The 56,379-nt window shown below is 50.4% G+C and carries 55 protein-coding genes, 15 tRNA genes and 1 rRNA gene (2 of these 71 running past the window's edge); 8 read left to right on the top strand and 63 right to left on the bottom strand.

The window, feature by feature from the left end:
- The 7 genes from NDK47_RS08460 to NDK47_RS08430 form a co-directional block, all read right to left on the bottom strand.
- Positions 1–494 carry the 5' portion of a YtnP family quorum-quenching lactonase gene (locus tag NDK47_RS08460; protein WP_251874393.1) on the bottom strand. 352 nt of this gene lie to the left of the window's left edge, so 494 of the gene's 846 nt are visible here — the first part of the coding sequence; it begins with the start codon at positions 492–494; its stop codon lies off the left edge, out of view.
- A 65-nt stretch (positions 495–559) separates the two neighbouring features.
- Complete coding sequence (locus NDK47_RS08455; protein ID WP_251876057.1) at positions 560–856, bottom strand: hypothetical protein; 297 nt, start codon at positions 854–856, stop codon at positions 560–562.
- A gap of 127 nt (positions 857–983) precedes the next feature.
- Positions 984–2,969, bottom strand: coding sequence for an FAD-dependent oxidoreductase (locus NDK47_RS08450; protein ID WP_407653430.1), 1,986 nt, complete (start codon positions 2,967–2,969; stop codon positions 984–986).
- 120 nt (positions 2,970–3,089) lie between these two features.
- Positions 3,090–3,557, bottom strand: coding sequence for a hypothetical protein (locus NDK47_RS08445; protein ID WP_251874391.1), 468 nt, complete (start codon positions 3,555–3,557; stop codon positions 3,090–3,092).
- Between the two features lie 84 nt (positions 3,558–3,641).
- Complete coding sequence (locus tag NDK47_RS08440) at positions 3,642–3,956, bottom strand: hypothetical protein (protein ID WP_251874390.1); 315 nt, start codon at positions 3,954–3,956, stop codon at positions 3,642–3,644.
- Positions 3,957–4,119: 163 nt separating this feature from the next.
- Positions 4,120–5,532 (bottom strand): LCP family protein, encoded by a 1,413-nt coding sequence (locus tag NDK47_RS08435; RefSeq protein ID WP_251874389.1) that lies wholly within the window; start codon positions 5,530–5,532, stop codon positions 4,120–4,122.
- Positions 5,533–5,747: 215 nt separating this feature from the next.
- On the bottom strand, positions 5,748–5,885 hold the full coding sequence (locus NDK47_RS08430) for a hypothetical protein (RefSeq protein WP_251874388.1): 138 nt from the start codon (positions 5,883–5,885) through the stop codon (positions 5,748–5,750).
- A 202-nt stretch (positions 5,886–6,087) separates the two neighbouring features.
- On the opposite strand from NDK47_RS08430, the gene NDK47_RS08425 reads away from it, so the two are divergent.
- On the top strand, positions 6,088–7,317 hold the full coding sequence (locus NDK47_RS08425; protein WP_251874387.1) for an MFS transporter: 1,230 nt from the start codon (positions 6,088–6,090) through the stop codon (positions 7,315–7,317).
- Between the two features lie 104 nt (positions 7,318–7,421).
- Here the strand turns inward: NDK47_RS08425 and NDK47_RS08420 are convergent, their stop codons facing one another.
- From NDK47_RS08420 to NDK47_RS08390, 7 genes are all read right to left on the bottom strand, one after another.
- Complete coding sequence (locus NDK47_RS08420) at positions 7,422–9,482, bottom strand: SEC-C metal-binding domain-containing protein (RefSeq protein ID WP_251874386.1); 2,061 nt, start codon at positions 9,480–9,482, stop codon at positions 7,422–7,424.
- Positions 9,483–9,561: 79 nt separating this feature from the next.
- Positions 9,562–9,834, bottom strand: a complete 273-nt coding sequence (locus NDK47_RS08415; protein ID WP_251874385.1) for a hypothetical protein — start codon at positions 9,832–9,834, stop codon at positions 9,562–9,564.
- Positions 9,831–10,928, bottom strand: coding sequence for a hypothetical protein (locus tag NDK47_RS08410; RefSeq protein ID WP_251874384.1), 1,098 nt, complete (start codon positions 10,926–10,928; stop codon positions 9,831–9,833). Before NDK47_RS08410 ends, NDK47_RS08415 begins: the two co-directional genes overlap by 4 nt.
- Positions 10,929–11,172: 244 nt before the next feature.
- Positions 11,173–12,711 carry a hypothetical protein gene (locus NDK47_RS08405; protein ID WP_251874383.1) on the bottom strand — a complete coding sequence of 513 codons (1,539 nt, stop codon included), beginning with the start codon at positions 12,709–12,711 and terminating at the stop codon, positions 11,173–11,175.
- Positions 12,712–12,831: 120 nt separating this feature from the next.
- A complete protein-coding gene (locus NDK47_RS08400) occupies positions 12,832–13,779 on the bottom strand; it encodes a 3'-5' exoribonuclease YhaM family protein (protein ID WP_251874382.1) in 948 nt (315 codons plus the stop codon).
- 17 nt (positions 13,780–13,796) lie between these two features.
- Entirely contained in the window at positions 13,797–14,324 is a 528-nt protein-coding gene (locus tag NDK47_RS08395) for a YkvA family protein (protein ID WP_251874381.1), read from the bottom strand.
- Positions 14,321–14,944 carry a DedA family protein gene (locus NDK47_RS08390; protein WP_251874380.1) on the bottom strand — a complete coding sequence of 208 codons (624 nt, stop codon included), beginning with the start codon at positions 14,942–14,944 and terminating at the stop codon, positions 14,321–14,323. Before NDK47_RS08390 ends, NDK47_RS08395 begins: the two co-directional genes overlap by 4 nt.
- Before the next feature lie 208 nt (positions 14,945–15,152).
- Here NDK47_RS08390 and NDK47_RS08385 point away from each other — a divergent pair, with 208 nt between their 5' ends.
- Positions 15,153–15,674 carry a DUF2062 domain-containing protein gene (locus NDK47_RS08385; protein ID WP_251874379.1) on the top strand — a complete coding sequence of 174 codons (522 nt, stop codon included), beginning with the start codon at positions 15,153–15,155 and terminating at the stop codon, positions 15,672–15,674.
- A gap of 58 nt (positions 15,675–15,732) precedes the next feature.
- On the opposite strand, the gene NDK47_RS08380 is transcribed toward NDK47_RS08385, so the two are convergent.
- Both NDK47_RS08380 and nadE read right to left on the bottom strand, forming a co-directional pair.
- Positions 15,733–15,957, bottom strand: a complete 225-nt coding sequence (locus tag NDK47_RS08380) for a hypothetical protein (protein ID WP_251874378.1) — start codon at positions 15,955–15,957, stop codon at positions 15,733–15,735.
- 73 nt (positions 15,958–16,030) lie between these two features.
- Entirely contained in the window at positions 16,031–16,783 is a 753-nt protein-coding gene (gene nadE, locus NDK47_RS08375; protein WP_251874377.1) for an NAD(+) synthase, read from the bottom strand.
- A gap of 126 nt (positions 16,784–16,909) precedes the next feature.
- On the opposite strand from nadE, the gene map reads away from it, so the two are divergent.
- A complete protein-coding gene (map, locus tag NDK47_RS08370) occupies positions 16,910–17,656 on the top strand; it encodes a type I methionyl aminopeptidase (RefSeq protein ID WP_251874376.1) in 747 nt (248 codons plus the stop codon).
- A gap of 119 nt (positions 17,657–17,775) precedes the next feature.
- Here the strand turns inward: map and NDK47_RS08365 are convergent, their stop codons facing one another.
- The 7 genes from NDK47_RS08365 to NDK47_RS08335 all read right to left on the bottom strand — a co-directional run bounded on the left by NDK47_RS08365 (position 17,776) and on the right by NDK47_RS08335 (position 26,562).
- Complete coding sequence (locus NDK47_RS08365; protein ID WP_251874375.1) at positions 17,776–21,921, bottom strand: M1 family aminopeptidase; 4,146 nt, start codon at positions 21,919–21,921, stop codon at positions 17,776–17,778.
- A 31-nt stretch (positions 21,922–21,952) separates the two neighbouring features.
- On the bottom strand, positions 21,953–22,522 hold the full coding sequence (locus NDK47_RS08360) for a TlpA family protein disulfide reductase (protein WP_251874374.1): 570 nt from the start codon (positions 22,520–22,522) through the stop codon (positions 21,953–21,955).
- Entirely contained in the window at positions 22,519–23,091 is a 573-nt protein-coding gene (locus tag NDK47_RS08355) for a MauE/DoxX family redox-associated membrane protein (protein ID WP_251874373.1), read from the bottom strand. Before NDK47_RS08355 ends, NDK47_RS08360 begins: the two co-directional genes overlap by 4 nt.
- The gene (locus tag NDK47_RS08350; RefSeq protein WP_251874372.1) at positions 23,079–24,896 is read right to left on the bottom strand and encodes an ABC transporter ATP-binding protein; all 1,818 of its coding nucleotides are present in this window, start codon (positions 24,894–24,896) and stop codon (positions 23,079–23,081) included. Before NDK47_RS08350 ends, NDK47_RS08355 begins: the two co-directional genes overlap by 13 nt.
- 11 nt (positions 24,897–24,907) lie before the next feature.
- Positions 24,908–25,360, bottom strand: a complete 453-nt coding sequence (locus NDK47_RS08345; protein WP_251874371.1) for a thioredoxin domain-containing protein — start codon at positions 25,358–25,360, stop codon at positions 24,908–24,910.
- 611 nt (positions 25,361–25,971) lie between these two features.
- Positions 25,972–26,145 carry a hypothetical protein gene (locus NDK47_RS08340; protein WP_251874370.1) on the bottom strand — a complete coding sequence of 58 codons (174 nt, stop codon included), beginning with the start codon at positions 26,143–26,145 and terminating at the stop codon, positions 25,972–25,974.
- A gap of 69 nt (positions 26,146–26,214) precedes the next feature.
- Positions 26,215–26,562, bottom strand: coding sequence for a PspC domain-containing protein (locus NDK47_RS08335; protein WP_251874369.1), 348 nt, complete (start codon positions 26,560–26,562; stop codon positions 26,215–26,217).
- A 172-nt stretch (positions 26,563–26,734) separates the two neighbouring features.
- Here NDK47_RS08335 and NDK47_RS08330 point away from each other — a divergent pair, with 172 nt between their 5' ends.
- Positions 26,735–26,998 (top strand): hypothetical protein, encoded by a 264-nt coding sequence (locus NDK47_RS08330; protein WP_251874368.1) that lies wholly within the window; start codon positions 26,735–26,737, stop codon positions 26,996–26,998.
- Here the strand turns inward: NDK47_RS08330 and NDK47_RS08325 are convergent.
- The 6 genes from NDK47_RS08325 to NDK47_RS08300 all read right to left on the bottom strand — a co-directional run bounded on the left by NDK47_RS08325 (position 26,991) and on the right by NDK47_RS08300 (position 32,160).
- Positions 26,991–27,422: a DUF2935 domain-containing protein gene (locus NDK47_RS08325; RefSeq protein ID WP_251874367.1), complete on the bottom strand. Its 432-nt coding sequence runs from the start codon at positions 27,420–27,422 to the stop codon at positions 26,991–26,993. The genes NDK47_RS08330 and NDK47_RS08325 overlap by 8 nt on opposite strands.
- A 151-nt stretch (positions 27,423–27,573) precedes the next feature.
- Positions 27,574–28,200 (bottom strand): flavin reductase family protein, encoded by a 627-nt coding sequence (locus NDK47_RS08320; RefSeq protein ID WP_251874366.1) that lies wholly within the window; start codon positions 28,198–28,200, stop codon positions 27,574–27,576.
- An 11-nt stretch (positions 28,201–28,211) separates the two neighbouring features.
- Positions 28,212–29,381, bottom strand: coding sequence for a homogentisate 1,2-dioxygenase (locus tag NDK47_RS08315; protein ID WP_251874365.1), 1,170 nt, complete (start codon positions 29,379–29,381; stop codon positions 28,212–28,214).
- A gap of 11 nt (positions 29,382–29,392) precedes the next feature.
- Positions 29,393–30,334: a fumarylacetoacetate hydrolase family protein gene (locus tag NDK47_RS08310; RefSeq protein ID WP_251874364.1), complete on the bottom strand. Its 942-nt coding sequence runs from the start codon at positions 30,332–30,334 to the stop codon at positions 29,393–29,395.
- 268 nt (positions 30,335–30,602) lie between these two features.
- Positions 30,603–31,511 (bottom strand): RluA family pseudouridine synthase, encoded by a 909-nt coding sequence (locus NDK47_RS08305; RefSeq protein WP_251874363.1) that lies wholly within the window; start codon positions 31,509–31,511, stop codon positions 30,603–30,605.
- 154 nt (positions 31,512–31,665) lie between these two features.
- On the bottom strand, positions 31,666–32,160 hold the full coding sequence (locus tag NDK47_RS08300; protein ID WP_251874362.1) for a hypothetical protein: 495 nt from the start codon (positions 32,158–32,160) through the stop codon (positions 31,666–31,668).
- A 120-nt stretch (positions 32,161–32,280) separates the two neighbouring features.
- Here NDK47_RS08300 and yqeK point away from each other — a divergent pair, with 120 nt between their 5' ends.
- Entirely contained in the window at positions 32,281–32,892 is a 612-nt protein-coding gene (gene yqeK, locus NDK47_RS08295; RefSeq protein WP_251874361.1) for a bis(5'-nucleosyl)-tetraphosphatase (symmetrical) YqeK, read from the top strand.
- Between the two features lie 71 nt (positions 32,893–32,963).
- On the opposite strand, the gene NDK47_RS08290 is transcribed toward yqeK, so the two are convergent.
- From NDK47_RS08290 to NDK47_RS08275, 4 genes are all read right to left on the bottom strand, one after another.
- Positions 32,964–34,007 (bottom strand): S66 family peptidase, encoded by a 1,044-nt coding sequence (locus tag NDK47_RS08290; protein WP_251874360.1) that lies wholly within the window; start codon positions 34,005–34,007, stop codon positions 32,964–32,966.
- A gap of 214 nt (positions 34,008–34,221) precedes the next feature.
- A complete protein-coding gene (gene tpx, locus NDK47_RS08285) occupies positions 34,222–34,743 on the bottom strand; it encodes a thiol peroxidase (RefSeq protein ID WP_251874359.1) in 522 nt (173 codons plus the stop codon).
- Positions 34,744–34,844: 101 nt separating this feature from the next.
- Complete coding sequence (locus NDK47_RS08280; RefSeq protein WP_251874358.1) at positions 34,845–35,384, bottom strand: hypothetical protein; 540 nt, start codon at positions 35,382–35,384, stop codon at positions 34,845–34,847.
- Between the two features lie 66 nt (positions 35,385–35,450).
- Positions 35,451–35,885 carry a gamma-glutamylcyclotransferase family protein gene (locus NDK47_RS08275; RefSeq protein WP_251874357.1) on the bottom strand — a complete coding sequence of 145 codons (435 nt, stop codon included), beginning with the start codon at positions 35,883–35,885 and terminating at the stop codon, positions 35,451–35,453.
- Between the two features lie 122 nt (positions 35,886–36,007).
- On the opposite strand from NDK47_RS08275, the gene pyc reads away from it, so the two are divergent.
- Together pyc and NDK47_RS08265 are read left to right on the top strand one after the other, a co-directional pair.
- On the top strand, positions 36,008–39,454 hold the full coding sequence (pyc, locus tag NDK47_RS08270; protein WP_251874356.1) for a pyruvate carboxylase: 3,447 nt from the start codon (positions 36,008–36,010) through the stop codon (positions 39,452–39,454).
- A 44-nt stretch (positions 39,455–39,498) separates the two neighbouring features.
- Positions 39,499–40,740, top strand: a complete 1,242-nt coding sequence (locus NDK47_RS08265) for a flagellar cap protein FliD N-terminal domain-containing protein (protein ID WP_251874355.1) — start codon at positions 39,499–39,501, stop codon at positions 40,738–40,740.
- 63 nt (positions 40,741–40,803) lie between these two features.
- Here NDK47_RS08265 and ytfJ read toward each other — a convergent pair whose 3' ends face one another.
- The 14 genes from ytfJ to NDK47_RS08195 form a co-directional block, all read right to left on the bottom strand.
- Positions 40,804–41,262 (bottom strand): GerW family sporulation protein, encoded by a 459-nt coding sequence (gene ytfJ, locus NDK47_RS08260; RefSeq protein ID WP_251874354.1) that lies wholly within the window; start codon positions 41,260–41,262, stop codon positions 40,804–40,806.
- 130 nt (positions 41,263–41,392) lie between these two features.
- Complete coding sequence (locus NDK47_RS08255) at positions 41,393–41,824, bottom strand: hypothetical protein (protein WP_251874353.1); 432 nt, start codon at positions 41,822–41,824, stop codon at positions 41,393–41,395.
- Between the two features lie 343 nt (positions 41,825–42,167).
- Complete coding sequence (locus tag NDK47_RS08250) at positions 42,168–42,836, bottom strand: DUF2953 domain-containing protein (protein ID WP_251874352.1); 669 nt, start codon at positions 42,834–42,836, stop codon at positions 42,168–42,170.
- Positions 42,837–42,906: 70 nt separating this feature from the next.
- A complete protein-coding gene (locus tag NDK47_RS08245) occupies positions 42,907–43,872 on the bottom strand; it encodes an S-layer homology domain-containing protein (protein WP_251874351.1) in 966 nt (321 codons plus the stop codon).
- Positions 43,873–44,146: 274 nt separating this feature from the next.
- Positions 44,147–44,731, bottom strand: a complete 585-nt coding sequence (gene sleB, locus NDK47_RS08240) for a spore cortex-lytic enzyme (RefSeq protein ID WP_251876055.1) — start codon at positions 44,729–44,731, stop codon at positions 44,147–44,149.
- Between the two features lie 158 nt (positions 44,732–44,889).
- Positions 44,890–45,240, bottom strand: coding sequence for a stage V sporulation protein AE (gene spoVAE / locus NDK47_RS08235; RefSeq protein ID WP_251874350.1), 351 nt, complete (start codon positions 45,238–45,240; stop codon positions 44,890–44,892).
- 1 nt (position 45,241) lies between these two features.
- A complete protein-coding gene (gene spoVAD / locus NDK47_RS08230) occupies positions 45,242–46,261 on the bottom strand; it encodes a stage V sporulation protein AD (RefSeq protein WP_251874349.1) in 1,020 nt (339 codons plus the stop codon).
- 3 nt (positions 46,262–46,264) lie between these two features.
- On the bottom strand, positions 46,265–46,738 hold the full coding sequence (gene spoVAC / locus NDK47_RS08225; RefSeq protein ID WP_251874348.1) for a stage V sporulation protein AC: 474 nt from the start codon (positions 46,736–46,738) through the stop codon (positions 46,265–46,267).
- Between the two features lie 22 nt (positions 46,739–46,760).
- Positions 46,761–47,621, bottom strand: coding sequence for a DUF421 domain-containing protein (locus tag NDK47_RS08220; protein ID WP_251874347.1), 861 nt, complete (start codon positions 47,619–47,621; stop codon positions 46,761–46,763).
- Positions 47,622–47,689: 68 nt separating this feature from the next.
- Positions 47,690–47,896, bottom strand: coding sequence for a DUF1657 domain-containing protein (locus NDK47_RS08215; protein WP_251874346.1), 207 nt, complete (start codon positions 47,894–47,896; stop codon positions 47,690–47,692).
- Positions 47,897–48,047: 151 nt separating this feature from the next.
- Positions 48,048–48,251, bottom strand: coding sequence for an alpha/beta-type small acid-soluble spore protein (locus NDK47_RS08210; protein ID WP_251874345.1), 204 nt, complete (start codon positions 48,249–48,251; stop codon positions 48,048–48,050).
- Between the two features lie 96 nt (positions 48,252–48,347).
- Positions 48,348–49,484, bottom strand: coding sequence for an MGDG synthase family glycosyltransferase (locus NDK47_RS08205; protein ID WP_251874344.1), 1,137 nt, complete (start codon positions 49,482–49,484; stop codon positions 48,348–48,350).
- A complete protein-coding gene (locus tag NDK47_RS08200; protein ID WP_322112086.1) occupies positions 49,481–50,068 on the bottom strand; it encodes a YkoP family protein in 588 nt (195 codons plus the stop codon). Before NDK47_RS08200 ends, NDK47_RS08205 begins: the two co-directional genes overlap by 4 nt.
- 100 nt (positions 50,069–50,168) lie before the next feature.
- Positions 50,169–50,825, bottom strand: a complete 657-nt coding sequence (locus NDK47_RS08195) for a TerC family protein (protein ID WP_251874342.1) — start codon at positions 50,823–50,825, stop codon at positions 50,169–50,171.
- A 216-nt stretch (positions 50,826–51,041) separates the two neighbouring features.
- On the opposite strand from NDK47_RS08195, the gene NDK47_RS08190 reads away from it, so the two are divergent.
- Positions 51,042–52,172, top strand: a complete 1,131-nt coding sequence (locus NDK47_RS08190; protein WP_251874341.1) for a sensor histidine kinase — start codon at positions 51,042–51,044, stop codon at positions 52,170–52,172.
- Between the two features lie 316 nt (positions 52,173–52,488).
- Here NDK47_RS08190 and NDK47_RS08185 read toward each other — a convergent pair.
- The 16 genes from NDK47_RS08185 to NDK47_RS08110 all read right to left on the bottom strand — a co-directional run.
- Positions 52,489–52,562, bottom strand: a tRNA-Gly gene (locus tag NDK47_RS08185).
- A 25-nt stretch (positions 52,563–52,587) separates the two neighbouring features.
- A tRNA-Leu gene (locus NDK47_RS08180) sits at positions 52,588–52,675 on the bottom strand.
- A 7-nt stretch (positions 52,676–52,682) separates the two neighbouring features.
- Positions 52,683–52,759: transfer RNA gene (locus NDK47_RS08175), tRNA-Pro, on the bottom strand.
- 78 nt (positions 52,760–52,837) lie between these two features.
- Positions 52,838–52,914: transfer RNA gene (locus NDK47_RS08170), tRNA-Arg, on the bottom strand.
- Between the two features lie 65 nt (positions 52,915–52,979).
- Positions 52,980–53,055, bottom strand: a tRNA-Gly gene (locus tag NDK47_RS08165).
- Between the two features lie 75 nt (positions 53,056–53,130).
- Positions 53,131–53,217: transfer RNA gene (locus tag NDK47_RS08160), tRNA-Leu, on the bottom strand.
- Positions 53,218–53,235: 18 nt separating this feature from the next.
- Positions 53,236–53,311: transfer RNA gene (locus NDK47_RS08155), tRNA-Lys, on the bottom strand.
- A gap of 7 nt (positions 53,312–53,318) precedes the next feature.
- Positions 53,319–53,403 (bottom strand) — tRNA-Tyr (locus NDK47_RS08150).
- Between the two features lie 10 nt (positions 53,404–53,413).
- Positions 53,414–53,489, bottom strand: a tRNA-Thr gene (locus NDK47_RS08145).
- 41 nt (positions 53,490–53,530) lie between these two features.
- Positions 53,531–53,607, bottom strand: a tRNA-Asp gene (locus tag NDK47_RS08140).
- 75 nt (positions 53,608–53,682) lie between these two features.
- Positions 53,683–53,759: transfer RNA gene (locus tag NDK47_RS08135), tRNA-Met, on the bottom strand.
- 135 nt (positions 53,760–53,894) lie between these two features.
- Positions 53,895–53,970, bottom strand: a tRNA-Val gene (locus tag NDK47_RS08130).
- An 83-nt stretch (positions 53,971–54,053) separates the two neighbouring features.
- Positions 54,054–54,130 (bottom strand) — tRNA-Glu (locus tag NDK47_RS08125).
- A gap of 16 nt (positions 54,131–54,146) precedes the next feature.
- Positions 54,147–54,222, bottom strand: a tRNA-Thr gene (locus tag NDK47_RS08120).
- 7 nt (positions 54,223–54,229) lie between these two features.
- Positions 54,230–54,305, bottom strand: a tRNA-Asn gene (locus tag NDK47_RS08115).
- Positions 54,306–54,375: 70 nt separating this feature from the next.
- Positions 54,376–56,379 (bottom strand): 23S ribosomal RNA (locus NDK47_RS08110); it runs 924 nt beyond the window's last position.

Genomic DNA, 56,379 nt, shown 5'->3' with positions numbered 1-56,379 from the left:
CAGTTTTCCTCCCAGTAGGTATTGCGTGAGCGGATGTTTGGCTCTCTCATTTCCGCCCACTCCAGCTCTTGTACGTAAATGACAGCACGGGAAAATACCGAAGACAATTTTCCATCGCGGTTTGCGACGAGTCCATTGGCATGGTCATAATGCATATGGGTCATCAGAACGATATCAATATCCTCCGGGGTCAATCCCAGCGTTTGCAGAGACAAAAGCACCTGGGATTCTTCTACCAAACCGAAATTTCGCTTCTGTTTTTCGGTCAGCCGATCGTTGCCCATGCCAGACTCGATCAAGATCCGCTTGCCACCCGCCTGCAAAAGAATCGGATCAGCTCGAAGTGGAATCTGATTCATCTCGTTATTGGGGTAACGTTTGCTCCAGAGCGGCTTGGGGACCACTCCAAACATCGCTCCTCCATCCAACTGGGTCAAACCGCCGCGCAGCCACGTCAGAGTAAAATCTCCTAGCTTTCGTTCTGTCAGTTTCATAGCCACCTCTCCTCATCTATCCATCTGTCAATATAAGCAAAAAAGCACCCGAACAAAGGGGTGCTCTAATGTTTAACCGCTACGTTGACCGTACGTGTCGCAGGAGACATTTCCAAGGAGATATCGCTAGAGATCGCCTGCACAGAAAGGTCGGATTCACAGCGTCGATGACTGAGCACGAGTTGCGCGATTTTTTCGGTTTCGTGATAAATGCTGATCAACGTTTTCAGCGGATTTGCACTTCCACCAGCAATCAACTTCAACTCGGGAGCTATTGTAAACGTCCATCCCTCTACTTTAATCACACTTTGCGTAGAGTATAGAAAATGACGTTTCCCCAGCAAGATGCCATTGTGATTCATCAAGGAGACAGCCCCCAATCAAAATTATTTATCAGCCTATGTTTATTTTGCAAAAAAATATGGGCAAATGGTAGCCCTTCGACAAAAGATCCAAAAAGCCGACAATTTTCTAAATGCATGACGAAAATCAAATACTCCTTCCCACCGAGGCTCCTTCGTAAATCGCTCGCTTGGCATCCAGCTCTCCCGCTTCTCTGGCGCCGCCGATCAAGTGAACAGGCAGCTTGCCCTGAAGCGCTTCGTACAAACGGTTATTGGGCGTGCTCCCGGCTGCGATCACGACTGTATCCGCAGGCAGCAGACGTTCCTCTCCCGCATGGACGATCCGAACGCCATCGGCTGTAATTTCACGATACTCTACTTCCGTCAACATTTCCACTCCATGTCGTTTTAAATTGGCCAGAGTCGCCCATCTCGTGGTCTTCCCTAATCCTGTTCCCACATGCTTTCCCCTTCTCAGCATAAAGACGCGTCTTTTTGTCGACTGCACTTGCTGAAGCTCACGCGAGTCCAGAATCCGGTATTCCAGCAGATATTTGGCAGCCTCTGCGGAAAGCTGAGTATTCTCAACCAGCAGATGCGACAAATCACAGGCGATGCCCCCTGCTCCGACAATCACGACACGATTGCCTACACTCACTTCTTTTTCAAAGATTTGTTGGTAATGGACAACATGAGGCAGATGAAGTCCGGGAAGCTCAGGCATGCGTGGAGTCACTCCGGTGGCCAGCACGACTTCCTCGAAGCCTTCGTCGATGATTTCTTCGGCTGACGCTTCCGTCCCCAGCCTGATCTCTACGCCCAGTTTGCTTAGCTGTGTTCGATAATACCGCAATGTTTCGGAAAATTCCAGCTTTCCTGGAACCTGTACGGCATAATTGAGCTGACCGCCAAGCCTCGGCTGCTTTTCCAAAAGGACCACCTGATGTCCGCGTTCGGCCAGGACCCGAGCCGCTTCCATGCCTGCTGGTCCGCCCCCGATGACAGCGACTTTTTTCTTCACTGGCGCAGGTGTCAGCCGCCACTCTTCTTCCCTGCCGACAGCCGGATTGACCAGACAAGATGCCGTCTCGCCGGAAAAGATATGGTCCAGGCAAGCCTGATTGCACGCGATACATGTGTTTACATCCTCGTATCTTCCTTCGATGCTCTTCTTGACGATCTCCGCATCCGCAAGAAGCGGCCTGGCCATGGAGACCAGATCAGCGCTTTGATCGCGTATGATGGCATCAGCGTGACGGACATCATTGATCCGGTTGCTGGCGATGACCGGTATAGAGACGGCGTCCTTGACTTGTTTGGCTACCCACACGTAAGCCCCGCGCGGCACCATCATGGCAATCGTCGGAACTTTGGACTCGTGCCAACCGATCCCTACGTTGAGTGCATCCGCGCCTGCCTCCTGAATCATGCGGGCAAAACGAATGGTTTCTTCCATAGTAGTGCTCTCGGGCACCAGATCGAGGCCAGACATGCGAAAGATGACGGGAAAATCGCTCCCCACAGCTTCGCGAACCCGCTTGGTTACCTCAACGCCAAAGCGTGCTCTTCGCTCAAAATCCCCGCCCCACTCATCTGTGCGATGATTGGTAACCGGAGATAGGAATTGGTTGATCAAATACCCTTCCGAGCCCATAATCTCCACGCCGTCAAAACCTGCCTGACGGGCACGTAGGGCAGCGTCGGCAAACGCCTGGATTGTCCGTTCGATCTCTTCTGGATTCATCTCACGTGGCCGAGTCCGGTTGATCGGTGCCTGCAGCGCAGAAGGGGCAACCGGCTCTAAACCAGTCGATTCTTTGTACGCATAGCGGCCAGCGTGAAACAACTGCATGGCAATCCTGCCTCCAGCAGCGTGAACAGCTTGCGGGAGAGGCCGCAGCCTTTCAATATGCTCATCGGCATAGGCATTGCAATAATCCTCGCCCATGCCGCCCTCTGGGGAGACTGCTACTCCCCCTGTCACAATCAATCCGACCTTTCCTTTCGCCCGTTCTGCATAAAACGAAGCAAGCCGGTGTACGCCTCCCTCCAGCCTTTCAAGACCAACGTGCATTGACCCCATGATGATTCGATTCGCCAAGGCTAACGACCCTATTTGAATCGGCTCCATTACCCACTTAATTGCCAACAGAGCTCACCTCTCATCCGAATGAATGCTCATTCATTTTTTATGTAGAAACCAATTCTCCACACTCTTTCCGTTTTCCTGCTTAAGGCGAGCTCTACTTTTTCACGACAACTGAAGGATTTTTTTCAAATCGCTCGCGGCCCTGTTCACGATTTGTTCCCACTCTTGCAGCGTCTCCTCCTGCTGATCTCTGCTCTTGAGCAAGAAGTGATAATCAAGTACGACGCTCGATTCAACGAGCTGGCCCTCCGCGATAAAACGCTTCTTCTCTTGAAGCGAGATTTCTGCCACCAGCTTCCTTGCCTTTTCCCACAAGCCCAGTATGGAATCGTTTACCTGTGCATCAGCGTATTCCACCTCGATTTCCACCTCGTAGGTTTGCCCGGCTTCTACTTCGTAAAGAAAGACAGAAGCGACAGGCTGATCCGCTCCCAAAGGAGTGATGATCAACGTCACTTCTCTTGTTTCCTCATCCTCCAGCAAGGATTGTTCAGAGCGCAAAATCACATCGCTGACGACAGCATTTTCCGCTATGTTTTTGTCCCATAATTCAATCAGTCTTTGCAGCATAAATTTCTGGACCTCCTGTGATAAAAAGCCTCTGTTCCACTCTACGCAGTATACCACGAGAGGCCCAACGAAGGAAAAACCCCTTCAGGAGGAAGGGGTTGCGGTATCATTCAGTTCTTTTTGGCTGACAAATTCGGAAAGCCATGCACGCCTGACTTCCTTGTTGGGACAAAAAGCGAGGACATAGCTTTCTCCACGCATATATTTTTCCTTGATCCAATCCTTATGCTTACGAAAGAATGCCTGTTGAAAGTCAATGGGCATTTGCTGATATTCTTCAAGAGCTGAGGGGTTCTGGAGAAAAAAGTCTTCATCGTAAACGACTTCTTCGTTATGTCGTCGACTGATTAGATAGACAAACGCGATCACCAGAAACAGGTTGACTAGAAAAATGGTCATCCAAATCCCTCCCTTTCCACAGCATTTATCAGACTTATCTGCTTTATCAGTATATTATCATTTTACCACGCTTTTGTATTTTTTAAACTACTTTCCCGGTTTTATTGAAAAAAAAGAGCACCCGCCGTTTCGAGTGCCCGTTTTTCATCAGATATCTGTTTATTTAGCCTTGTGAACTGCTTTTTTCACCATCCGCACCTGGCGTCACATCCTGAACAGGAGGTGTTTGGATGATATCCGGCGGCGGGGTTGGCATACCTGGCTGCGGGTTCATGTCTGGAGACGGATTGGGTGTCCCTTGTTGGTTGGGATCGAAGATATCAGGCGGGGGAACTGCACCCTCAGCCTCTTCCCCAGAGGGGTCCAGCGTTGTTTCGGGCTTGTTCGTTGCCTTGTCCTGGCTCGATTTCTTCGAGTCGTTGGATGCGGCTGCCGCACTGGTTTTCTTCGTACTGCTCGAATTGCCTGTGGCGACTGGGACTTCGCCGCCTGCGAGAATTGGCGAGTCATTCAGCTTGGCCACAACGCTGCTGGTGAGTCCCATTTCAGACTGGAGCGTAGAGCGAATCACATTCAGATTCTCTTTTGGCAAGAAAGTAAAGCCGCTTTGCCAGTATGCTCCGTTATCCAGCGTCACCAGGGAGTTGGCAGACAATCCTTTAAAGTCAAATGCGAGTCCTTTGATCTGTTCTTTGGACAAATCGGTATGTATATGCTTCGCGCCCACATCCAAGATGTTGAATGCCTTCGTCAGTCCGTCAAGTGAACCTGCCTTGCTAACGAGGGCTTGTATTACTTCCTGTTGGCGACGGTTGCGGTCAAAGTCACTGGAATAGTACTTGGTGCCGCGATTGTCGTGTCGATGGCGGACATAGCCGAGAGCTTGTTCGCCGTTCAGCAGCTGTACACCTGGATTGAGATTGATATGAGTGTTGTCGGTAGGATCGTCGTAGACCAACCTGCGATCAACGTTTACCTCTACTCCGCCCAATTCATCAATCACTGCTTTGAAACCGTCAAAGTCGACGGCGATATAGTGATCAATCGGAATGCCCAAAAGCTCCGTCAATGTCTTTTTGGTCAGGGAAATTCCATTTTCCGTCGGCACCTGTTTCTTTCTCTCCGCCTGACGACGCTCGGCTTCCCCGTTGGCGTAGACAGCATTGATCTTGTGATAATCCCTGTAGCCAGGTATTTTTATGCGCGTATCGCGGGGGATCGAAACCAGCGTCACTTTTTTTGAGACAGGATTGGCAACAGCCACCATCATCACATCGGTGTTCATGGAACCCGTTTCCGGGCGCGCGTCGCTGCCCAGAATCACCAGCGAGAGTGGTTTGTCATTATGGTAAGCAGGGTCAACCTTTTCTGAGCCTAGCGAATCAAAACCATCCTGTGGTGCAGTGACAGTATCCAGCGCACTGTCAATTTTCCAGTAGATCGCTCCTGCTGTTCCGCCTACCAGAAGCAAGCAAAATACGGACATGAACAACAGCCATTTGCGAAATTTGCGGCGGCCTTCAGGCTGCTTTTTCTGATGTCGAACAGTACGCGTTTTTCCGACTGTATCCGGCATGTGCATCAATCTCCTTGTCAGCGAAACGCTTGGTATAGGTACAAAAGAGCGGAAAAAATAAGAAAAGTGCTTATCGTCAGGAAGCACTAAGTTTTTCTTTCATTGGTAAAATACATACTATGGTATTGTAGCACATCCTATGCATCTTTTGTAGAAAAATGTTCCGCTAATGCGAAACTCCTCCATCTTTGTCGAGGGAGGAGTTTCGTTCGATGCTATTGTTTTCCGTGAGGCGCCTGGCTAAACCCCTGCACCGGTCCTTCCGGCTTTTTCTGCGTGGAGCGGTGAGCATCTCCGCCATGGCGCACGTGACTTTCTTGTTTCCCGTTCAGATCATTTGACTTTTTTTCCAAGCAAATCCCTCCTTCTGCAATTCGGGAATAGTGTACGCTACCGCTCCGCTTTCCATCCGCTGACGATTCTTCTATACCTGTATCGCATATTCTTTTTGAACAGTAATGACGATTCTGCAAAACAATGCTAGAGTAAAAACATCTTTTACCCGAAATAAACGGAATCACTTAAAGACATCAAAACAAATACGGAGATGAAAGTATGAGCGTCCAAACCAGCAGTGTAACTGCCCGACCCGGGATAAGCGCCGCTCCGACCGTTTACCGTATGCTGTTTGCCATCAGCCTTGCACACCTATTGAATGACAGCATACAAGCGGTCATTCCCGCCCTTTTGCCGATCTTGGAAAAAAACCTTGCGCTGACCTACACGCAGGTTGGCATTATTCTTCTGGTTGTCAATCTGACCTCTTCTGTGCTGCAACCAGTCGTCGGCTATGTATCGGATCGCAAGTCTCAACCTTTTATGCCTCCCTTTGCCCTGTTGATTTCAGGAGTAGGCATGCTGGCCCTGGCCTTTGCTGATCAGTACTACATCGTTTTGCTGGCAGTGGCTTGCGTCGGGATCGGATCGGCTGTTTTCCATCCGGAAGCATCACGTGTGGCTTACCATGCTTCGGGACCACGGCGCGGGCTGGGTCAGTCCATCTTTCAGGTCGGTGGCAATGCTGGGCAGGCCTTGGCCCCACTGATGACGATCCTCATCTTTAAGCCTCTGGGCCAACCCGGAGCAATGTGGTTTCTCGTCACGGCTACCGCAGCCAGCACGGTCCTGCTCTACGTCGCCTTTTGGTATCGCGGGCAGCAGCGGACCAAGAAAGCTGTTCAAGAAGCAGCCGCGTACAATTTTAAACAGAAGCGTCTGCTTGCGATTTGGCTTCTGGTGCTGATCGTAAGTGTGCGTTCTTGGATGAATGCCGGTTACCAGAGCTTTTACCAATTTTTCCTGATGGATGTCAGGAGCATGGAATACGCCAACGCCCAGCTTTGTGTGTTTGTCTTCCTGCTTGCCGGAGCAATCGGAACCTTCCTCGGAGGGCCCCTGGCAGACCGCTTTGGCAAGCGGAATCTGCTTGTTTTGTCGACACTCGGCTCGTTGCCGCTTACGGTGCTGACACCGTATGTGACCGGCATCTGGACGTATCCGCTCCTGTTTGCAAGTGGATTCATCATGTTGTCCAGCTTCTCTGTGGCTGTCGTCTTCGCACAAGAACTGCTTCCCGGACGTGTCGGCATGGTGTCCGGCTTGATTATCGGGCTTGCCTTCGGGATGGGCGGCATGGGTGCGCTGGTTCTGGGCTATCTGGCCGACTTGCAAAGCATCTCCTTTGTCATCAGTCTCTGCTCGTTTATGCCCCTGATCGGTGCCCTGGGCCTTCTTCTCCCCAAAGATCAAGAGGTAAACAGTTGGAACCAACATGTAAATGCCTGATCGTTCCCGTTCAGTCAAGATCCCATAAAAATACCCCCGCGGTACGATGGATAACGTACCACGGGGGTATTTTTTGCTTTTCAAAACAGGTACTGTTCTCTCGCTTACACCGGCATCCGTTGAGCGAGGCCCATGAACTGGCCGATCACCGGAGGATAAAGCTCCGGTGTACCCAGCAAGCTCCACGTGCCATCCGATGCTTGGGCCAAGAGAGCGGAAATGAGCCAATCAGGTGCCAACAGGCTTGCTTCCCCTTGCGGAAGCTTCAGAAGGAATTTTTCACCCTTGCCGTTTTTCACGTACCAGCCCTGGGCAGTTTGTTCATCCAGCACCAATGTCAGCTCAGCTACAGACTGCAGAGGCTGATCGCCGCTGAACAAGCACTGATGCGCTTCTTTCTCCAGCAGGGTACGACAGCGGTACGCTTCAGGCAACGTATCCTTCAGCTCGGCCAGCAGAGGCTGTATGCGACTGGTCAGAGAGGTGCCCTGCTGCTTGTCCAGCCATTTGAAAAACGCAGTCAAGACCGACAGCAGGTTGGTCGCCAGCGTTTTTGTCGAGGCGTCTACGCGTGTGTAGATATCATGGACCAGGAAATAAGCCACATCCTCTGCACGCAGTTGTTCCCAAGTAAATCCGGGGCCAAAGGCACTCCTCACAAAGGAACGGAAATTATTCATGACCTCGTCGTACTTCTTCACCGTGACCTCCGATTTACCTTCGGTCACTTCTTGTACGAAGCGGTTGATCTCTGCAAGCAGCTCTGGCTGCACGGTATACACGCTTTCGGGCAGACCCTCGATCAGCGGCCGAGACAAAAGATTGGTCACGTACATATCCGTTTTCGCCACAGCCAGCCGTGATTTCAACACTTCTACCCGGATAAACCGCGCGACTCCCTGTCCAAGCTTGCTGTCCTGTTCCAGCTGTTCGAGCAGACTCCGAAGCTTCTCCAACAAGCCGGCATGATCCGATGCTGCCACCAAAATCGGCGCCAGCTCGTCCAATTGTTCATTGGGCGTCAACAGCCATTTCTCCGTGAAATAGGTTTGCACTGCCCATTGCAGCACCTTTGGCGGCAGCGTCGGCTGACTGGTAATAAAAAGTGTGCCTTTGGTCAACTTGGCTCCCGTGGATGAAAGCACGGAGATCGCTTCCTCCTGAGCCTCACCAGGCAGTTGCAAGAGCTCTGCCACTTCCTCCTGCTCTGGCTCGTATCCCTCTACCCAGACCGTGTTTTCCAGAACCAGCACTTCCGCCTGCACCTCATACAGCTCCAGCAAGGCGTCCTTCAGTGTGGGAAAAAGATGCTCTTCCTTACGAGGAGCGTAGACCCAAACCTCGCGGGTGCCCTCGCGCTTCTTCAGTTCCAGCATGCGGTTCGATTCGATGCTCCGGCGCAGCCTGGCCATATCTGGCACATGGTACACACGTCGGAGCAGGCTGTCCACTCTGCGCGGCGTATCTGCTTTGCCAAACTGGACGATGAAACGGTACAGATCAGTCGTATAATTCCGTTTGCTGCTGTCTTCGGGCGCCTCCGCGAACTGCGGATGTGCCTGCAGCCATTGCGTGATCGCATCCTTGACATGCGGCTGCAGAATGATGCTTCCCGTAAATAATTGATCACGCAAGCCCAGGGTAAGCAAGCGTCCGACGATCATTTGTCCTGGCTGGACCTGCAGGTTATTCGTGCGAATCACATAGCGGATTTCACTGCTGACAGGGTGCTGGACTGTCAATACGTCACGTTCCACTTGAACGATTTCATACACATTGAGATGCAGCCTGGAAAACGCGCGGCGCAGATCCTGTTCCATTCGGCGGCCATGCTGCTTGAGATAGCTTTCCAGCGGCGTGTCGCTGCCTGTTTTGACATCGAGCACAAGCCAGTTGAAGAAATGGGCCGTCCATTCCGGATTCTTGACCTCGTCTTCCGTCAGGCCTACCTCCTGGGCAAAGCGTTCCCGGAGTTCTTCGACCGTTTCGCTGCTGATTTGACCGCTGACAAAGTGGTTGAGTCTTTCGATCCAGCTTACATATTCTTTTTGAAGCTTCTGTTCGTGGCGGCTGCGAAGTTCCGTGATGGGTGTGACGACACCACAGCATTTTTTGTATTTCTTCCCGCTACCGCAGGGACATAGTTCGTTTCTTCCTACAGACATGAGGGGTTTGAATCTCCTTTCTATCCCACCGCGGCATGCGCAGGGAATCTAGCTCAATCCCCAATAACTACCGCAAATTTCAGGTGTTCATTTGTTCTCGTTTTGTTTCATGGGAGATACCCGTGGCATCGGCTGATTCCCATTCGCTAATAAAGCGCTCGAGATTGCGGATCAGCCTGCTGATGCGTTGCTGTTCACTGATGCAGTCTGCTATCGCAGGCAGTTGATTGGCTGCAAACAGCTCCACCACTTCCACTTCCATCTCCTGTAGGCGCATCCGATAACTCGCGATGACTTCGCGCAGCAAGTCAAACCGAACCTCCAACCGGATTTTGGCCTCCAGATCACTCATTGCTGATTGCTTGCTGTCAGCACTTGCTCGATGCCAAGTGCGAGCTGTTCGTTTTTATGTTTCTCTTTCATCAGGACTTCTATAGCTTGCATATTGCTTTTTTGGAAATGAGAAACAACTTCCTGCGACATTTCCTGATTGCGCGCCTGCAATTTGTCCAAAGCAAGACGCAGCATTTCCTGAACTTCCAGAATGGTTGATTGAGTCTGAACGGAATTCATCGGTAATTCCTCCTCAAAATGTAGTTGTTCGTGTTGTTCGTGTTGTTCGTGTTGTTCTTGTTGCCTTTCATTTTCATCTTGTACAGTTGCCTGTTCATCGGTGTTCGCCTGGGTCATAGGCGTATGGTTTTGAAGCTCGTGCTCGCTTCGATCCGTAACGGTAGCTGTGGCAGCGGCAACTTCCTGGCTGACTTGCTCGATTTCCCACTCTACCTGCTCGCCGTCCCATTTCTCTTTTGCTTCTGACTCCTCCTCCACCGGCTCGTCGAATTCTTCCCGGACGATGATATGAAGCCTCTCTCCGTCCGTCCGGAACCGATCGTCCAGGGCGGGCAAAAAAATGGTGCCTTGGGGTACGTTCGCTTCCTGCTCAAGAAAATGCGCCAAGGATCGTGTGGAGATCTGAGCTATCCCACTGGTCCGGCAGTACTGGTAAACCAGATCGTTGGAGAGTGTCCAATCGGCGAGAAACCAGCGCGCGTCTCCTTGAAATTGAACGAAGCGAAGGTCGCGGTCCAACTGCAGTATGCGCAAAATCTGATTCCACCCAAACTGTGTTTGGCGACGCAACTCAGCCACGATTTGTTCCATCGTTTTGGGCGATTGGATATCGCGTAAAAACCGAAATGCCAGATCAAACAGTTGATGGGGCTGATACGTTACTTCCACAATCGCATCGGTTCGCCCAACCCGCACAGGTGACTGTTTCATCTGCAATACCTTGGTCAGCAAAGTCTCTGCTTCCATATCCAGATGGGTTATCAGTCCGCTCTCTTCCAATCGCGTGCGAATTTCTTCACGTGGAAGTGAGCGTTCGCCTGACCGAAACACCTTTTTCATGATACTTGGTAGGGTATAGGTTGGCCGTTTCATAAGTTTTCTCCTTCTAGCTCACTTGGTAAATGCAAGTGACAAACAAATGGGAATCACAAAGATATTCGACGCGAATAAAAAAAATCCTACTACGGATTGGCTCGATTGTCCAATCTATCCGGTAAATCCTCTCTTTTTGGGGTAAATGCCGGTCAGCTTTTTTGCCCCTAATAATGAAAAAGAGCGGCTTCTCCTCCGATCGGTCGAGGGGCCGCTCCATTGTTTTGATTGACCATCACCTGATTTACCTTGTGTCTTTCTGTTTGGCGACGCGTCTTACCAATTCCCCGGTCTGTGCGTTTATGGCCAGAGTCTCCACATTTGCCGGCAGGTAAGCCAGCTGCGGGAGAGAAGGGGTTTGGCCGCCGTACTCTGGGTAGACGTAGTAAAGTGATATCTCCAGCTCCCGCAATATCGCGTCTTTTGCTGATTTTTCGACGACGTTTGCCAGTTTGCTTTCCGTTTTTGGGCCAGGTGTCTGCTCGTGCCTTACTTCTTTTATGCCGCCTCTGTCCGCATCTACCACGATCGTATAAAGCGGAAGCATCCCTTTGGCCCCCTGCGCGAACTGCTCGTGGAACGCGATTGCGTATTCCCGGGGACCTTTCGGCTTTTCCGCCCATTTTGGAAGCTCTTCGGACAAGCTCTCCGTTTTTACGAAGAATGTTTTTTTCTCCGCTACCAATACATTCTGCATAAAATCTACAGCGAGTTTCCTTGCTTCTGAGAGGGATAGCGGCTCCTCACTTGGTTTTCGCACCTCGTCGTCGACTCGGATCGTCCAGTCTTTCTTTTCTGTACCGAAGACCGCATGAATTCCCGTTTTCTGAATCGGTCCATCCCATCTCGCTTTTGTCTCTGCTGCAGCCACTTTGTCCTCCCGGATGTCGACGGGCACAGTAGGGAGCTGAAGCGCGGCTTTCAATACGCGTTCCAGTTTGTAGCCATCTTTCCAGGCAGACAAGTCAGCCTGACCGTCTATCTCGATCTCCTCTTCTTTTACCACTCGCATAGGGGAAACGCTCTCTCCGGTCAGCGCGTCAACGGCTTCAACCGTTTTTGGCAGGTACAGCCATTCCCCGCTTTCCGGATCGTAAACCAACTCCAGCTTCAGGTTTTCCACGATTGTATTCTTTGCTTTTTCGACGGTCACCGCATTTTTCGGATGATCTACTGAAGCCTCATTCGGGACTTTTGTTTTATTCCATTTGACAAAGACAATATTCCGTTTCCCGTCTACGACCACTTTCCCTGTTTCCCTCTGCAGCGGAATTCCGTTGAGCGTGGGATAGACGGACCAAATTGCCTTGTTTTCGTGATTCTCGTCCTTTTGGCCTAAAACAGCAAATGGACTTGCTGTAAACTCGGGGGAGAGATGATCGCGGATAAAATCGTTTACCAGCCTTTTATCCCCGTAAAGATCCGGCTTTTTTCCTTCGGCTGTATCCGGCTCCTTCACATTCAGCGAGACAAGCTCTCCATCCTCGTTCACCTTAATCGTGGCGGTTGCAATTTGATCGCGCCGCTCAACCTTGCTCTCATTGGACAGTGAGACGGAGTACAAGCCGTTTTCAAAGGTAATCGGTCCTACCTTCATATCCCGGAGCAACGGAATATCGTTACGCACACCGGTCATGGTCATGTCCACCCGGAACGGCAGCTCTTCCTTTCCGAGCTGGGCCGCAGCTGCCAGGCTCCCCGCTTGATTTTCCAGCCCCCATACTGGTGTCGCAAACAATGTGCATGCGATCAGCACTGCTGCTGATGTTTTTCCGTATTTCATTGATTCGTCCTCCATTATTTGCTCTTTTTTGGTATTACGTTCCAAATATGGGGTTGGTCACACGATTTGAAAAAAAGCCGCCTGCTATCGAGCAGACGACTTTCTTTGATCGTATTTATATTAATATCCTCGCCAAATCTTCCGCTTTACCACAGCAGAATAGGCCCATTCCTCTTCCTCTTTCATCTCGGTCAAGGTTTGTCCCAGCGCATTCATCTTGCTGTCGATCATGTCCAGGTAGTGGAACAAAAGAGCCGTTGGGGTTTTCCCGGATACAGCGCTGCCCCAGCCGTTTTCGATATCGCCGTGGTGGCTGAGTATGCAATGCTTGAGATGAAGCACCTCTGCATCGCCCAGCGGAATACCGTGCTTGCGGCAGATACCGCTGACCATCTCCACCCCCATCACCAAATGGCCAATCAATTGTCCGGGCGTCGTGTATTCAGGGGCGATCGGATCGGACAACTCATACAGTTTGCCGATGTCATGCAGGATACAAGTAGCGATCAGGACGTCACGGTCGACCAATGGATACAGCGGCATCAGCCGTTCTGCCGCAGCCAACAGCGAGACAATATGCTCCAGAAGTCCGTGATAGTACTGGTGATGCATCCGCACACCGGCTGGGAAAGAGCGCAGCCGCCCGCTCGTCTCCGGATCTTCGATAGCTTCCGTCACGATTGTTTTCAGTGTAGGGCTTTTGAGGCTGTTCACCGCTTCTGTCAGTTTCTGCCACAGCTCGTCCACAGGCACAGCGGACATGGGGATCAATGTCTCCATCGCCACCTCATCGGCGGCTGTAGCCACGCGCACGCGCTGGATGACCAATTGTTTTTTCCCCCGATAGCTTTGTACTGTTGCATCGATTTTGATGACCGCTTTTACCTGAATCTCATCCTTCAGCTCAGGTGTGACGTCCCACAGCTTGGCACTAATGGTGCCAGAGCGGTCACCCAGTTCAAGGTTCAGATACTCGCTTTGGTTGCTGGCTACGCCCGCTTCCTTGCTTTTCACGAGACAATACGTGACAACCCGTTCTCCCTCTTGGTAGTCAAGCAAATATTTCATGGATAGGACCTCTCACTCTATTTTTTTCGAAACAACGCTTGTTCAATTTTCTTCACCAGCTTTTTCCCGAGCAAATTATCCGCAGAGCGAATCACGCTGGTGATGACACGAAGCAAGTCTTCTTCTCCGTTCCAATGCTCTTTTACGATTTTCTCATCCGTATCAACGAGAATTTTGCGCAGCGCAAAAACGGCAAAGACCACATCATCCAACAGACCTACTGGGCCGACCACCGCTTCCGGGATGAAATCGATCGGGGAGATAAAATAAGCAACGGCCGCTCCTGCAAGTGCTTTTGACTGAAGTCCGATCCGTTTGTCGACCAGCAATCTGGCGAGCAGGACGAACAGGTCAGGAGCGAGCAAGACATATTTTGCCACAGCTTCATTGCCGCTGCGCTCACGGATGAACGCTTCTATTTTTGCACGCAGCTTATCGTAAAAACGCTGATGCTCTTCTGGCAGCTTGATCGGGATTAACTCCCTGGGGCTTTGTACAGCAGGGAGATGATCACTCGACTTGGGTTCTTGTTGGTCTTGGTTCACGTACGATTCCCCCTCTGTTCGATCTTTGCCTTGCGCATTCGCCAGTAGGACCAACCAGCGATGATCGCAAACAAGGCCACGAAGAAGATAGCCAGGTTTCTCGAGATCAGGTCAAATAGCTCTTCCCAGCGTTCTCCCAGTTGCCATCCCAAAGAGACGAACAGGACGCTCCAAAACAGCCCGCCTGTGTACGTGTAGATCATGAAGGTGGGAAAGGGGAGTCGGGTAATCCCCGCGAAATAGGCGGTAAACTGCCTGACGCCAGGGATAAAATAGCCCAATGGCAACGCCCATTTGCCTACGCGGTTAAACCAGCTTTCTGTCTTCAGGTAAATAGTATAGCCCATGCCCATCCTTTTTCCATACCGTTCGATGAAAGAAAAACCAAGGGTTCTGCCAATCCAGTATGCCGTCGTCATCGCCGATACGGACCCGAGGAAGCAAACCAAAAAAGTAGGCATGAACTCCAGCTTCCCCGTGGATACTAAAAAACCGGAAAAGACCAGAAGTGTTTCTTCTGGCAGCGGCATGCCCAAAATACCGAGGAAAAACAAAGCAAACAGGGCGCCATAGCCATAGTCCGTAATGTAATCGCCAAACGATGCTACGATTTCTCCCACACGTTTCACCACATTTCAACACAGTCAACTACTCCCTCATTATGCCAAAATTGATTCGCTCACACAAACAATAGCCGCAATCATTTTCCTTTTTATGGAAATTAATGTGTGATCATTACGAAAAAACTGTGGGGAGCCGTGGCTTTCCCTACCGCTTTTCGCTATAATGAATTGAATGAGTTGACTGGTAAACGAGGGACAAGCCGGCATGTGGAAAAAAATCTATCGCAAAATGAAGTACGAATACTACAAGCTCATCCGTATGAAAGGAGCCCCGTCCTATGTGGCTCGCGGTTTTTCCGTAGGTATTTTCGTTGAGTTCATTACGTTACCGACCTTCGGTTTGGCGTTTCTTCTGCTGTTCCCGTTGGTCAAATTATTTCGCTGTAGTTTTCCTGCCGCGTTGATCGCCTTCGTCATCGGCAAAATGGTTCTGCCTGTATTCATGGTGCTGAATTACCGTTTGGGCTACTCCATCATCGGCAGACCCCTGAAAGAGCACCTGGAACACAACAACGAATCAGTCGGAGGCTGGCTGGTTTGGATGAAGGAAAAAGGATTGGCGTATTTTACCGGTAGTGCCGTCATGGGGCTGGTGGTCGCCATCGGCAGTTACTTCCTGGTTTTTGCCGCCCTTCAGTTGTACCGCCGCAAGCGTGCAAAACGGACGCCGAAGCGGGATGGTTCTTCTTCCTCCCAATCAGAGCTTGCCAGAAAAACACAGCCATAAAAAAAGACCGGAACTGATCTTGTCGTCAGTCCGGTCTTTCTTCATGTTCATGTGCAGCTTATCCAAAAAAGCCTTTTTCACGCAGTTGGCTCATGATTTCAGAGACGGTCAGTACGTCTTCTTGAAGCAAGCGAAGGGTCTCTTCGACCTGCTCAGGATTGAGCCCGTTGGCGGCCAGACTTTCTTTTACCAGTACGATGTTGGGACGGCGGAAGTGCGTTTGCAAGGTCCGAAGCACGCGTCCTTCCAGAGACGTTTTCAGCATCAATTCGGTTGTCGACATGTATTTCCCCTCTTTCCTAGAAAGATTTGCGCGTACCTTTCATTATCGTATAAACCCGATAAAGAATCAATGTTTAGATCCCGGGTATGAGAGTGCGCTTGTGTTCAGAGATGCGGTGCAAATGCTCGATCCGCTTCAACGCCTCCGGATTCGTCTCTCCAGTGATGAGGAAACGGTCGAGATCCTCGTAAGAAAAGCCCATTTCCTGCTCGTCCGTCTGGCCTTCCCACAGATCCGCAGAAGGCGGCTTGGTAATAATTGATTCGGGGACACCCAGCTCACGGGAAAGAATACGCATCTCGTGCTTGGTCAGGCTGGCGACAGGATTAAAGTCAGCCAATCCATCTCCGCCTTTGGTCATGTACCCGACGTAAACTTCACTGCGGTTGCAGGTGTCAGCTACCAGATAGCCCTTCTGATTGGCAATCGCGTAGAGCGTCGTCATCCGCAGGCGGGCTTTTGTATTTCCTTTTGTCTTATCATCCAGCGCCAGCACATTTTCAATCGCTGGCAGCAGGGCGTCATATGCCGGTCCGATATCTACCGTAACCAGATTCAACTGGATGGCATCTGCCAGTTTGCGGGAATCCTCTTCGTGCACGGGCAGGGAATAGGCAGGCATCCAGACGCCAATTACCCGCTCCCGTCCGAGTGCACGGACACATAGCGCTGCTGTTACCGCACTGTCGATTCCTCCGGAAATCCCCACGACGACACCGCCCAGACCCGGTCCGTCCACCTGCTCGCGGATAAAAGCGAGCCTTTTCTCCAGATCCTCTTTCACATGAGCCTGGTATTGCGTCAAATGCTCTTCAAACCTGTCCATGTCCGTAAACCCCCATGTTCAACATTTCATTCTCATCCTATCATGCGCAATTCACTGTGGCAATCAGCCGCAAACAGGTCTACACTATAGGATAGGTCGAAGACTTTCTTAAGAAGGAGCGTACTGATGATTATCATCAAAAGTCAAGAAGAAATCGAACAGATGAGAGCAGCGGGCGAAATTTTAGCTGCCTGCCACCGTGAGTTAGCCCATCTGATCAAGCCCGGCATTACGACTTGGGAAATTGATCAGTTCGTCGAAGAATTTTTGAAAAAACATAAGGTGACCCCTGAGCAAAAGGGGTACTCTGGATATCCATACGCGACCTGCGCCTCTGTAAACGATGTCATTTGCCACGGCTTTCCCAAAAAGGAACCGCTTCAGAATGGTGATATCGTCACGATTGACATGGTCGTGAATCGCAACGGCTGGCTGGCTGATTCTGCCTGGTCCTACGCTGTCGGAACCATTTCCGAAGAAGCACGGAAACTGCTGGAGGTTACGGAAAAATCACTTTATCTAGGGATTGAGCAGGCTGTTGTCGGCAATCGGATCGGCGACATCTCCCACGCGATTCAAAGCTACGCCCAGGAACAAGGGTACTCGGTCGTCCGCGATTTTACCGGTCATGGCATCGGTCAAAAAATGCACGAGGAGCCGTACGTACCCCACTACGGACCAGCTGGACGCGGTCCTCGCCTGAAAGAAGGCATGGTGATCACGATTGAGCCGATGCTCAATGTGGGCACCTACCACGTACAGATTGATGAGGATGGCTGGACAGCTCGGACACGCGACGGAAAACTCTCGGCTCAGTATGAGCATACCATCGCGATTACCGCAGACGGCCCTTTGATCTTGACTAAGCAATAGGAATGCTTAAGCAAAAACCACAAGCTTGCCTGCTTGTGGCTCATTTTTTCAATGCCCTTGGTCTGCCTTTAGGTGGGTGCCAAGGGTATTTTCTCTTAATTTTAATTACATTGAATGGCTTACAGCCGCAGCCATTTGGAAAAATAATGTTCCGATATCGGATAGTAGGCGGTGGCAAATCGGACGAATTCTTTGGTATTTACTTGTTTGTAAGCATAGTTCCGATAATAGGCATTCAGAAATTGCCAGCCCTCTTGCTCATCGCCGTACATCGTGATCATCTCCCACAAATATTTGACAGGCTGTCCGTATAAAGTGCCGATAATTGCCGAGTTTTGATACTCATGCAAGGGCAGGTTGGAGACGTTTTGGGCAGACAAAGCTTCGCGTGCAAAATAGAAGCTTCCTTCGCCCCGACCTTCGATATCGTACGAATAAAGCGTCGTTGCCAGCTCAGCCATTCCCTCGTCCAGCCAGCCGTCTAGGTAGGGATCATTGGAGACGACAGCGTAGAACCACTGGTGGGCAAGCTCATGAATGACTGCATGGCGCAAACTGTCCGCTTGCATGCCTCCGCTATAGCCGATGGTTACGATCCCCGGGTACTCCATGCTTGCGACACTGTCCAAAATCAAATCGAACTGTTTATGCGGGTAGGGACCGATTTTTTCGGTAAAGACACCGAACGCTTTACTCGCTGTCTGCAAAGCGATTTCCATCCCTCTTTTATCCGTTTCCCTTCCGAATACGCGGATTTCTGTCCCGTTCACTACCTCCGACAAGCTAATCATCTCTTTGGTGACGGCGATAAACACTTCCTTGACCCGCTCTACACGCACTTCTCCCGATTGGCTGCCTGGGAGAGGATCGCGGTCCGAAGAGCTGATAAACGTATAACCCGGCGGCAGTCGGTAGGAAACGGTAAAGTCTGAATGATTCGTGTGATACGACTCGGAATAGGACAAATAGTCATGTTTGTTCCATCCGTTATGATAAGTTGCCAGCATGGGGTAAGCCTGTGCCAGATAGTAGCTGTGACTGGTCTTCGTGAAGCGAAGTCCGCCATGAGGGACCGTAAAACGATAATCGACCTTCACTTCACGCTGTTCTCCTGGTTTCAGCCGCTGATCCAGCGGTACCGATAGGGTATCCCCCACGAGTTGAAAAGCTGTCTCTACTCCATCCAGCTCCAACCGGGTAATGACCGCCTCTGCCGTTTCCGGCAAGTAAGGTGCCTTCTGTTTATCCGTAAACATGTTAGGGATGAAGTAAAAAACAAGCTGCTCCCAGTTATCAGCAGATGTGTTTTTTACTGAAATCCGGGCGTTGGCCGTAAAGCTACCTTCCTCCGCCATCTCAAAGGAGAGCTGATAAGAAGCCTCGCTTCCTTGAGGGACCGATTCAGGTGTAAAGCTGCTCAAATTTGCCTGGTGTTGGACGGTTTCTTTTGATTTTTCCGGTGGTGATGAATTTACCAGGGACTCAGCGGTTTCAAGAGCGGTCTGTTCCATGATTCGCTGCAAAACCCATCCCCCACTAACCGATGACGAAAGCAGACATAGTCCAAGCACCAAAACAAGAGCCACCCGTAGTCTCTTTTCCATTCTGTTGCGATTGGAATAAAAACCTCTCAGGCTTTGCGACAAGGAAAATTGCATAGCCGCCTGCGCAGGTCCAATCGAACCAGCAACACCGGCGAATATGGGAACCAAACCGACACAGGAATAAAGAAAGCCCTCTTTCCAGTCGATTGCCCCGTAGGTTCCAATGGTGACGACCAGCCCAAGCAAGCCACCTGCTACTGCTGCTGCAAGCCCGCAGAAAAAGCCTTCCCACAGCACGCTTCTGCGGATGTCCCCCATTCTCCAGCCAAGCGCGATCATCAGAGAGAGTTCATGCTTTCGCTCGGCAACGTTTTGCCAGAGCATTTCTGCCGTAATCATTATCGCCATACATAGGGACAGAAGTATGGCGATAAAATGGACGGGGCCCACTTCTACGGCAATGTATTGGCCGATCCAACTCGTGTACAGGATGCCTTGCAACCTGAAGGTAACAAAGAGAAAGAAAAACAATAAACCGGTTGGAATTGCCATCGCCAGGATCGAAAGAGTGTTTCTTGCCCCTTTTCCCATCATATTCCCCAGAGCCATGGTCACAACACCAGATACCCGGACAAACCGCTTGGCGGAGGGCTGAATTTCCCCCGTTTTGAGCATGCTTTGCGGAGAGACTTTGGAAAGCAAAAAGGGGACGGGAAGCGACCCCACTCCGTAAACCGCCAATGCGGTCATCCCCGCTAGGAAAAACGAAAAGGGGGAAGGAAGTACAGCTCCCTGCAAGACGATGACGAAGCCTTGCACCGACCAGACGATCATGGCTGCCATGCCCCCGAGGAGCAGGGTCTCCAGCGTGATCATTCGCCAAAGAATCGATGGTTTCCAGCCAATCACCAGCAACAGCCCCAACTCCTGCGAGCGGGACAGATATGTAACAAATCGGGTGGCCAGCACATAGACGACTGCCAACAACAGGACAAGCGTGACGATACCCCTATCTGGCGCCATCGTCTCCTTGAACAATCGCACCGCTTCACCTAATTGCATCCAGGTTTGCTCAATCCACCCGCTCGCTTCCTGGTTCCCTTCTTTCATGACGTGAATCAAAACAGGTTCTGGAACCGCACTGGCTATGACGTCTGCCTTCAGTCCTGTTTCTGCTTCAATTCTCTCTGCAAGTTTTTTCAGTTTCTCTTCCGCGGCAGGATCAATGGCACCGATCCCTTCAGCTTTAATCCGAATGGCTGAAATCGCGTTTTCTCCAATAAATTCGCGTGCTGCATCCAAGGTGGTCAGGATGGACGCTGGCTGAGTCAACAGATCAAATGGATGCAGCGAGTGGGTATAGGCACTCGGGGGATTGACGGGATTCCCCTTTCCATCTATTACAAAGCGAGCAGTAGCGGGCTGATAGGTTTCGAGTGGCAGACCCGTGCCAGGGTCTTTTGGCACCTCAAGCTTCAGCGGGTCGTAAAAGCCAATCCAGTTCAGCGAAATTGCCTTTTTAATCGGATTCTCATAAAAATGCGTCTCCCGATAGCTATTGGCATAAGAGGCAGGATCAGCCAACGTCACCCGCTGAAATTCTTCTCCGAGCCGAACCTCCGTCTGGTTTGCCTGAAAAGCATGGGGCCAGCGATTGGGAAAAGGGCTGGCCACCCGCTCTAAATGAAGTGGACTTGGTTTTTCCCTCAAGCCACCACCCAAGTATGCCTGCTCTCCGGGTTCCCTCTTTGCCTCCTCCGCTGCAGCAAAAGGAGACTCTCCTGTAAAGTGTGTGAACAAGATCCGCTGAGCATCCTCCGAACCAAAACGGTAATCAATCACTTCCTCCGCAGTTGGTTGTGCATCCAAATAAGCGGCACCGCCGTTTTCCTTTACATTTTCCATTGTCTGTTTGGCCGAATCGGCGTCCCCAAACGGCAGATCAAGCCGCTCAATTTTATAGGATGTATCATGATCAAACGCAGGATAGCTGCTGAGTAGAACCGGAATTTCCGTATCCGTGTACCCGTCACCAAGTTCGGTTGTTCTCACCCGATCATTGCTATTTATGAATCTGCTATCGCCCATTGGGAGGACCGCTTTTGCCAAGCCGACCAGCTCCGCCTCCGCTTCCATATCAACAGCGACTACTAATTGATGAGAAGACGTGCTGATAAATGGATGAAGAATATCTACCCCGTACGCTTTGGTCTGCTCACTAGAGCTTGAAGGCAATACCCATGGGCCGACGGTGAAATAATTCGTAAGGGACACGGTCCGCTGTCGTGAGCCGTGATACACCGCCTCTTGTGTGACGCGGTATATGCCAGGTACCTTGAATTGGTTCGGATTCACCTGTTTAAATACAACACCGACCCTGGAATAGCCCATTACAGCAAGAGGTGCTGCCGTCTTGACCCCTTCCATATGCTTGATGGCCTCGTATTGGGCAAAGCTGATTCCTCCGTAAATACCCGAAAGGTAATTGGGCTCCAGCAGCTTTTGTGTTTCCGATATGCTGGCAGCCCCAGGAGGTCTGACGACAATATCGTAAGCCGGCCTCCACCGTTTTTGCAGAATGTCCTGGGATGTTCCCTGGCTTGTTTGTGTCAGGCTAAAAAAGTAGCTAATGACCGTAGCCACGAGAATCATTCCAACAAGCATCCGCACAAAGCGCTGCGGATGACGCCACCAGCTTCGCCAGATGTAACCAATGATCATTTCATCACCAGCCGAACCTTTGATTTTTGCATTAACTTACTTGATTCATATCTTCTTCGAGCATCGTTACCAGTGAGGCGTATGTAGAAACTTCCTGAACATCCACGATATTGCCATGGGCATCAAGTAAAAACACGGTCGGAACCACCCTCACATGATACTCGATGAAGAGAGCGTCCGAACGAATGAGATGCACACCTTCTGGCACGGAAATCCCCTGCTCGTAGTAAATCTTTCCGCTAATCACCATTATGCGAATGTGGGGAAGCTTTTTTTGTAAACTACTCAACTGCGAGATTATCTCATTACACTTTGAGCAAGAATCTTGCACAAATAAGAGCAAGGAATTTTGCCATTTGTCCGAAATCGGTCTCAAAAAATTGCCATGCTGATCTTTCTCTCTAAAATCTGGAGCCTTTTGACCCGTTTGTAATGATGGGGTATTGTTTTGTTTATCACTGAAACGAAAGCGGTTAAGAAACTGAACAATCAGTCTGGTTAAGTATAACAAAAATGCCATTTGTAGTAACGCAAATGTCCATAAAAGGACGTGGGAGATCAAATAACCGTTTCCCATTAAATTCATCATTCCTTCCTTCATTTCAATGTTTCTTTCAGGTTTTTTATCTGTTTATGTAATGCGAACAGCAGTTTACTCATCGTGCCCATGATTAACGTCAGCATCGAGATCAAAATTACCTGCAGGACCTCCAGATGAAAAAAATGATCCCGTTGACCGGAAAAGAGTGCATCAAGACTTCCCCAATCTGTTGAGCTGAGATAAAGCCAGTAGCATCCGAAAAAAATAGCCAGGTTCCTTATGGTTAACGTCCACGATAACTGGTGATTTCCGGCCATTCCTCCGCAGCCACAAGAAATTTCCCTTCTTCCACGTAGTAAGTTGATCGTGATCGCCAAGGTGTATAAGAGCATAAGAAAGCATGCGATGAGATACATGAACGGTAAATACAAACCCACAAGGATAAAAACCCCCGTTGTTATTTCAGCTACCAGTTTGAAACGAACAAAAAGGTAGAGAGTAAATTCGGGTAAAATCTTGTATTCTTTGATGATTAAGGTATACTTTTCCAAATCACCAATTTTTGTCACTGCTGCACTAATAAATAACGTCCCCAGCATCACCCGAAGAAACAAAATTAATTCGTCCATGCAGCCACCGCCTTTTCACTACTCTCATCGGATGTGTACCATTGTGCTTGAGACTGATACATCCGATAGTATTCTTGTTCCAATTCCATTAGTTCCTCGTGAGTTCCCATTTCAGCAATCTGTCCTTCTTTCATCACAATGATCTGATCAGCAACTTTGGCAGCAGCCATCCTGTGAGAAATAAATATCGCTATTTTATTTTCCGCCAATTTTTGAAACTGTTTAAATAACTCCATCTCTGCTATGGGATCAAGCGCTGCTGTTGGTTCATCCAAAATCACAATCTGACTATTGCGAAATAAGGCCCGCCCTAAAGCCACCCTTTGCCATTGGCCTCCTGACAAATCCTCTCCATCGGCAAATGTTCTTCCCAGCTGGGTATCATAACCTTGAGGAAGCTGACGAACAAATCTGTCTACACCAGACTGACGAGCTGCCTGTACGATTTCATCTCGATGTGTCATTCTTTCTGCATCACCCACTCCAATATTTTCTGAAACATTGAGCAGGTAACGGACAAAATCTTGAAAAATGACGGCGATCTGTTGGTTAAGGGATTGCTTTGTTATTTCATTAATGTTGATCCCATCTATCAGAACTCTTCCTTTTGTCACCGAATAAAGACCAATCAAGCACTTGATCAAGGTTGTTTTGCCAGAACCATTTTCCCCTACAATGGCGATCTTTTGATTGGCGCTTATTTTCAAATGAATGTTTTTCAGTATTTCTTCACCTCCGCCGTAATAGCGGAAACTAACGTCCTCCAATATAATTTGCTGAATAGGATTAGGACACTCCTTATCCCTCTTATAATCTTTCAGTTCTGGATCCTCAAACGCGAGAAGGGTGTAATAATCCTTCAGATACAAATTTTCTTCATACGTACTTGCCAAAAGTCCAGAAATACGGCTAAGTACTCCTTGCGCCCCCTGAATGGCCTGTACAATCGAGATAAATCCACCGACACTTAAACGAGTTTGTGAAGCTAACCAGATAATGACAGTTGCGATTCCCACATAAAACAAACCTGTTAAAGCATCGAGCCCGATATTGGCGGTATGCTGCCGACGCTCCAAAAGCAGCGTTTCTTTCATGCTTTGCAGATGTTTCATCGCCCATTTTTGTAAAAAGAAAGACTCTAGATTAAACAACCGAATTTCTTTCGCTGTATCCCGGTCTTTTAAAAGCGAACTGTAGTAACCAGCTTCACGTGCCACTGGAGTTTGCTGTTTTAAAAGGTAATACCTTTTTTTTCCGTACTTGGTTTGAATCAAAAAAATAGGGATGGCTGTGAGCAAGCTGACTACGACGAGACTCCAATGAATCACAATTAAAAAAGTGAGGTAGGAGCCCATACTCAAGACCATTTCCACCAACGAGAAGAAAGTTCGAAGAGGAGCTAGAAGTCGTGCCCCATCTCCAGAGACACGATTTACGTGATTGTGAAAATCGGGAGAATCATAGTACAGGATCGGAACGGAGGCTGTTTTCTTTAAAATGGTCTGTTGGACCTCGTAGCCTAGCTTGGCTTCTACCCGACTATCCATATATTGCTTGATGTGGCTGCATAAAGAGGACACAAGGCTTAAAATGAATTGTCCTGCCAACAGTAAAAATACGGGTACAGGGTCAGCATTTTGAGCTTGGAAGTAATTGGCGACGGCATCAATTAAACTCATCGCCACCCATAAATTCGCGAATGGTAAAAATCCGTTTATTATACTAAACAGAATAGATGCGAACAGCCATCCCTTACTCCTTGACCAAACATATTTGATCGCGTTCCATTGATAGATGTTGAACATATCGATCCCTCTCAAGTTTTTCCCTGTTTATCTGTTAGATAGCTTAGTAAATGTTCAACGAGAAGAAATTTTTTAACGACGATTCCATTCGATTCCAAAACGAGAAATGTGGGAAATATCGTCATTTGTAAGTTGATCAGCGTATTTGCATCGACGAGAAGGACGGTTGTCTTTTTTGAATAGTCCGCCATAAACGCTCTGGCGTACTCCGGCTCTGAATCTTCAGTAAGACAAAGGAAACCCGTATTTTTATCCCCACTCTTCTCAAAAAAATAATCGAGCGAATGGTGACAGGCACCACAGGTAGGGGAAGAGATCATGACAATGCGATATCCTTCAACGCTTGTACTTTCGATGGAAAGTTCATTCCACAAGTTTTTTCCTATGATGGGATGAGGCTGATTGTTTTTCCCTTGTGTCGGGGCTTCTGGTAAGTAAGAAACCTGCTGATTCAGCTTGCGCAACTGAGAAGAGAAACTCACAGCAAGAAATAACCAACAGACTGAGTAACCGAAAACGAAGTAAAGCATGTTTGACTCACGCCCCATTAATGGATGATTTCTGTTGGGCTGGCTTGAAAAAACCTTTAAAAAGGAGGCTTGCCTCTATAGCAAATAGCCCCCTTTTGGAAATAAAGCATCTTTGTATTTAAGAACCCCGTAAAAATTACCCCTTTTTAGTTACAGCAGGCAATATAGCTTACCTCGCATCGGGTATTATCACGGGTGTCATAGTTGTACCTTACATTTGTTTTTCGTTGAGTATTTGGAGGATCGTAGCATTTCTTATTGCTGAAAACCCATTCGCATGAATATTTATACTCCGAAATAAACTTTGAATCTGCACATGGCACGTAATTCGGTTGAATACCGAGCAAATTTTTAAACATGTTATCACCTCCTTTTTACCCAATTATACCTTTTTGTGGGAAATAAGTAAATATTTTGACAGATTTCTTTTTTCTCTCTTTCCTTTATGGTAGAGTAGGAACGACAAAAAGCGGTAACTGCTCATGTAAGCAATTACCGCCCCTTGTTTCAACATACTATTCTCTTGTGCGGACAAGCGCATTGTCTTAGTAGCGCTGTGAACTTGTCACGTAGCGATTGGTCATCTCTTCCAAGTCCTGCACGTCTTTCTCCAGCTCGCGAATATCCTCTTCAATCAGCTTCTTCAGATGCTGCTTTTCCCGCAAAACCTTGCGAGTCTGCTCCAGACGCTGATTCATGTCAAACACGCCGAGATACACTGCCTTTCCCTCCCTATGTAAGTGCTGGCTTCCACCTTACATCCTATGCGGGGAGAGGAAAAAGTTGCATTATACCCCTTTCCATTTTGCCAATTCCGCACGGAGTCGCTGTACTTCCTGCATGAGCGCCCGCTTTTCGAGCCGGTCGATTTCTCCATCCAGGCTGTCTCCATGGCTGCGGCTGTACATCGGATCATAAGCACCATAACTGTCTTGTCCCGGAGACCATACCGGTTCCTTTGGCATGATCAGCGCCATAATAAAATAGATGAACAGCGGCACCCCTGTAAACAGGGTCAAAATGACCAGACCGATTCTGACCAGCGTGGCATCCATGCCGAGAAAATGGGCGACACCCCCACACACCCCAAACAGACGCTTGTCGTAGCGAGATCGATATAAACGCCTTTCCATCATGACATACCTTCCTCTCTGATATCCGTTTCCCTTGTATCTCCAAGATACCCGAAAGGAGATTTGGCCAAAACTGGCCTTGGGGGGATTTGTCCTCCGTCCCGAGACGGATAAACGAAAGTCCGTCTGTATGAAAGGTGCAAACCAGGTTCACCCTACAACTGAGGTGATCCCTATGCCCATATGGCTCCTGCTGCTTGCGATCACGCTGACAGGCTGCGTGTCTGCGGGAAAAAGTCCTGACCCGGCCCGCACCAACGCCGTACTGAATAGCGATAAAAACATGTACTATCAGCAAAGCGTCGTCCTTCCCATGGGGATGGAACCCAATGCCACCCCATACGGAACGCCGGCGAACTTCGGTACTGCCGGGGAGTACGATCGGCCCCTCCGCAGTGATAGCGTGTCACACTACCCAGGGTGGGAACCGGTCAGATAATTCCTTTGGAAAACAGCGCTTTCGTAATGCCAATAAAGTAATCTGACTCTCTGCGAATATGATTCAATACTGTGGTGGCGAACGGATTGTTGCGGTAGGGCGCACTGCTTTCTCCCATCTGGTTCAGCAGCTGGATAAATTGCTCGCTTTGCTGCATGGAAAAGGTAACCAGTTCTTTGATCTGGCGCACCAAATCGTCACTCACCTGATTCCCGGAACGGACGACGGCTTCCACGTAGCGCACAAACATCCCATGCGTCTGGGCAAATGCCTGTTCCCACGCCTTCAACGCTTCTACAAAAGGCGCCTCCAAATTGGGGGCGATCTCTCGAAGCACCACGGTATGCTCATTTTCCTGCTGTTTCCAGAACACTCCTTCATCGAGTATCCGCAGCGGCATTTTATCGTCATAATAAAATTGCAAGAGAAACTCCTCCTTTTCTGCTCTCTGCCTAGAGTACGGCCACCACAGTTTATGTGCGAGTGCCTAAGGAAGGTGCATGTTTCCCCGAAAGAGAAAGAGACCGCAGCTATAGACGGTCTCTTTTTGCCTTTGTTCGGTGTTCATTCGGTCTTCATTCTTCCTTGCTCTTCGGTGGATACACCGGACGGGGACGATCAAAGATTTCCCCAATTTTCGCATAGGAATGGCCTGCCAGCCGACTGACCGGAGAAAAAGCGGCGATGTCAATTCTTCCGCTTTGATACAAGCTGTCATCGACTTGGACGTGTACCACTTCTCCGATGATCAGATCGGATGTGACGGGGTCACCCAGTTCTACAATCTGGTGCAGCTTGCATTCAAAATGAATGCGGGAATCGGCAAGACGCGGTGTCCTTACCATCCTCCCTGGAGTTGTCGCGAGCTGCAGCGCATCCACCTCGCCAATCTCCGGAGGAAAGTCTGCCGATGTTTCATTGACATTGTCTACGTTATAGATGTCGACCATATTGACAACGAACTCTTTTGATTCCAGAATGTTGCGGGCAGTATCCTTTCTGACACTCCCCGGTTTCCGCATCACTGCAATCGAGACCATCATCGGCTCAATGCTGGCTACGTTAAAATAACTGAACGGCGCTGCATTCAGCACCCCGTCTCCACTGAGCGAAGTGACCCAGGCAATCGGTCTGGGAACGATGCAGCCGATCAAGAGTTTGTACTTTTCCTGGCGCTCGATTGCGCTGATCGCAATTTCCATCAAAACCTCCCCTATTCTGACGATGATTCTGGCGGCAGCCAGCTTGCCATGTAGTGCGGGTCCTCGATTTCCAGCGCCTGCTTGGTCACGAGAAGCGGTTGGAAGGTATCCAGCATGACGGCCAGCTCCTTCGTCTCCTTTTTGCCGATGCTCGCCTCTATTTTCCCTGGATGCGGTCCGTGCGGGATGCCCATGGGGTGAAGGGTAATAGAGCCCTCGTAGATGCCTTTACGGCTCATAAAATTGCCATCCACATAGTACAGCACCTCATCGCTTTCTACATTGCTGTGAAAGTACGGGGCCGGGATCGCCTGCGGATGATAGTCGTACAGCCTCGGCACGAAGGAGCAGACGACGAAATTCTGTCCGGCAAAGGTCTGATGGACCGGCGGCGGCTGATGGACTCTGCCCGTAATCGGCTCAAAGTCATGAATGCTCAGTGCATACGGATACAGGTAACCGTCCCAGCCCACCACGTCAAACGGATGAAAATCAAAGAGATACCCGTACAGATTCTCTTTTCTTTTGACTCTCACTTCAAATTCTCCTGCTTCCACGTGAGTATCCAGACGCTCCGGCACCCGGATATCCCGTTCGCAAAACGGCGAATGTTCCAATAATTGGCCGTGTTCATTGCGATATCGCTTGGGCGGGACGATTTCATTCTGTGATTCAATCACCAGAAAGCGGCTGGGCGTTTTCATCTCGATGCGGTAGGTCGTGCCGATCGGAATCACCAGATAGTCGCCGGGATAGTAGGAAATGGTGCCAAAAATCGTTTGCAGCTCTCCCTCCCCCTCGTGAACAAAAAGCAGCTCATCCCCGTCCGCATTGCGGTAAAAATAATTCATGGCTGTCGTTGGATGGCACACACCCATCACGACATCGCTGTTGCCCAGCAAATATCTTCGACCGGATACAGGATCTCCGCCGGCAGGCGCGTCAAAGGTTTTAAAATGCTGGTGCTGAAGCTCTGGCTGCTCCACATACTCCGGTTTGACATTGCCGATTTTCCAGGTCGACCTCACCTGAGTCGGCGGATGATGATGGTAGAGAATTGACTGGATGCCGGAGAAGCCCTTGGTGCCCATCACTTGCTCCCGATACAGCTCTCCGTCCGGCTTGTAAAACGTGGTATGCCGTTTTTTGGGGAGTTCCCCCATCCGATGGTAAAAAGCCATAGTCCTTCCTCCTATTCTGTGATCGTGTTTCGAAGCACGCCCAGCCCTTCCACTTCCAGCTCGACGACATCTCCCGGCTGCAGCCAGCGATGCCGCTCCTCCCCGAGCTCCAGTATGCAACCCGTGCCTACCGTACCCGATCCGATGACATCACCGGGGTAAAGGGTACAATCGGCGGAAGCACGGGCGATCATTTGGGCAAATGTATAGTGAATATCCTGAAATTGACCGCGAGACAGCTCCACTCCGTTTACCCTGGCCACCATAGTCAAGGCGTACCGCAATCCTTGCTCTCCTGATCGTGCTGCATAAGCAAGCTCATCTGGCGTCACCAGCCACGGTCCCAGCGAAGTGGCAAAATCCTTTCCTTTTGCAGGACCAAGTCCCACCTTCACTTCCTCCCGCTGCAAATCCCGGGCACTCCAATCATTGAGGATACAGTAACCGGCGATGTAGTCATCCGCCTCCTCCACGGCAATGTTGCTGCCTTCCCTGCCGATGATACAGGCAATCTCCAGTTCGTAGTCAAGCCACTGTGTCGTCTTTGGCTTTTTCACCGATGCTCCAGGACCGTGAAAAGCAGCCGCGTTGGAAAAGTAAAAAACAGGGAAATCATACCACTCCGGGATCATTTCCAGTCCTCGGCGCGCGCGTGCGGTTTTGACATGGGCTTCAAACGCGTAAAAATCCCGAAAGCTGCGCGGACGAGGCAGAGGCGAGCCAAGAATCACCTCTTGGACCGAGTAGCTTTGTGCCTGCGTCTGTATCTGCTCCGATTCCTGCCGGGATAGCTCATGCAGCGGCTCCTTCCAGCGGTCCCACTGATCAAGCAGGGCGAGCATATCAGCAGGAGCCTCTGCCACAGCCGATGCGATATCGACTACCCGCTCTCCCTGCAAAATGCCGGAACGCCACAGTCCGTTGTGATCCAGCCGGTACGAGACAAGCTTCATGACGGTCACTTCCTTTCCTGTCGGACGATGTTCACGATGATGAATCAAAAAAGCCCAGTATACGCACAAGCTGAATAAAAGGGACATCCCCCCTTCAGGCTTATAGACGTAAACTGGGCTCTGTCTGCTAACAGAAGAAAACCTTGTGGGTTATCCCCCGCAGACAACCAGCAAGTTCCCTTACTTGTCGTTTGATTTACAGGTACTTTTATCATAGCGGAAACGCTTTCAAGAAGCTAGGGGCAAATCGCGAATCTTTGCCCGCCATTTATGCTTGCCGCTTCCTGAAAAAGGCTTGCAGAAGCCTTTCCATATCTTCCGGCAGCGGTTCCCTCCACTCCATTTCCTGACCCGTGCGCGGGTGGACAAAACAGAGCCGGGCCGCGTGCAGCGCCTGCCTTCCAATATAGGTACGACTCCCGCCATAAAGATCATCGCCAGCCAACGGATAGCCCAGGTCGCTGAGATGCACCCGAATCTGATGAGTGCGGCCTGTTTCCAGCTTCAGTTCGACGAGCGTCATTCCTTCTCCTCGCTCTCGGACAGAAAAACGGGTCACGGCAGGCTGCCCATCTGGACGTACCTGGCGGGTAATAATCGAGTCGTCACGCAGCCCGATCGGCGCATCGATGACGCCTTCCGTGGTTTCCCCCCATTCGCCCTCCACCACTGCCAGGTAGTGGCGATGAAGGTTTCGCTCTTTCTGCATACGGCTGAACTGTTCGTGAGCCCATTGGTTTTTCGCTACGATCATCAGGCCGGACGTGTCCTTGTCCAGGCGATTCACCGGACGAAATCGACGCTGTTCTCCCCGCTGCTGCCAGTAATAAGCCACGCCATTTGCTAGCGTGTGACTGTCATGGTTTCCCGTGGGATGAACGACCAATCCCGCCGGTTTGGCGATCACCAGAATATCGTCGTCTTCGTGCCGGATCGCCAGCTCCATCGGCTCCGGAGCAAGCATCTCTTCTTCGGCGGGAACCAGTACACGCACCTCGTCCCCCTCCTGAAGCCGCTCCGTGACGTAGACGGAAAGATTGTTCCTTCTGATCTCTCCCTGATACTTGGCCCGAACCAGCAGCCGCCGGGAGACGCCAAAATCTTTTTGCAGCACATCGCGAATCGTCATTCCCGCGTGCTGTTTTCCAGCCGTGATTTTCAAAAGCTCTTCCAGCATTGCTTGTTACACCTACTGTCCATTCTGCTTTCAATCTCTACAGGATTAGAAAACTTGGCTGCGCCAATCTTTTTGGCGTGGCCTTCGTTGCACTTATACTTTCACCCTCTATCGCGTTAGCGAAATTAATCTTTCTGAAAGTATAACAAAAATCTTACGGTTTGACGATTTCTACGTACATGACAAAATTGGCGCTCCCCTGTTCCCAGTTTGCGCTGAAATCGATCACGTGTACCCCTTCCTCATCTGGCAGTTGAATCTGATTGTCGTTCGAGATCGTCAACTCTTCCAGTTCTTCCGTCCGCAGGGAGGCTGCACGCAGCGTTCCTTCTTTCGGAGTCACAGGAAACTCAACCAGGACCAGCGTGCCAGCCGGGACTTGGACGGGAGACAGCTTATTTGCTTCCACCAGATCATCCGGCCCGACCATATCGACGCAGGTTCCGCGGCCGTATTCAGACCAGCAATACGAGCCTTGCAGCACCGGTATCGAACAATTTTGCCAGGATAAAGTCGGCAGCGGCGGCTTAAGCATGCCGCCTTCTTCTTCAGCAAAACCGATCCAGGCGCATCCTGCGAGCAATGACATGCCGGCAAGCCACAGAAGCATGACAATCAAGATAACCCCTCTTTGTTTGCTGCGTTTCATCCGTCTCACATCGTAATTGTGACGCACCTTGGACGCAGTTCGTTTCCGTTTTCAGGAAATCAGAAAAACGGTGAAACCATCCGCGCTTTGCCTTCGTCATTCAAACGGGAGGGATGACCGATGAACCAAGTATTTTACCGCTGGACGAGAGACTTTTCGATTTCCGGCGATATCCGTCGAGACGCTTTGAATCTTCTTCGCATACATAACATGGAGCATACCGCGGAACATACCGAGCGTGTCGCCAAAGAAGCGGTTCGAATAGCAGAGCAGTTCCGCGTCGATCCTGACGCTGCGAAAATCGCTGCGCTGCTTCATGATATCAGCGGGATTATCCCCAACAGCGAGAGGCTGTCTGCCGCCAAACTTTGCGGTCTTGCGCCATACCCGGAAGAGGAAATCTTCCCGATGATCATTCATCAACGACTGTCTGCCGTGATGGCCCGTGAGCTGTTTGGCATCACCGATCCCGGCATCCTGGGCGCAATCGGTTGCCACACCACACTGCGGGCCCAGGCAACCGATCTGGATTTGGTGATGTTTGTCGCGGACAAAATCGAGTGGGATCAGAGGGGAACGCCTCCGTATCTGGCTGACCTACAGGCTGCATTGTCCTCGTCATTGGGCGACGCCGCCTTTGTCTACCTGGACTATCTTTGGTCACAGCGGGAAAAACTGAGAGTGGTTCACCCCTGGCTGCTGGAGGCGTACAAGGAACGTTCCCGGGCATAGCATTCGTCGAAGCAAAGACCTATCAGGCAATCAGGTACAGTGTCTCAGCAGATTGCCTCGTGATATTGGCCTTATTCTATCCAAAGGGAAACCTCCCCGCCACGCGCCCGGATCATGGCCCTGCCACCGATCGGGAAAGTGAAGAGCGGACTGGTATGTCCAAAATGGAGATGGGCGATGACGGGCAAGCCTTGCAGCTCAGGTTTGGTGCGAATGATCTTAATCAGCTTTTCATCCGTCATCCGGGAAGCTTCTTGAAAACGGCCGATTACTACACCCTTCACTCCCGAAAAATCCGGCTGATGGATCAGCGACTGCAAATCGCGATCAAAAGTCTGAGGGGACGATTCCAAATCATCCTCGATAAACAGGATTGCATCGCGCAGGGAAGGCATGTATTCGGTGCCTTGCAAAAGATTCAGCGTGCACAAATTGCCGCCGATTATTGTCCCTTCGGCTTCACCCTCCTGAATGGTCAGATAGCCCTCGCTAGTGATGAAGCGACGGTTGTCTTGATCCAGATACCACTCGTCATCGCTCCAGTGTTCAGAAGGGGTAACTTCTATAGGAGTTGCCTTCACTCCGCTTTCTCCTTCTGCGAATACTCCTTCTGCGCTTTTGCCGTCTACGTTGACGTCTGCGCCCGGGCCGATCAGGCTTTGCTGAAAATAGGACAGCGTGTATTCCATTCCTTTTTTCATCCCAAACGTAGAGAAATGGGGACCGGAATAGCCGATCAATCCCGTTTTTGCATAGATGGCATTGGATAGTGCGGTGATATCTGAGTAGCCGCACAGGATTTTGGGATTGCGGCGTATCAATTCGTAATCGATCCCGCGGAGCAGCTGGTTGCAGTTATGCCCTCCGAGTACCGTCAAAATACCTTTCACCGCTGGATCTGCAAAGGCTTGGTGGAGATCCTCCAGGCGCGCTTCTACCGAGCTGGAAGTGAAAGCGTCGCATTCCTCCACATGCTTCCCAAACGTTACCTTCAGCCCCATCGACTCCAGTCTTTTTTGCGCCCGCTCACGCACTTCCTCGGAAAGCAGCGCCATACTTTTACTGGGGGCGATGATCCGCACTTCATCTCCCGGCTGCAATTTTTGTGGTCTCATCAAATTCACTCCTTCGCGTTCCTTCCATCCTATCGGCCCATGTGCCCGCTCAAGAAACTAGATGGATTTTATGTTTCTCATCATCTTAATAGATACTGCCCGTGAAAGAAACCATTGTGTTAGGTGCCCCCCATTTAAGCGTAAAAAAAATCCCCTTTCACAACGGAAAGGGGAATCAATGTTGACAGTAAACGTACCTTACACTGAAAAAGAATTACTTCGCAGCTTTTGCTGCTTCAATCGCCGCTTCGTAGTTCGGATGCTCACCGACTGCCGGCACGTATTCTGCGTAAACCACTTTATCATTGGCGTCCACCACGAATACAGCGCGAGAGAGCAAGCGCAGCTCCTTGATCGCTACACCGTAAGCCAGACCAAAGGAAAGATCACGGTGATCGGAAAGCGTTTGAACCTTGTCAATACCCGCAGCACCGCACCAGCGAGTTTGCGCGAAAGGCAGATCAACGGAGATGGTCAGAATCGAGATGCCTTCCAGCTTGGCTGCCTCTTCGTTAAAACGGCGGGTTTGTGCGTCGCATACGCCTGTATCCAAAGAAGGTACAACGGAGATCAGGCGAACGGTTCCTTTGGAATCTTCAAGAGTAACCGGGCTCAGGTTGTTCGCCAGCACGGTAAAGTTAGGAGCTGTATCTCCCACCTTGATTTCTGGACCGAGCAAAGTTACCGGGTTTCCTTTGAAAGTAACCACGCCTTGACGTTCTACGGAAGCTGTCATGCTATTTTCCTCCTAACAAAATGATCGTGAGTATCATATGTACCTTTTCATCATACCTTATTATTCTATGATTTTCACTATGGAAACAGGGAAAATTGCAGTTATAGTTTCAAGCGAAATCCTGTTTCTTCTTGTTGCAGGTTGCCCAGCCTTGTAATGCGCTTGATCTCAAACTCGTATTCCCATCCGCTGCGCCGATTCAGATCATGACAACGCATGAGCGCCTGGTAAAGAGCAAACACAAAACTGACTTTTTTCAGTTCATAGGAGGTGCTTTTGGCAGAAGGCAAAACCGTATTGACGATTTCAATTTGAAAGGAGTCGGCTTCTCGCATACGGCGTATCGGAACCAGATAGCCCATCCTTTTCAGTACAAATCCGTAATCAAACTCTCCGTTCTCATCAAAATCAACTGTATCCTCCGATGTCGCCAATGCTTCCAGCAGCGATTCCAGATCGAGCTGATCGAAACAGGCCGGCTTGGGCAGCGCCAGTACAGAGCCTTCTTCGTTGACAAAATAGATCGAATCCCGGTAGTGGAAAATCAGCTCCTCTTCCGGCATGCTTTCACAAAACATCCACTGGGAAGCCGGAATCAGCATCCGCCAAATATCAGCAGGGAGTTTGTTCGAAAAATCCATGGCAGCCTTCCCCCTCCTTTCCCTACCATTTTGGGCAATTCGGGAGGGGACTATTCACAACTCCATCTACTCACGCAGACGATTTTGCATAAATATACGCCAATCTCCTGCGGGCACTTCTCTTCCCCTTTTAACCGCGTACGACTCTTTGCTGTACCGATAATGATAGGAAAGTACCTCTCCCGCTCCCTCCGGCAATACCGCTGTAGTCAGTTCGCGCTCGTACTCGTTCCGAGGGTCATCGGGACCGAAATAGTCCTCCAGTTCATCCATTCCTGCGATAGCTTCCTCGTATCTGTCTGCAGCAAAAAATAACAGCGCCCCTTTCACCGTTGCAGTTTTGGACAGCACCAGGCCGGGATAGCCGGCGGGCAAATGATAGAGGCATCCTTGTACTGTAGCCGGCTGGATCGTGTGCGGATAGGGCTTGACATATCGCTCATAGTTGAGAAAACCGGGAAGAAGCGTGCCGTATACGAATACGGGAAGGACTCTCGTCATGAGAATTCACACCTATTCTAAGATTTTTCTGAAAAAGTGATGTTTCTGTATCTACAATTTTGTATATTTACACTATATATAATTTTCACTCCATAGTGACAAAAAAATAGGGGGAGAGAAATGTGAGAAAAAGAAAAATCAACCGATTGCTGGTCGCAAACCGCGGAGAAATTGCCATCCGAATTTTTCGCGCTGCAACGGAGCTGGGGATTCGCACTGTAGCTGTCTATTCCGAGCAGGACAATGTTTCCATTCATCGCTTTAAGGCAGATGAATCTTATCTCGTCGGTGCTGGGAAAGGTCCGATTGAAGCCTATCTGGACATCGAGAGCATCATCGAGATTGCCAAGCGCAACGATATTGACGCGATCCATCCCGGATATGGCTTTCTCGCGGAAAACGCAGAGTTCGCACAACGCTGTCAGGATGAAGGGATTCTTTTTATCGGCCCTTCTCCCACTTTGATTGATAAATTTGGAGATAAAGTAGAGGCTCGCCGCATGGCGGTCGAGGCTGGCATTCCTGTCATTCCCGGTACACCGGAGCCGATTGATACACTTCAGGAAGCGCTCCTGTTTGCCAAAGAGTACGGATATCCGATCATCATTAAAGGTGTGTCCGGTGGTGGCGGCCGCGGGATGAGGATTGTCCGCAGCCAGGATGAACTGCAGGAGGCCCTGGATCGCGCCCGCTCCGAGGCACGCTCCGCTTTTGGCAACGCCAAGGTATATCTGGAGCGGTATCTGGAAAATCCCAAACATATTGAAGTCCAGATTCTCGGCGACACACACGGCAATATCGTCCATCTCTACGAACGGGACTGCTCCGTGCAGCGACGCCATCAAAAAGTGGTAGAAGTCGCCCCCAGCCTTTCGCTGGATGATGAGCTGCGCGAAGAGATCTGCCAGTCTGCGCTCAAATTAATGAAAGAAACCGGGTATTCCAACGCCGGTACTGTCGAATTCCTGCTCACACCTGATCGAAAGTTCTACTTTATCGAAGTAAACCCGCGGATTCAGGTGGAGCACACCATTACCGAACTGATCACGGGCATTGACATCGTGCAAGCCCAAATTCGCATCGCGGAAGGCCATGAACTGGCTGATCCGGAAATCGGCATCGCTTCGCAGGAAGCGATCCAGATGAGCGGTTTTGCCATTCAATGCCGAGTGACGACAGAAGATCCCGAGAACAACTTCCTGCCCGATGCCGGCCGCCTTTTGGCATGGCGTTCCGGCGGCGGTTTCGGTGTGCGGCTGGACGGCGGCAACGGCTATCCAGGCGCAATCATCACACCGTACTACGATTCCCTGCTGGTGAAAATCTCGACGTATGGTTCCTCCTTTGACCAAGCCGCTCGCAAGATGCTGCGAACGCTGAGAGAGTTCCGGATTCGCGGTGTCAAAACAAACCTGCCGTTTTTGGAAAACGTCGTGACCCATCCCGATTTTCTCAGCGGGCAGTACGACACTTCCTTTATCGACACCAAGCAGGAACTGTTCATTTTCCCAGGCAGTCAAGACCGGGGAACCAAGCTTCTGAGCTACATCGGCAACACCATCGTCAACGGATATCCCGGCCTGTCCAAGCTGGACAAAAAGCCTCACTTCGATGCCCCGTGCATCCCGCGCACGCCGTTTGCCCAGCCGTATCCGGACGGAACCAAGCAAATTCTGGATCGCGAAGGCCCGGAGGGGTTGGTCAAATGGATTCAGGCGCAAGATCGCGTATTGATTACAGATACGACCTTCCGGGATGCCCATCAGTCGCTCTTTGCAACCCGTGTGCGGACCTATGACTTGGCTGCTGTGGCAGAAGCCACCGGCAAGCTTGGAGCAGACCTGTTTTCTCTGGAAATGTGGGGGGGCGCTACCTTCGATACCACGATGCGCTTCTTGCGGGAGTCGCCGTGGGAACGCCTGCAGATTTTACGACAGCGCATTCCCAATATTCTCTTTCAAATGCTGCTGCGCGGCGCGAATGCGGTCGGATACACGAACTACCCGGATAACGTCATTCACGCTTTCGTCAAAGCGTCTGCTGAAAATGGCATTGATGTTTTCCGTATCTTCGACAGTCTCAACTGGCTCCCGGGCATGCAGACAGCCATCGAAGCAGTGCGCAATTCCGGCAAGATCGCCGAAGCGGCAATCTGCTACACCGGTGATATTCTTGACCCAACGAAAACCAAGTACACCTTGTCGTACTACGTCAATCTGGCCAAAGAGCTGGAAAAGGCAGGCGCTCACATTCTGGCCATCAAAGACATGGCGGGTCTGCTCAAGCCTTATGCAGCCTATGAACTGGTTCGCGCACTGAAACAGGCGATTGGCATTCCGATCCACCTGCATACCCATGACACCTCCGGAAACGGGGGAGCCATGCTGCTCAAAGCGATTGAAGCAGGCGTGGACATCGTCGATGCATGCGTCAGCTCCATGTCAGGGCTGACATCCCAACCGAGCCTAAATGGACTGATCTCTTCTCTCGCCCATACGGACAGGGAAACGGGTCTCTCCCTCGACGCGTTCAACAAGCTGTCTGACTACTGGGAGGATGTGCGCCCCTACTATCAGGGCTTTGAGAGCGGCATGAAGACGAGCAATACGGAAGTTTACGTGCACGAGATGCCTGGCGGTCAATACACCAATCTGGAGCAACAGGCCAAGGCAGTCGGACTGGAAGGGCGCTGGGACGAGGTCAAGCAGATGTACGCGACCGTGAACCAGATGTTCGGGGATATCGTCAAAGTGACTCCTTCCTCCAAGGTCGTCGGCGATATGGCGCTGTTTATGGTACAAAACGGTCTGACGGAAGAAAACATCTGGGAAAAAGGAACGCGACTGGACTTCCCGGATTCGGTCATTCAGTTCTTCCAGGGATATCTGGGGCAACCGCCCGGAGGTTTTCCAAAAGAACTGCAAGCACTCGTCTTGAAAGGACGCGATTCTTTCACCACCCGTCCCGGTGAACTGCTGGCTCCTGTCGATTTTGACAAGGTGGCCCTAGAAATCACCGAAAAGATCGGACGCGAAGCAACCGAGCTGGATGTACTGGCTTCCATCATGTATCCGCAGGTATTCCTGCAATATGAGCAAAGCATCAAAGAGTACGGCGATCTGTCTGTGCTAAGTACGCCTACCTTCTTCTACGGCTTGCGTCCAGGTGAAGAAACAGCGATTACCATTGAACGAGGCAAAACGCTGATCATCAAGCTCGTAGCAGTCGGCGAACTCCATCCCGATGGACGGCGCATTATTTACTTTGAATTGAATGGACAACCGCGGGAAATTTTTATCCGCGACCAGGCGGCCAAAATCTCCGAGCTCGCCCGCCGCAAGGCTGATCCCCAGGAAGCCGGCCATTTGGGCGCTTCCATGCCAGGCAAGGTTTTGAAGGTCCTCGTAAGTGTGGGCGACAAGGTGCACAAAGGAGAGCATCTTCTTGTCAGCGAAGCGATGAAAATGGAGACCACAATTCAAGCTCCGCTGGATGGAAAGGTGAAAGCGATCCATGTCAAAGCGGGCGATGCGATTGAAACGGGTGACTTGCTGATCGAAATGGAGTAAAATTACCTTATATCACCATTTTGTTCGTGAAAGGAGGAGAGGGAATGCGGGTAACTGCGATCAGACAGGTTCCCTACAGCCAACGGGTTGGAACCTACCATTTTCAGATGATCCAGGCTAAATTGAACGGGCCCGTGCAGCCGATCACGGGCTATAATCTACAGCCTTTTTATACGCGCCATCAACAGTGGATCACTGATTTTGCTGATTCCCTCTCCAACCTCTATCGTTATTCAGCCGAATTGAATCAAGCGGTCAAACAGTTTGATCCCTCCCGCAGAAACAGTGTTCTGTATGCGCGGCGTGCAATCAGCTCGAACCGGGATCGCCTGCAGGCCAAGGCAGGAGCCAGGGCAAAGCCTGGTCAACACCAGATCGAAATCATCCGATTGGCAGCCCAACAGATGATCGAGGGAAAGTGGGCAGACAGCGGTGATACCAGCATCGTCCCGCCCGGTCTCCATCGCTTTTCCCTGTTTATAGGTGAGCAGGAGACCCCTTTCTCCGTTCAGGTGTCTCCACAGGACACGCATGAACAGGTGTTGAAGCAGCTGGTCCATCTCCTTCATCAATCCGGACGAGGAGTCAGCGGGTCGCTCGAATACCAAGGAGAATCCAGCAGACTCGTCCTGCGATCACTGGAGACGGGTGCGGAGCATGCCTTTTTCCTCCGTGATCAGGAGGGCAGCCTTGTGCGAACTCTCGGTTTGGACCAGATCACCAGACAGGCAGAAAATGCCGAATACTACGTGGACGGCACCTGGCAAAGCTCTTCCTCCAATCGTGTGGAGCTTACCGATAAGGTGACTGCTACCCTGCTGCAAACCGGCAGGGTTACCCTGCGAATCGAACCGGATCACGAAACGCTTTTGCAAAAGGTTCGTGACGTGATTGATCGGTACAATCGTTTGCATGCGTTTTTACGGGACCGGCCCGATCTGTTTGTCAGCCATATGTCAGGCACTCTTGAACGCGTTTCCCAGGCTATTCATACGGGTCTTGGCGATTTTGGCCTGTATCCGGCTGCAGATGGCCAACTGGCTGTGGATGAGGAAGTACTGCTTCATTCGCTGGAGCGTAACTACCCAGCCTTTGAAAAGGAGATATCCATGCTTCCGAGACTCCTGACAAAAGAGACGGGCGTATGGAACACGACTTCCCCCAGCCTTTTGACTTACTTTAGCAACGCAAGTGCAGTGGAGCGACCTTTTTCCTCTATTCGCTTGCCTCACCTTTTCTTTCGGCAAGCGATCTACACAGGTCTGATCGTCAACCAATTATGGTAGCACATCCATAAAAACAGGTATGCCCGATTTGACGGCATACCTGTTTTTTCGCTTTATCCGTGACTAGCTTCGCTCGATCAGTTCTTCGAGATCATGCTCGTCCGCGTTGGTGACGATGGTCGTTGTAGAAACCGTAGGCTCATCTTTTTTCCCAAACATTCCCTGCATTTTCTCTACAAATTGAGGGACGGTATCCAAAATCCGATCGTACAGGTGAGTAGAGTTTTCCAGAGGAATCGATCTGATTCCCTGTTTACCTACAACGAGAAAGGCTACGGGAGTAATGGACACGCCTCCACCACTACCGCCCCCAAAAGGATGCCCAATCACGCCCGGGTGATCCCGTTCGTACTGAAATTCACTTCCCCCTGCCGCGAAGCCAAAGCCAACCTTGGAGATCGGAAGAATTACACTGCCGTCCGGAGTTTCCACCGGATCGCCGATGATCGTATTTACGTCGACCATTTGCTTGATATTTTCCATAGCGGTTCTCATCAAACCCTGAATGGGGTGGTCTGCCATGAATGATACCTCCTCTGTAATACACTCTAGGCTAATCATGTCGTATAGGTAGTATCATTCCCTGGGTACATTACTTTCATGAATCATGCCGTATTTTACTTATTGCCTAATGGAGTTCACCCCCGAACTCTCACATAAATCGCGCCAACTCCTGTTTTCGCATATATATCGCCTGCACGGCTTTCCCACATTGTTCCTGTCCTACTTTCGCACATAAAAGCTTGACGAAATCAGCAGTACCCACATTCTCGATCGGAACCCACACAGACTGATGCCCGTCTTTTAAAACGATGCACCCGCCAAAAAAACTGGTGTAATCAACTTCCTTGATGTCAGAAAAGCGGATGGATTTTTTCCCGTACCATTTATAGGAGGTAATGGTTGTCTCACCAATAACGACTTTGGAAAGATAAAGTGCCAAAGAACCCAACCCAAATAACAGAGCGACAGTGAGGATGAGCACGAACTGAATTTCGGAGAAAGTGTCATCGGTGAACACCGCGAGTAACACAAGCGAAATGATGAAGAATAAGGAGACGGAGAAAGTCCCCCATTTGATCATCCCCCCTTTAACGAGAAGCATCTCCCCCATTTGATTTTTTTTGGCAGGCTGTAAGGGACACCCCAAGAGGTATGTGATCAATTTTCTGCGAAGATAAGATTCCATTGACTGTTTCTCCTTTGATCTTTTCTTACATCATCGGAAAACCAGACCCCACCTGTTATAGTGAATTATTCCTAACCTTCTGGGAAAGAGAAATATCTATCCACCGCAAAAGACTACTATGGCTAAAGGTGGAGCTTGAAATGAGTATACTTGTAGTAATGAAAAAATGGCACCATGAACGGTGCCATGTAATGCAGTTGTTTTGGCGATATCGGTTGCCGGAATGTACAGCGATCTCCTAAGCTCCAGAGGGAGTCGTTTCCCACTTATGACTCCTCTCTCTTCTCCAACGCAGCAGAATACGGATGCCCATGACGATTGCGTGACCGAGCCAGAAATGGAGGATCACCCTGGCTTGTGTGTGGATCACCATCTGGTTCCATACTGGTTGTACGCTTAATTTAGGCATGCTTCGCAAGGAGATCGCATGGGAAAACACGGCGACCAGCATACTTTTCACGGCCCAAACAGCACCCAGGATGGCTCCTGTCTCCGCAGCACCTCCCGCTCCCAGCACGGTGTGCCATTCAAGCCGTTCACAGCGGACTTTCTTTGCAAATTGTTGCAAGACAGGCTTAAAGTCGTGAAAGCGCTCGAGCAGATCCTGATAATTGTGCATCCATTTTTTTACCTGTCTCCTGCCGATGCCTCTTACCCGTTCGTCCTTTTTGGTTTGCTGATTGACTGTTTCCACCTTTGCCTTCAGTTTTGGCCCCTCCTCTGATTGTTTGATCGTGATGTGAGGGAGCTCATACTTGCGGCGAATCAGCCGAAACCAGGCCGAGATTTCTACAACCAGATGATCGTTCTCTTCTACCCTTCCATAGTACAGAGAGATGCGCATAGGCGTAATGGCAATCAGTACAATAATCAATAAAAATGCGAGGAGTATCCACCAGCCAAACAAAAAATCCCATCCTTTCCACTGTTAGTTTGAGCGGAAGAATGGGAAAATATGTTCCAAAAAGGAAAACTTATCAGTTGAGGATATAGACGGTAACACCGTCTTTAATGCCGTGTTGCAGCGCCTCCACACGAGATCCAAAAAACAGGTCTACTCTGTCCTGCTTTACCGCGCTTCCAATATCGGCCGCAACTGCGTAGCCATAGCCTTCGATGTACAAATGACTGCCGAGCGGAATCACCTCAGGATCTACTGCAACAATTCCCACACGAAGCGGAAGCTCCAGATAAGACAGCGCCTCTGCTTTGTCTTCGGGGTAGGTAAAGGCCGTCGTTTGAACGGTCAGTTTTTTTGAAAAAGTCAGTCCGGTTGCCGCATGCTGCGCATCATCCTGCTTCAGCAGATGCATGGCCACATAGGTAGCCGCTTCCGCACGGGTGATCCGATGGTCAGGCTGCAGCTTTCCATCCTGATACGGGTTAACGATTCTGTTTTGCAGGGCAAATGCAAAGGGGCGCTGGTAAGCTTTTTCTACGGAACCGCCATCAGGATAGCTTTGCAAGGTTTGCATGGTGGATGTCCATGGAAATTGATTCACCTTGCCGCTGTCTCCCATGGCCCGGATCAGCATCGAGACCATCTCTTCCCTTTGTACAGGCTTGTCCGGATGAAGATAGAGCTTGCCCTCCGACCACTCTCCATCGATGATTCCCAAGCGATAGGCTGTTTGCGCGTATGGGGACAGCCAGTCGTCCGAGTGAACATCTGCGAAAGGAGAGCTGCCCGGCGTTCCTGCCTGGAGCTTCTTGGCCTTAACAAACAGGGTAAGCAGCTCGGCCCGAGTAATCTGTTCATCCGGGCGAAATTCTTCAGAACCGCCGATTACTTCTGCTATGTATAATTTTTGTATGTCTTTCTCTGCCCAATGTCCGGTTACGTCTGCAAATGGTGTGGTTTCTCTTGTTGTCTCTGCCTCTGCGATTGGCGAACCGATTGCCATGATGGCTGCCAACGAGGCTAGAATCAGCATCTTTTTCATCATCAACCTCCTGATCGTGGTAGCTGGTAAATCTCTTTTTCTTATTCTAAAGGAAAATATTCAGAAAACAACCCCTCAATGATTGACAATTGAATATGCGTGAAATCCTTCCGGAAAATGGGGTGTCCCATGTGTAGGAAACTCTACATCCTGGACACCCCGGTTATTCCCCATATACAGCATGTCTTCCAGACCGATCTGTCCCGTTACCGGGAGTCCCTCGTGTTTTTGGAAGCGAAAAACAGGTCGTTATCTCGGGTTCTATCGATCGTTCTTATCTGGCGAAAATATGGTTACCGATTTGTTTAATTTGCGGTCTAGACCAGATCCATTGCGATGTCGCTGTTCTCGGATTAAAGTAATACAAGGCTCTGTCTGAAGGGTCCCAGCCACGCACAGCGTCGTATGCCGCTTGATAGGCCGTTTTTCCCGGAGTCAGCCAGTATTGTCCGTCATCAATGGCGGTAAAAGCCAAGGGCTGATAAATAATTCCTGCCACCGTGTTTGGAAAGTCACCGGAGCGCAGGCGATTCATGACGACAGCTGCTACAGCGACCTGACCGATGTAAGGCTCCCCTCTGGCCTCAGAATAGACAAGCTGGGCAAGCATCTGCATCTCGTTACGATTTACCGATACTTTTTTCAATTTGGTCCAAGTCTGGTTTCCAGCAATGCCGTCCTCCGACATGCCGTATTTTTGCTGAAATTGACGGACAGCCTGGGTTGTCTGCCATCCGTATTTTCCGTCTAGCGGACCCTGATACAGCCCCAATACTTGCAAACGATACTGTAAGTCAAATACGTCACCGCCCTGACTGCCCATTTTAAGCAATGGAGCTGCTGATACTGGGCTCACCATCAGAATGGCTATCAGGACAGTCAAGATGAAGGTAAATCCTTTCTTTTTCGGAAACAACCTGAATCCCCTCCTCAAGGACCCATTCTATCGAGGGAGAAGACCCGGTTCAATTCAAGGTTTTTGGCATCTTTGCCAACTCATTCCGCTTGCCATGTCGATTATCCCTTTGGTTTAAACACGGCAGCTGCTAAAAAACCGAAAACGATGGCCGCAGAGATTCCTGCGCTGGTTACTTCAAAAATGCCAGTGAGCACGCCGATCATTCCATGTTTTTCAGCTTCTGCCATGGCCCCGTGAACCAGCGCATTGCCAAAGCTGCTGATCGGTACGGTAGCCCCTGCTCCGGCAAATTTGATCAGCGGGTCATACAGCCCAAATCCATCGAGCAACGCTCCTGCCACTACCAGTGACGACATCGTATGTGCGGGTGTCAATTTAACTACATCCAACAGGAACTGGCCAATCAGACATATCGTGCCTCCCACTAAAAATGCCCATAAAAACGTCACATTATCCCTCCTCATCAGGCTCTGCTTCGATAGCTACAGCATGAGCGATGCAGGGTATGGACTCTCCCTGTTGATAAGAGATAGGAGACAGCAGGGCACCTGTTGCGACGACAAGGATTCGTTTCCATTCCCCTTTCATCATCCGGCGCAAGAGATGACCGTATGTAACTGTCGCCACACAACCGCAGCCGCTTCCTCCAGACCACACATTTGGATGATCTCCGTAAATCAGCATGCCGCAGTCCAGGTAACGATCCAACGGAACCATAACGTTATGCTTTGGCATCAACTCCGAGAGGATGGAGTGGCCGACTTTCCCCAAATCTCCGGTAACAATCAGGTCATAGTGATCATGAGGGATTTGCAAATCCCGGAAATGGGTTTCGATCGTTGCCAGCGCTGCCGGCGCCATTGCTGCTCCCATATTGAAAGGATCACTCAACCCCATATCCACAATGCGCCCAACAGTAGCAGCCTGTATCCGCAATCCTCGTCCCTGCCTCCCCACCACCGCTGCTCCCGCTCCCGTCACCGTCCACTGTGCTGTCGGGGGCTTTTGGGCCCCGTATTCCGTGGGGTAGCGGTACTGTTTCTCGGCTGATGCGTTATGGCTTCCCGTGGCAGCAAGGACATAATCGGCCGCGCCGCTTTCAACGAGCAGAGCTCCCAGCGCCAACCCCTCCATGGCAGTTGAACATGCACCAAAAAGTCCCAAATAGGGAATTCCCAGCGTTCGTGCGGAAAAGCTGGATGAGATGATTTGATTCATGAGGTCCCCGGCCAAGAGGAAGTGAATTTGCTCCCTTTGCAATCCCGCTTTTTCCAGTGCTTTGTCGCAGGCTTCCTCTAACAGAATTTTTTCTGCCTTCTCCCAGCTATCTTCACCAACCATCAGATCTCCATGTGTGATGTCAAAATCTTCGGCAAGCGGTCCCTCTGCCTCAAAAGGACCACCGATGGCTGAAGACCCGAGGATGACTGGTCTGGAGGGGAAGAACCAGGATTGATGTCCCTGACGCATCGCTTATCCTCCCATCTTGATCAGTGATTTTACGATGCCGATGATAAAAGCAGATACGACCCCAAAAACAATCACCGATCCCGCCAGCTTAAACATGTTTCCGCCTACCCCAAGTACAAACCCTTCGCTTCTGTGCTCGAGTGCAGCAGAAGTAATAGAGTTGGCAAACCCTGTTACCGGGATGCTGGTACCCGCACCAGCCCATTGGGCGATTCGATCATACAGTCCCAGTCCCGTCAAAAGCGTCGAAAGAAAGATCAAGACCGCTGCCGTAGGAGCCCCCGCCGTTTTTTCCGTAAAATCAAAGTACCGGATAAACATTTCCTGAAGCCCTTGACCGATCAGACAAATAACTCCGCCCGTCAGAAAGGCACGCACAAAATTGCGAAGCAACGGCCGCTGGGGTTCATGCCGCTTGGCCAATTGCTGATATTCCTGCTGGGTCAAGGTCAGCTTTTTCTTTTGATTGTCTGCCATGTGGCCCACTCCCTCCTTTCACCTATCGCATCAGTAGCGGCATGACCTGATCTATCACTCTCTGCAACTCTTCGGCATCGCGCTGGTAAATACGTTTTTGTTGTTCATTTTTCGTGGACAGGGCAAACATTTCCAGATCGGCCTGACATTTTTTTAGTTGAGCATAGGTCAATTTCAGTTCTTGCGGCGCATTGACTTTCAGCTTGTCATCGTATAAATCGAGGTAGAGCTGCCCGCCCTTATCGACTTGGCCAAGGAAAACATTCTCCAGCGCCACCCCTGCCTTCTCTAGTTCCATCCGCACCCACCGGCGGTTCAGTCCCAGGTTGGAGAGCGGCTCATCCATTATGACACCATCCAAAATGACAGATTGCGGTTCTTCGGCCGGAGCTACCTGGAGATTGAGTTGCTGCGGGGTAACCGGCGCATTCTGGGATTTCAGGAGCACACTAAGCTCCCCGCTTGTTTCCATGCAGGCAAATTCAACATCAGCCACACGAAACACGTTTTTAATACGCAACTGCTCCATCAGATCCTCATTTGTCCAGCGCTCTTTTTTCAGATTGTCTTCCAGAATTTTGCCGTCCTTGATCAAAACAGTAGAGGTGCCTTCGAACAGGTCGCGGAGAATCTTACTTTTCATTGCCAGCCACTCAAACATATAGGGAAAGAGGGTAAAAATCGCCATCGCAATCAAGCTGTGATAAAGGGGACCATCCATTTCTGTGGCCATGAAGGCAGCGATGGAACCGATGGTGATGCCGACGATGTATTCGATATACGTCAATTGTTTGATTTGGCGTTTGCCTATAATTTTCGTGAGAATAAACAGATAGGCGACCGCGCCAATCGAACGAAATACAATCATTAACCAATCGGGCACGCCAAAACCCTCCCGCTCATGTACTAAAGAAAAGGAGAGAGAATGCCCCTCTCCGATGACTCCATTCCTTAAAAACCTTTGTACTGCGGTTCTTCGTTCTCCAGCTCCGTTACCCGCTGTTGCAGGTTCGTTACGATGGTCTGGGTTTGCTCGGCTGCCTGTGCATACAATTGCTTCGCTTGCTGATTTTGCGTGCTGAGAGCGAAGGACTCCAGGTTAGCTTGCGCACCCTTCAGGTTGGACAGTGTTTGTTTTACTTGAGAAGCAACGGTCATCATTTTCACCTCCTAGCACCTATAGAATCAACCAAGCGCAGTTATTTAATCCCATCGTTTTAAAATTTCTATCTGGATTTTTTTACAAGCACTCAAATCAAAAAAAGGAAAGACACCACGAAGGTGCCTCTCCCACATTCAACCTATTTGGTTATCCACGGCCAGCCAGTTGTTGTTCAGCAAAGGAAACGAGACGCTTAGTGATTTCTCCCCCAACCGAACCGTTTTGACGGGAAGTGGTATCGGCACCCAGTTGTACACCGAACTCAGCAGCAATCTCGTATTTCAATTGATCCAGAGCTTGGTTGGCTTGCGGTACCAGAAGGTTGTTACGGGAACCACTGTTGTTTGCCATCTGTAATCACCTCCTCGTTAGTTGTAGCTTTAATATGTCTGGAGACACGCGCTTTCATTCATTTCAGCCTGTAGATTTCACTGGCAATTTATAGGGTTATAGTGTGAGCAAAAATTGAGCGATCTGGTCTGCTGCATGTGGCCTACCGATCTCGCTCATTCTACGAGTCATCTCCGAATATTGATCGGGCGACCTCCTGAGCTGCTGCACGATTGCTGGTATCTGCTCGACGCTTTGAGCAAACAAAGCCGCTTGTTGGTCGAGAAGGAAGGCAGCATTTCGCTGTTCCTGTCCAGGAAGCGGATGATGCAGGATCAGCGGAGTTCTGACCGCCAGCGCCTCCGCACAGCTAATTCCTCCTGGTTTGGTGATGAAAACGTCAGCGGCCGCCATCCATTCCCAGATGCTTTCCTCATAGCCTTTGACGACAGTCACATGTGGAGAGGGGCCAGACAACGTCTCGGCTGCTTGACGCAAACGCTCCTGGAGCTCTGTGTTCCTCCCCGTAATCACAACAATCTGCAAAGGCTCTGTCTCCCCGAGCAACCCCTGCAATACCTCCTCCATGGCCCCATAGCCCCCTTCCCCTCCGCTGAGCAGGACGGTAAAATGCTGTGGATGCAGGCCGAGAGACTCCTTCCACTTCGCTTTTTCACGTTTTGATGATGAGTAAAAGTTACGGCGAATCGGGATACCGGCGTGTAAAATCGGAGTGGTTTGCATAGCGGGATGAGAGCGAATTTCGTCTTCAAGCTGTGGATGAGCGAGGATATAGGCATCCGCCTGGGGATGAATCCAGAAGTGATGAACACAAAAGTCTGTCGGCACGCCTACCAGTCGGAACGGCTTTGTGGCTTTTTGCTTCGCTTCGGCCAGGGCAGCAAAGCAGTAGGCATGGGTCGCGACGACGATATCCGGAGCTTCCTGCTCGATCCATGATGTCAGTATTTTTCCTGACAGCCAGCTTGCGAGCGGCTTTTTACATGCTGCCGCCCATGCGCCATGATGGTCATGCATTCGTTGCCAGAGCCACGGACTGTATCGCAGCATCTTCAGATAAAAAAAACGGGACATTTCCCGTAACGCTGGACTGGCTGTTTGAAGACCCCAGACAATATCGACATGAAGATCCGAATGAATATGCTTTAGCGCTTCAACCAGAGCTTCGGCAGCCATCCGGTGCCCGCTGCCTGCCCACTCTTCTGTAACCACCAGAATCCGTTTTTCTTTCATCGCGTGTCACCTGCCGTTTCTGCTTCTCGTGGCAGGTACCTGCGCAGCAGTTCTTCTTTGGACATATACACACGTTTTAAAGGCACTTCATGTTTCCAGGTCTTGAGTCTGCCTTTTCCATCCGGGTGAATCAGGCGCAACATAATTTTTAAATACCATCGCTTGTAACGAAAAAACCAGTTCATCGGAACATCAGAAATCGAAAAGCCGAGTGGTTCTACTCCTTTGTTCAGCATGGTTGTGCCGACAATCCCTTTGATGACATCCTGTTCCTCCATGGCATTGAGATAGCTGGCTAATTGCGGCAATGAGCGGAGAATCTGTTGCCTTAGCAACAAGGCTATCCTCAGATCATTCTTCACCCCACTGCAGAGCGTCGCAAAGTAATAATTGTGGATGTGCAGCTTCAGGATCAGGTCACCTGCGGAAATCATGCGATTGTCTGACGTGACGAGCGGCTCACCTCGATATCGCAAACGGACAATCCGAAAGATGTTGTTCTCTTTTTCGATATACTGAAGACGCGTACACCGTTGATAGAGCTTGTCCCAAATCCCCCACAATCTCAAGAGGCCCGTGTTCATCCTTTAATCGGATCCTTTCATGCAGTGTTTTCCTCATACATGTAGTATGCCCGAACCTCTACTCTGAAAACACACAGACGCTGCCGTTGTCCTGCGCCGTTTAGTCCAACGCTTTCCGGCAGCGCCCCAGTAAAACAATGCCAATGGCCACGAGCATGGGTACCCAGGCATGATTCCACAACAGTGGGTTTATCATTTTCCATACATAGGGGTCGTCCAGGATCATCTCTGTTGCCGTATAGGCCAAGACACCCCCTCCGAGCAAGACCAGGCTGGGAAAACGATTTAACAAGCGGGCGACAAAAGAACTTCCCCACATCAGCAAGGGGATACTCAGTCCCAAACCTATGATAATAAGCAGGTAATTTCCGTCGGCAGCTCCACCTACTGCCAGTACATTGTCCAGGCTCATGATGACATCCGCCAAAATAATGGTTTTAATTGCCTGTCCTTTGCTTCGGTTGGAAGAAACCTCGGTCGTCTCTTCTTGACCGCCAAACATCAATTTCCAGGCAATCCAGAAGAGAAGCAAGCCACCTGCCACTTTTACGAGAGGAATGTCCAATAACAGCGTCGTTACACCCGTCAACAAGATACGAAGCAGAATCGCTCCCAGTGAACCAATGTAGATTGCCTGATTTCTGTCTTTGGCCGGCAAACTTCTGCAAGCCATTCCGATCACAACCGCATTGTCACCGCTTAACACCAAGTCAATCAGGAATATCTGGAAAAAGCCGACCCAAAATTGCGTGTCCATTGCCCCTCCTGTTTCCCTCATCTGTTTGTCCTTCTTAACTCTATGCGGCTGCATGTCCCCTCATGAACGCTTTTCCTTCCGAAAAGTGGCGAGATTACTCGGAATTTGTTGAACGGAAATTCCAAAAAAAAGCAAAATTCTGCCCTATTATAGGAGATATATACCTTGTCTTTCAGGGTATCCTTCCGTACGATTAGGATTGGGGTGGGATAAGATATGGTGGAAGCTGTCTCTCTAAACCTTCGAAGTGTATCGCAAAAGATTTTGGATATGGTACCGATGATTACCACGCAGTGGCTGCAAGAGATTGCCTTTAGTATGGAATCGCAGTTGACGATCCCTCGGGATTTTGCTGAAAAGCGGACGGTGCTGCTGGCACGTTATCTCGTGGAAGATGTCGAGGAAGACATGCAAAACTGGTGTCTAGATATGGGAAAATGGCTGCGCGAGCAAGAATATCCATTCTCCTCCATACTTCGAACCTATCAGTTGTACCGGAATGTTTTCTGGCGGGTCATCAGACCTGAGCTTCAAGGGTGGTCGTTGACATCCGACCATATGCTTTACCTGGAGACACAGCTTGGAAAAGCGATGGATGAAAGCGTTTTTTGGGCCGTCTACCACTTCGAACAAATGATGAACAAAGAGCTTGTCCAAAAAGAAGAAACCATCTCTTATCTGCACAATGATAAACTGACCATGCTTGGGAAAATTGCTGCGAACATGGCCCATGAGCTTCGCAACCCCTTATGTGCAATCGAGGGTTTTTTGAAGCTGATCGCCGAATCTACGCGTAACCAGGACAAGCTCCAGTCCTATATTCAGGTCGTGATGCATGAATTCGAAAATTTGCATCGGCAAATCACTGGCTTTCTCAGCTTTTCCAAAAAGCCGATCCTGGATGAGATCTTTAAAACCGTCGATATTGAACATCTTTTGTTTGAGGTAGAGCTGCTCATAACGCCGCGGCTTCTCGCCGAGAACATTTTGTACGAGCAACAGATAGAGCCGTGCTTGCTAAATTGCTACGAGGAGGGGTTTAAGCAGGTCGTCGTCAATCTCTTGACCAACGCCATTGACGCCGTCCAGAGAAGACCTGAGAAGTGGATACGGGTGAAGACAGTCTGCGAGGATGGCTGGGTGACGCTTCTGGTCGAAAACAACGGGGAAATGATCCCTCCTGACATCGTGGAAAGCCTGTTTCAGCCGTTCTTTACCACGAAACAAAATGGAACGGGAATTGGCTTATCCATTTGCAAAAACATAATCGAGAAGCATAATGGAACGATCTCCTGTGAGTCTGATCCTGAATCTACCCGTTTTATCGTGACTTTGCCTTTGGTGTAATCGCTCTTTCGAATGGTTGACTCGAAAGAGCTTTTTTTCAGAAAAAATGCCCTCTGTTCTTCAGAGGGCGAGGCAAGAGATCCGTTTACCTATTCAGTAAGCGATCTAGCCTAACTCTACACGAAAACATATGTTTCTACCACCCACAATCTTTTGACAGATTTCGACAATCCTCTTTCTCGTTGAGGTATTGCGGTGCATTCTGTCGATCTGTGGTTAAAACAGGTCAATAGGCCTATATCGAGTTATAGAATGGTCACCATTTGCCTGAAACGAAAAAAAAGCAGTTGCCCTTTGGAGGCACTGCTTTTTATGATGGAGCGGGTGATGGGAATCGAACCCACGCGACCAGCTTGGAAGGCTGGAGTTCTACCATTGAACTACACCCGCAAAATGAATATCTTGAGGATCAACATGGTACCGAGGACCGGGCTCGAACCGGTACGGGAGATACTCCCGACAGATTTTAAGTCTGTTGCGTCTGCCAATTCCGCCACCCCGGCAAAACTATGGTCGGGAAGACAGGATTCGAACCTGCGACCCCTTGGTCCCAAGCCAAGTACTCTACCAAGCTGAGCTACTTCCCGATACTACCTTTTTTGTTGTGTGGCCCCGAAAAGTATTCGGAGTTCTCTACAACGCTTCACTTTACTTTTGGGGTAAAATGGCGTGCCCTGAGAGATTCGAACTCCCGACCTTTTGATTCGTAGTCAAACGCTCTATCCAGCTGAGCTAAGGGCACATAATGGATAAGGTGTCTGTCCCCGAGGGTGAACCCGGAACGGGTGAGAGACTGAATAACTTCAATGGAGCGGACGACGGGTCTCGAACCCGCGACCTTCGCCTTGGCAAGGCGACGCTCTACCAATTGAGCTACGTCCGCATGCTGTTTCATATATTTCCCTGAAAAGGTGAGCCTTTATACTGCAAAGCTTTCTCTTTGCCTTTTGAGGTAATATGGTGCGGTCGAGAGGACTTGAACCTCCACGGTGTTGCCACCACTAGAACCTGAATCTAGCGCGTCTGCCAATTCCGCCACGACCGCATATTCCCTTTAAAAAACTGGTGAGCCATGAAGGACTCGAACCTTCGACCCTCTGATTAAAAGTCAGATGCTCTACCAACTGAGCTAATGGCTCATATAACTGGTGGGGAGAGACGGATTCGAACCGCCGAACCCAGAGGGAGCAGATTTACAGTCTGCCGCGTTTAGCCACTTCGCTATCTCCCCAGTCATATGGTGGTGCCGGCGATAGGACTTGAACCCACAACCCCCTGATTACAAGTCAGGTGCTCTACCAATTGAGCTACACCGGCAAATGATTATGTGATTTGTTTCAATAAATACTTCTTTGAAATGGCGGAGCTGACGGGACTCGAACCCGCGACCTCCGGTGTGACAGACCGGCGTGAACTCCAACTTCACCACAGCTCCATATTTGTTTGCACTCAAGTGCACTGCCATCTTACTTGGTCAAGCGGCAACTCAGCATTGTTCAAGTAGATGATTTGGTTGCGGGAGCAGGATTTGAACCTGCGACCTTCGGGTTATGAGCCCGACGAGCTGCCAGACTGCTCCATCCCGCGTCGATCAGGACGATCAAATGTCAGTGTTGCGACGCACACGAGGTGCCAGTGTCGGCGTTGTCAACAGGACGTTGACGCTTATAGCCGACCCACAGGACGTGGCGCTTTTAGCTGACCATCCTCTTTTAAAAGAAGTGGTGGAGGCTGACGGGATCGAACCGCCGACCCTCTGCTTGTAAGGCAGATGCTCTCCCAGCTGAGCTAAGCCTCCAGATACCCCTCAACATTTGTTTTGGGGCCCCGCAAAGTACTCGGTGTTGCAACAAAGCATTCACTTTACTTTGTGGGGAAGTATGGTGACCCGTAGGGGATTCGAACCCCTGTATGACAGCGTGAAAGGCTGCTGTGTTAAACCGCTTCACCAACGGGCCATTGCAAAATAGATGATGGTGCTCCCGACAGGAATCGAACCTGCGACCTCTTCCTTACCATGGAAACGCTCTACCTACTGAGCTACAGGAGCGAATGGATGGCTCCTCGGGAGGGACTCGAACCCCCGACCGATCGGTTAACAGCCGATTGCTCTACCAACTGAGCTACCGAGGAACAATATCGAAGGAGCCACTCGTGCCGTTTCGCACCTTCAAAACTGGATATGCATGATTGCTAAAGGTTTGTGGATAAGTCCTCGACCGATTAGTATTCGTCAGCTCCACGCGTTGCCGCGCTTCCACACCGAACCTATCAACCTCATCGTCTATGAGGGGTCTTACCAGCTTGCGCTGTGGGAAGTCTCATCTTGGAGGGGGCTTCACGCTTAGATGCTTTCAGCGCTTATCCCTTCCGCACATAGCTACCCAGCTGTGCCACTGGCGTGACAACTGGTGCACCAGCGGTGCGTCCATCCCGGTCCTCTCGTACTAAGGACAGCTCTCCTCAAACTTCCTGCGCCCGCGACAGATAGGGACCGAACTGTCTCACGACGTTCTGAACCCAGCTCGCGTACCGCTTTAATGGGCGAACAGCCCAACCCTTGGGACCTACTTCAGCCCCAGGATGCGATGAGCCGACATCGAGGTGCCAAACCTCCCCGTCGATGTGGACTCTTGGGGGAGATAAGCCTGTTATCCCCAGGGTAGCTTTTATCCGTTGAGCGATGGCCCTTCCATGCGGAACCACCGGATCACTAAGCCCGACTTTCGTCCCTGCTCGACTTGTAGGTCTCGCAGTCAAGCTCCCTTCTGCCTTTACACTCTACGAATGATTTCCGACCATTCTGAGGGAACCTTTGGGCGCCTCCGTTACCTTTTAGGAGGCGACCGCCCCAGTCAAACTGCCCACCTGGCATGGTCCTCTCACCCGATCAGGGTGACGAGTTAGAAACTCCGTACATCAAGGGTGGTATCCCACCGACAGCTCCACAGAGGCTGGCGCCCCTGCTTCTCAGCTTCCCACCTATCCTGTACATGATGCACAAAGTTCCAATACCAGGCTACAGTAAAGCTCCATGGGGTCTTTCCGTCTTGTCGCGGGTAACCTGCATCTTCACAGGTATTATGATTTCACCGGGTCTCTTGCCGAGACAGCGCCCAAGTCGTTACGCCTTTCGTGCGGGTCGGAACTTACCCGACAAGGAATTTCGCTACCTTAGGACCGTTATAGTTACGGCCGCCGTTTACTGGGGCTTCGGTTCAAAGCTTCGCTTGCGCTAACCCATCCCCTTAACCTTCCAGCACCGGGCAGGCGTCAGCCCCTATACTTCGCCTTGCGGCTTCGCAGAGACCTGTGTTTTTGCTAAACAGTCGCTTGGGCCTTTTCACTGCGGCCCCCTCGGGCTATAAACCCTACCGGGGCGCCCCTTCTCCCGAAGTTACGGGGCCATTTTGCCGAGTTCCTTAGCAAGAGTTATCCCGCGCACCTTAGGATTCTCTCCTCGCCTACCTGTGTCGGTTTGCGGTACGGGCACCTTGTTCCTCGCTAGACGCTTTTCTTGGCAGTGTGAAATCAGGGACTTCGGTACTAAAATTTCCCTCGCCATCACAGCTTGCCCTTAATAGTGTGCGGATTTGCCTACACACCAGGCTTGCTGCTTGGACGGCCATCCAGTAGGCCGCTCACCCTATCCTCCTGCGTCACGCCATTGCTCAAGCGGAACAGAGGTGGTACAGGAATATCAACCTGTTGTCCATCGCCTACGCCTTTCGGCCTCAGCTTAGGTCCCGACTAACCCTGGGAGGACGAGCCTTCCCCAGGAAACCTTAGGCTTTCGGTGGACAAGATTCTCACTTGTCTTTTCGCTACTTACACCGGCATTCTCACTTCCAAGCGCTCCACCGCTCCTTCCGGTACGGCTTCACTGCTGCTTGGAACGCTCCCCTACCCAGTCCGTAAGGACTGCCATAGCTTCGGTGGTATGTTTAGCCCCGTTACATTTTCCGCGCAGAGTCACTCGACCAGTGAGCTATTACGCACTCTTTAAATGGTGGCTGCTTCTAAGCCAACATCCTGGTTGTCTGGGCAACTCCACATCGTTTCCCACTTAACATACACTTGGGGACCTTAGCTGATGGTCTGGGCTGTTTCCCTCTTGACGATGGATCTTAGCACTCATCGTCTGACTCCCGGACATAAGTCATTGGCATTCGGAGTTTGACTGAGTTCGGTAACCCGATGAGGGCCC

The organism is Brevibacillus ruminantium (assembly GCF_023746555.1).
Classification (GTDB): Bacteria; Bacillota; Bacilli; order Brevibacillales; family Brevibacillaceae; genus Brevibacillus; species Brevibacillus ruminantium.
This window is presented reverse-complemented; position numbering and strand designations above follow the sequence as displayed.

What these genes read in the sequence shown, in the direction of transcription:
- NDK47_RS08190 (WP_251874341.1), top strand. Translation starts at nt 51,042, where the DNA reads ATGGTGGAAGCTGTCTCTCTAAACCTTCGAAGTGTATCGCAAAAGATT.
- sleB (WP_251876055.1), bottom strand. Translation starts at nt 44,731, where the DNA reads ATGGTGAGCCCAGTATCAGCAGCTCCATTGCTTAAAATGGGCAGTCAG.
- NDK47_RS08265 (WP_251874355.1), top strand. Translation starts at nt 39,499, where the DNA reads ATGCGGGTAACTGCGATCAGACAGGTTCCCTACAGCCAACGGGTTGGA.
- spoVAD (WP_251874349.1), bottom strand. Translation starts at nt 46,261, where the DNA reads ATGCGTCAGGGACATCAATCCTGGTTCTTCCCCTCCAGACCAGTCATC.
- spoVAC (WP_251874348.1), bottom strand. Translation starts at nt 46,738, where the DNA reads ATGGCAGACAATCAAAAGAAAAAGCTGACCTTGACCCAGCAGGAATAT.
- NDK47_RS08360 (WP_251874374.1), bottom strand. Translation starts at nt 22,522, where the DNA reads ATGAAGGAAGGAATGATGAATTTAATGGGAAACGGTTATTTGATCTCC.
- NDK47_RS08300 (WP_251874362.1), bottom strand. Translation starts at nt 32,160, where the DNA reads ATGAAACGCAGCAAACAAAGAGGGGTTATCTTGATTGTCATGCTTCTG.
- NDK47_RS08315 (WP_251874365.1), bottom strand. Translation starts at nt 29,381, where the DNA reads ATGGCTTTTTACCATCGGATGGGGGAACTCCCCAAAAAACGGCATACC.
- NDK47_RS08195 (WP_251874342.1), bottom strand. Translation starts at nt 50,825, where the DNA reads ATGGACACGCAATTTTGGGTCGGCTTTTTCCAGATATTCCTGATTGAC.
- NDK47_RS08450 (WP_407653430.1), bottom strand. Translation starts at nt 2,969, where the DNA reads ATGGAGCCGATTCAAATAGGGTCGTTAGCCTTGGCGAATCGAATCATC.
- NDK47_RS08310 (WP_251874364.1), bottom strand. Translation starts at nt 30,334, where the DNA reads ATGAAGCTTGTCTCGTACCGGCTGGATCACAACGGACTGTGGCGTTCC.
- NDK47_RS08320 (WP_251874366.1), bottom strand. Translation starts at nt 28,200, where the DNA reads ATGGAAATTGCGATCAGCGCAATCGAGCGCCAGGAAAAGTACAAACTC.
- NDK47_RS08365 (WP_251874375.1), bottom strand. Translation starts at nt 21,921, where the DNA reads ATGATCATTGGTTACATCTGGCGAAGCTGGTGGCGTCATCCGCAGCGC.
- NDK47_RS08330 (WP_251874368.1), top strand. Translation starts at nt 26,735, where the DNA reads ATGCCCATATGGCTCCTGCTGCTTGCGATCACGCTGACAGGCTGCGTG.
- NDK47_RS08435 (WP_251874389.1), bottom strand. Translation starts at nt 5,532, where the DNA reads ATGCCGGATACAGTCGGAAAAACGCGTACTGTTCGACATCAGAAAAAG.
- NDK47_RS08215 (WP_251874346.1), bottom strand. Translation starts at nt 47,896, where the DNA reads ATGACCGTTGCTTCTCAAGTAAAACAAACACTGTCCAACCTGAAGGGT.
- NDK47_RS08355 (WP_251874373.1), bottom strand. Translation starts at nt 23,091, where the DNA reads ATGGACGAATTAATTTTGTTTCTTCGGGTGATGCTGGGGACGTTATTT.
- NDK47_RS08410 (WP_251874384.1), bottom strand. Translation starts at nt 10,928, where the DNA reads ATGAAACGGCCAACCTATACCCTACCAAGTATCATGAAAAAGGTGTTT.
- ytfJ (WP_251874354.1), bottom strand. Translation starts at nt 41,262, where the DNA reads ATGGCAGACCACCCCATTCAGGGTTTGATGAGAACCGCTATGGAAAAT.
- NDK47_RS08205 (WP_251874344.1), bottom strand. Translation starts at nt 49,484, where the DNA reads ATGAAAGAAAAACGGATTCTGGTGGTTACAGAAGAGTGGGCAGGCAGC.
- NDK47_RS08210 (WP_251874345.1), bottom strand. Translation starts at nt 48,251, where the DNA reads ATGGCAAACAACAGTGGTTCCCGTAACAACCTTCTGGTACCGCAAGCC.
- NDK47_RS08335 (WP_251874369.1), bottom strand. Translation starts at nt 26,562, where the DNA reads ATGATGGAAAGGCGTTTATATCGATCTCGCTACGACAAGCGTCTGTTT.
- NDK47_RS08385 (WP_251874379.1), top strand. Translation starts at nt 15,153, where the DNA reads ATGTGGAAAAAAATCTATCGCAAAATGAAGTACGAATACTACAAGCTC.
- nadE (WP_251874377.1), bottom strand. Translation starts at nt 16,783, where the DNA reads ATGGACAGGTTTGAAGAGCATTTGACGCAATACCAGGCTCATGTGAAA.
- NDK47_RS08275 (WP_251874357.1), bottom strand. Translation starts at nt 35,885, where the DNA reads ATGACGAGAGTCCTTCCCGTATTCGTATACGGCACGCTTCTTCCCGGT.
- NDK47_RS08415 (WP_251874385.1), bottom strand. Translation starts at nt 9,834, where the DNA reads ATGAGTGATCTGGAGGCCAAAATCCGGTTGGAGGTTCGGTTTGACTTG.
- NDK47_RS08290 (WP_251874360.1), bottom strand. Translation starts at nt 34,007, where the DNA reads ATGAGACCACAAAAATTGCAGCCGGGAGATGAAGTGCGGATCATCGCC.
- NDK47_RS08255 (WP_251874353.1), bottom strand. Translation starts at nt 41,824, where the DNA reads ATGATCAAATGGGGGACTTTCTCCGTCTCCTTATTCTTCATCATTTCG.
- NDK47_RS08400 (WP_251874382.1), bottom strand. Translation starts at nt 13,779, where the DNA reads ATGAAATATTTGCTTGACTACCAAGAGGGAGAACGGGTTGTCACGTAT.
- NDK47_RS08445 (WP_251874391.1), bottom strand. Translation starts at nt 3,557, where the DNA reads ATGCTGCAAAGACTGATTGAATTATGGGACAAAAACATAGCGGAAAAT.
- NDK47_RS08455 (WP_251876057.1), bottom strand. Translation starts at nt 856, where the DNA reads ATGAATCACAATGGCATCTTGCTGGGGAAACGTCATTTTCTATACTCT.
- yqeK (WP_251874361.1), top strand. Translation starts at nt 32,281, where the DNA reads ATGAACCAAGTATTTTACCGCTGGACGAGAGACTTTTCGATTTCCGGC.
- NDK47_RS08200 (WP_322112086.1), bottom strand. Translation starts at nt 50,068, where the DNA reads ATGAACACGGGCCTCTTGAGATTGTGGGGGATTTGGGACAAGCTCTAT.
- NDK47_RS08420 (WP_251874386.1), bottom strand. Translation starts at nt 9,482, where the DNA reads ATGTCTGTAGGAAGAAACGAACTATGTCCCTGCGGTAGCGGGAAGAAA.
- NDK47_RS08405 (WP_251874383.1), bottom strand. Translation starts at nt 12,711, where the DNA reads ATGAAATACGGAAAAACATCAGCAGCAGTGCTGATCGCATGCACATTG.
- NDK47_RS08350 (WP_251874372.1), bottom strand. Translation starts at nt 24,896, where the DNA reads ATGTTCAACATCTATCAATGGAACGCGATCAAATATGTTTGGTCAAGG.
- NDK47_RS08280 (WP_251874358.1), bottom strand. Translation starts at nt 35,384, where the DNA reads ATGGATTTTTCGAACAAACTCCCTGCTGATATTTGGCGGATGCTGATT.
- NDK47_RS08245 (WP_251874351.1), bottom strand. Translation starts at nt 43,872, where the DNA reads ATGAAAAAGATGCTGATTCTAGCCTCGTTGGCAGCCATCATGGCAATC.
- NDK47_RS08305 (WP_251874363.1), bottom strand. Translation starts at nt 31,511, where the DNA reads ATGCTGGAAGAGCTTTTGAAAATCACGGCTGGAAAACAGCACGCGGGA.
- NDK47_RS08380 (WP_251874378.1), bottom strand. Translation starts at nt 15,957, where the DNA reads ATGTCGACAACCGAATTGATGCTGAAAACGTCTCTGGAAGGACGCGTG.
- map (WP_251874376.1), top strand. Translation starts at nt 16,910, where the DNA reads ATGATTATCATCAAAAGTCAAGAAGAAATCGAACAGATGAGAGCAGCG.
- NDK47_RS08425 (WP_251874387.1), top strand. Translation starts at nt 6,088, where the DNA reads ATGAGCGTCCAAACCAGCAGTGTAACTGCCCGACCCGGGATAAGCGCC.
- tpx (WP_251874359.1), bottom strand. Translation starts at nt 34,743, where the DNA reads ATGACAGCTTCCGTAGAACGTCAAGGCGTGGTTACTTTCAAAGGAAAC.
- NDK47_RS08440 (WP_251874390.1), bottom strand. Translation starts at nt 3,956, where the DNA reads ATGACCATTTTTCTAGTCAACCTGTTTCTGGTGATCGCGTTTGTCTAT.